This is a genomic window from Streptomyces flavochromogenes (assembly GCF_000717595.1).
Lineage (GTDB): Bacteria > Actinomycetota > Actinomycetes > Streptomycetales > Streptomycetaceae > Streptomyces > Streptomyces flavochromogenes.
This window is the reverse complement of the sequence record NZ_JNZO01000028.1, coordinates 55,976-101,708: the sequence shown is the minus strand read 5'-3', so window position 1 is coordinate 101,708 and position 45,733 is coordinate 55,976. Positions and strand designations below refer to the sequence as shown.

The 45,733-nt window shown below is 72.4% G+C and carries 37 protein-coding genes (1 of these 37 only partly in view); 13 read left to right on the top strand and 24 right to left on the bottom strand.

Annotated features, from left to right (window positions below):
- Positions 1-140 precede the first annotated feature (140 nt).
- The 3 genes from IF00_RS42895 (at position 141) to IF00_RS0131425 (ending at position 7,101) form a co-directional block, all read left to right on the top strand.
- Positions 141-5,432, top strand: coding sequence for a non-ribosomal peptide synthetase (locus tag IF00_RS42895; RefSeq protein WP_051820703.1), 5,292 nt, complete (start codon positions 141-143; stop codon positions 5,430-5,432).
- Positions 5,433-5,533: 101 nt separating this feature from the next.
- The gene (locus IF00_RS0131430) at positions 5,534-6,670 is read left to right on the top strand and encodes a flavin-containing monooxygenase (protein ID WP_051820702.1); all 1,137 of its coding nucleotides are present in this window, start codon (positions 5,534-5,536) and stop codon (positions 6,668-6,670) included.
- Positions 6,667-7,101, top strand: coding sequence for a hypothetical protein (locus IF00_RS0131425; RefSeq protein ID WP_030323920.1), 435 nt, complete (start codon positions 6,667-6,669; stop codon positions 7,099-7,101). The genes IF00_RS0131430 and IF00_RS0131425 overlap by 4 nt, the downstream gene beginning before the upstream one ends.
- Before the next feature lie 73 nt (positions 7,102-7,174).
- Here IF00_RS0131425 and IF00_RS0131420 read toward each other — a convergent pair whose 3' ends face one another.
- From IF00_RS0131420 to IF00_RS0131390, 7 genes are all read right to left on the bottom strand, one after another.
- Complete coding sequence (locus tag IF00_RS0131420) at positions 7,175-8,857, bottom strand: long-chain fatty acid--CoA ligase (RefSeq protein ID WP_051820701.1); 1,683 nt, start codon at positions 8,855-8,857, stop codon at positions 7,175-7,177.
- A gap of 118 nt (positions 8,858-8,975) precedes the next feature.
- Positions 8,976-9,530 (bottom strand): hypothetical protein, encoded by a 555-nt coding sequence (locus tag IF00_RS0131415; protein WP_030323916.1) that lies wholly within the window; start codon positions 9,528-9,530, stop codon positions 8,976-8,978.
- A 168-nt stretch (positions 9,531-9,698) separates the two neighbouring features.
- Entirely contained in the window at positions 9,699-12,638 is a 2,940-nt protein-coding gene (locus IF00_RS0131410; RefSeq protein WP_030323915.1) for an NHLP bacteriocin export ABC transporter permease/ATPase subunit, read from the bottom strand.
- Between the two features lies 1 nt (position 12,639).
- The gene (locus tag IF00_RS0131405) at positions 12,640-14,781 is read right to left on the bottom strand and encodes an NHLP family bacteriocin export ABC transporter peptidase/permease/ATPase subunit (protein ID WP_030323913.1); all 2,142 of its coding nucleotides are present in this window, start codon (positions 14,779-14,781) and stop codon (positions 12,640-12,642) included.
- A gap of 208 nt (positions 14,782-14,989) precedes the next feature.
- Positions 14,990-15,796 (bottom strand): HlyD family efflux transporter periplasmic adaptor subunit, encoded by an 807-nt coding sequence (locus tag IF00_RS0131400; protein ID WP_030323912.1) that lies wholly within the window; start codon positions 15,794-15,796, stop codon positions 14,990-14,992.
- 130 nt (positions 15,797-15,926) lie between these two features.
- Positions 15,927-16,145 (bottom strand): hypothetical protein, encoded by a 219-nt coding sequence (locus tag IF00_RS0131395; protein WP_030323910.1) that lies wholly within the window; start codon positions 16,143-16,145, stop codon positions 15,927-15,929.
- A 433-nt stretch (positions 16,146-16,578) separates the two neighbouring features.
- Complete coding sequence (locus tag IF00_RS0131390) at positions 16,579-18,072, bottom strand: MFS transporter (protein ID WP_030323908.1); 1,494 nt, start codon at positions 18,070-18,072, stop codon at positions 16,579-16,581.
- A 146-nt stretch (positions 18,073-18,218) separates the two neighbouring features.
- Here IF00_RS0131390 and IF00_RS0131385 point away from each other — a divergent pair, with 146 nt between their 5' ends.
- Complete coding sequence (locus IF00_RS0131385; RefSeq protein ID WP_030323907.1) at positions 18,219-18,659, top strand: MarR family winged helix-turn-helix transcriptional regulator; 441 nt, start codon at positions 18,219-18,221, stop codon at positions 18,657-18,659.
- A gap of 82 nt (positions 18,660-18,741) precedes the next feature.
- On the opposite strand, the gene IF00_RS0131380 is transcribed toward IF00_RS0131385, so the two are convergent.
- The 6 genes from IF00_RS0131380 to IF00_RS0131355 form a co-directional block, all read right to left on the bottom strand.
- The gene (locus tag IF00_RS0131380; RefSeq protein ID WP_030323905.1) at positions 18,742-19,317 is read right to left on the bottom strand and encodes a hypothetical protein; all 576 of its coding nucleotides are present in this window, start codon (positions 19,315-19,317) and stop codon (positions 18,742-18,744) included.
- Entirely contained in the window at positions 19,314-20,489 is a 1,176-nt protein-coding gene (locus IF00_RS0131375) for an ROK family glucokinase (protein WP_030323904.1), read from the bottom strand. The genes IF00_RS0131380 and IF00_RS0131375 overlap by 4 nt, the downstream gene beginning before the upstream one ends.
- A gap of 57 nt (positions 20,490-20,546) precedes the next feature.
- A complete protein-coding gene (locus IF00_RS0131370; protein WP_030323903.1) occupies positions 20,547-21,353 on the bottom strand; it encodes an ATP-binding cassette domain-containing protein in 807 nt (268 codons plus the stop codon).
- The gene (locus IF00_RS0131365) at positions 21,350-22,405 is read right to left on the bottom strand and encodes an ABC transporter permease (RefSeq protein ID WP_030323901.1); all 1,056 of its coding nucleotides are present in this window, start codon (positions 22,403-22,405) and stop codon (positions 21,350-21,352) included. The genes IF00_RS0131370 and IF00_RS0131365 overlap by 4 nt, the downstream gene beginning before the upstream one ends.
- Positions 22,402-23,421, bottom strand: a complete 1,020-nt coding sequence (locus IF00_RS0131360) for a sugar ABC transporter substrate-binding protein (protein ID WP_078944920.1) — start codon at positions 23,419-23,421, stop codon at positions 22,402-22,404. The genes IF00_RS0131365 and IF00_RS0131360 overlap by 4 nt, the downstream gene beginning before the upstream one ends.
- A gap of 122 nt (positions 23,422-23,543) precedes the next feature.
- On the bottom strand, positions 23,544-24,272 hold the full coding sequence (locus IF00_RS0131355) for a GntR family transcriptional regulator (protein WP_030323898.1): 729 nt from the start codon (positions 24,270-24,272) through the stop codon (positions 23,544-23,546).
- Between the two features lie 139 nt (positions 24,273-24,411).
- Between IF00_RS0131355 and IF00_RS0131350 the strand changes: the two genes are divergently transcribed.
- A complete protein-coding gene (locus IF00_RS0131350; protein ID WP_030323896.1) occupies positions 24,412-25,410 on the top strand; it encodes a Gfo/Idh/MocA family protein in 999 nt (332 codons plus the stop codon).
- A 97-nt stretch (positions 25,411-25,507) separates the two neighbouring features.
- Here the strand turns inward: IF00_RS0131350 and IF00_RS0131340 are convergent, their stop codons facing one another.
- From IF00_RS0131340 to IF00_RS0131330, 3 genes are read right to left on the bottom strand one after another with little or no spacing between them, the layout of a single operon-like run.
- Positions 25,508-26,686 (bottom strand): cytochrome P450 family protein, encoded by a 1,179-nt coding sequence (locus tag IF00_RS0131340; RefSeq protein WP_030323894.1) that lies wholly within the window; start codon positions 26,684-26,686, stop codon positions 25,508-25,510.
- Positions 26,687-26,723: 37 nt separating this feature from the next.
- Positions 26,724-27,407: a response regulator gene (locus tag IF00_RS0131335; protein WP_030323889.1), complete on the bottom strand. Its 684-nt coding sequence runs from the start codon at positions 27,405-27,407 to the stop codon at positions 26,724-26,726.
- A complete protein-coding gene (locus IF00_RS0131330; RefSeq protein ID WP_030323887.1) occupies positions 27,404-28,618 on the bottom strand; it encodes a sensor histidine kinase in 1,215 nt (404 codons plus the stop codon). Before IF00_RS0131330 ends, IF00_RS0131335 begins: the two co-directional genes overlap by 4 nt.
- A gap of 145 nt (positions 28,619-28,763) precedes the next feature.
- Between IF00_RS0131330 and IF00_RS0131325 the strand changes: the two genes are divergently transcribed.
- Positions 28,764-28,985 (top strand): hypothetical protein, encoded by a 222-nt coding sequence (locus tag IF00_RS0131325; protein ID WP_030323885.1) that lies wholly within the window; start codon positions 28,764-28,766, stop codon positions 28,983-28,985.
- 62 nt (positions 28,986-29,047) lie between these two features.
- Here the strand turns inward: IF00_RS0131325 and IF00_RS0131320 are convergent, their stop codons facing one another.
- A complete protein-coding gene (locus IF00_RS0131320) occupies positions 29,048-29,980 on the bottom strand; it encodes a DMT family transporter (protein WP_030323884.1) in 933 nt (310 codons plus the stop codon).
- Between the two features lie 172 nt (positions 29,981-30,152).
- Complete coding sequence (locus tag IF00_RS0131315; protein ID WP_030323882.1) at positions 30,153-30,764, bottom strand: dihydrofolate reductase family protein; 612 nt, start codon at positions 30,762-30,764, stop codon at positions 30,153-30,155.
- A 170-nt stretch (positions 30,765-30,934) separates the two neighbouring features.
- On the opposite strand from IF00_RS0131315, the gene IF00_RS0131310 reads away from it, so the two are divergent.
- Positions 30,935-31,675 (top strand): SDR family NAD(P)-dependent oxidoreductase, encoded by a 741-nt coding sequence (locus IF00_RS0131310; protein ID WP_030323880.1) that lies wholly within the window; start codon positions 30,935-30,937, stop codon positions 31,673-31,675.
- Between the two features lie 372 nt (positions 31,676-32,047).
- Here the strand turns inward: IF00_RS0131310 and alc are convergent, their stop codons facing one another.
- Positions 32,048-33,166, bottom strand: coding sequence for an allantoicase (gene alc, locus IF00_RS0131305; protein ID WP_030323879.1), 1,119 nt, complete (start codon positions 33,164-33,166; stop codon positions 32,048-32,050).
- Positions 33,167-33,169: 3 nt separating this feature from the next.
- Positions 33,170-34,504, bottom strand: coding sequence for an allantoinase AllB (allB, locus tag IF00_RS0131300; RefSeq protein WP_030323877.1), 1,335 nt, complete (start codon positions 34,502-34,504; stop codon positions 33,170-33,172).
- Between the two features lie 337 nt (positions 34,505-34,841).
- Here allB and IF00_RS0131295 point away from each other — a divergent pair, with 337 nt between their 5' ends.
- Positions 34,842-35,648 carry an IclR family transcriptional regulator gene (locus IF00_RS0131295; protein ID WP_030323875.1) on the top strand — a complete coding sequence of 269 codons (807 nt, stop codon included), beginning with the start codon at positions 34,842-34,844 and terminating at the stop codon, positions 35,646-35,648.
- 555 nt (positions 35,649-36,203) lie between these two features.
- Here the strand turns inward: IF00_RS0131295 and IF00_RS0131290 are convergent.
- On the bottom strand, positions 36,204-36,884 hold the full coding sequence (locus IF00_RS0131290; RefSeq protein WP_030323874.1) for an ABC transporter ATP-binding protein: 681 nt from the start codon (positions 36,882-36,884) through the stop codon (positions 36,204-36,206).
- A complete protein-coding gene (locus IF00_RS0131285) occupies positions 36,881-37,957 on the bottom strand; it encodes an ABC transporter permease (RefSeq protein ID WP_030323872.1) in 1,077 nt (358 codons plus the stop codon). Before IF00_RS0131285 ends, IF00_RS0131290 begins: the two co-directional genes overlap by 4 nt.
- 112 nt (positions 37,958-38,069) lie before the next feature.
- Here IF00_RS0131285 and IF00_RS0131280 point away from each other — a divergent pair, with 112 nt between their 5' ends.
- Together IF00_RS0131280 and IF00_RS0131275 are read left to right on the top strand one after the other, a co-directional pair.
- Positions 38,070-39,272, top strand: coding sequence for a sensor histidine kinase (locus IF00_RS0131280; protein ID WP_425338351.1), 1,203 nt, complete (start codon positions 38,070-38,072; stop codon positions 39,270-39,272).
- A gap of 5 nt (positions 39,273-39,277) precedes the next feature.
- On the top strand, positions 39,278-39,904 hold the full coding sequence (locus IF00_RS0131275; protein ID WP_030323869.1) for a response regulator: 627 nt from the start codon (positions 39,278-39,280) through the stop codon (positions 39,902-39,904).
- An 84-nt stretch (positions 39,905-39,988) separates the two neighbouring features.
- Here IF00_RS0131275 and IF00_RS0131270 read toward each other — a convergent pair whose 3' ends face one another.
- Complete coding sequence (locus IF00_RS0131270) at positions 39,989-40,315, bottom strand: DUF5955 family protein (RefSeq protein WP_030323868.1); 327 nt, start codon at positions 40,313-40,315, stop codon at positions 39,989-39,991.
- Between the two features lie 198 nt (positions 40,316-40,513).
- On the opposite strand from IF00_RS0131270, the gene IF00_RS0131265 reads away from it, so the two are divergent.
- The 3 genes from IF00_RS0131265 (at position 40,514) to IF00_RS0131255 (ending at position 44,382) form a co-directional block, all read left to right on the top strand.
- Positions 40,514-41,140, top strand: coding sequence for a nucleotidyltransferase family protein (locus IF00_RS0131265; RefSeq protein WP_030323866.1), 627 nt, complete (start codon positions 40,514-40,516; stop codon positions 41,138-41,140).
- Between the two features lie 226 nt (positions 41,141-41,366).
- Positions 41,367-42,989 (top strand): malate synthase A, encoded by a 1,623-nt coding sequence (gene aceB / locus IF00_RS0131260; protein ID WP_030323865.1) that lies wholly within the window; start codon positions 41,367-41,369, stop codon positions 42,987-42,989.
- A gap of 247 nt (positions 42,990-43,236) precedes the next feature.
- The gene (locus IF00_RS0131255) at positions 43,237-44,382 is read left to right on the top strand and encodes a GDSL-type esterase/lipase family protein (protein WP_030323863.1); all 1,146 of its coding nucleotides are present in this window, start codon (positions 43,237-43,239) and stop codon (positions 44,380-44,382) included.
- A 28-nt stretch (positions 44,383-44,410) separates the two neighbouring features.
- Here the strand turns inward: IF00_RS0131255 and IF00_RS0131250 are convergent, their stop codons facing one another.
- Positions 44,411-45,733, bottom strand: partial view of a hypothetical protein gene (locus tag IF00_RS0131250; RefSeq protein WP_030323862.1) — the 3' portion only. It continues 477 nt past the right edge of the window; only the last 1,323 of its 1,800 coding nucleotides appear in the window; its start codon lies beyond the right edge, outside the window; it ends in the stop codon at positions 44,411-44,413.

The window sequence follows — 45,733 nt, the reverse complement described above, 5'->3', positions numbered from 1 at the left end:
ACGGCGCCACCATCGACTGGCCCACACTCCTCCAGCCCTACCAACCCCACACCATCGAACTCCCCCCCTACCCCTTCCAACGCCAGCACTACTGGCTCGTACCGGAAGCCCCTTCGGCGGCGCCCGCTGCGCCTCTTCCGGTGGGGCCGGCCGCCGAGTCGGCAAGCCTGCTGGGTGCACGTCTGCCGTCGTCGCCGCTCGCGCGGGCGCAGTTCTCCCCGCCGCTCGACCCGTCGGCGCACCCCTGCCTCGGTGACTTCGTGGTCGGCGGGCGGCCGGTGGTCAGCGCCGGAGTGTTCGTGGAGTCGTTGATCGAGGCGGTCACCGAACTCGGCGGATCGGGGCCGGTGTCCTTGCAGGACCTGGAGCTGCCCGTCGATCTGGCGCTCGCACCGGCCGGTGCCGAGCGTGCGGCTCAACTCGTCGTGAACGGCGATCAGTTCGGCTACTACGCGCAGGACCCGGCCGGTGGCTGGCAGCTGCACGCCCAGGCCCTGGCCCGGTCGGGGGCGACGGCGGCGCCGACGGTGGCGCTCGCTGCGGGCGGGTCGGGCCGCGAGCTGACCGGTGACGAGCTGTACCGACTGCTGTGGCAGCGTGCCCTGTACCTGGGCTCCGCCGCCCGCTGGGTGGAGCGGATCAGGCTCGGCCGGAACGAGGCCACCGCCGAGATCCGGTCCGCCGTGCCCGGCGAGACCGAGGCGTACGTGATCCACCCCGGGCTCGTCGACGCGATGTTCCAGACCGCGCTGGCCTGCTTCCCGGCGGACGGCCCGGCTCTCGTGCCGGCCGGTCTCGAACGCTTCGTCCACTACGACCGCGGCGGCCCCCAGGACGGGCTCCGATGTCATGCCGAACTGTTCGAAGGCGGCACCCGGGCCCGTATCCGGCTCGTCTCGGCGAACGGCCGACTGGTGGCCGAGGCCGACGGCGTACGCTTCGTCCCCGCCCTGACCCGGTCTGCGGCCGAGGCCGAGACGGCGCAAGCCCCGGCGGCGCACCAGGGACCCGAGGCCGTGCGGGCCCCGGCTCCGGCGCTCGCGGCGCCCCCGCGCGTCGTGGCCCCGGCCGGCACCACCACGACGGCCCCGGCCGAAGCGGTCGAGGCGGCACCCGCCGTGGAGCCCGACGCGGCGCGGGCCTTCGTGACCCGGACCGTCGCCCGTGCCCTCGGGACCACGGCTGCCCGGCTGGACGCCAGGCAGTCACTGCAGGCGCTCGGTCTGGACTCGCTGATCGCGATGAAGATCCGGACGACGCTGAACAAGGAGTTCGACGTCCTGCTGCCGATGGCGGCGTTCCTCGAAGGCCGCAACACCGAGGACATCGCCGACGACATCCTGGCCGCCCTCGGCTCCGGCACGGGGAGCCACGAGGGCACGGAGACGGAAGCCCCACGGGCCGACGGCGAAGCCGTCGTCGTCGAGGACGACTCCGAGCGCTACGAGCCGTTCGGTCTGACCGACCTCCAGCAGGCCTATCTCGTGGGCCGCGGTGACGCCTTCGAACTCGGCAACACCTCCACGTACTTCCAGATCGAGATCGACCTGGAGAACGTGGACCTGGACCGGCTCGGCGCGTCCTTCCGGGCGATGATCGAGCGCCACGACATGCTGCGGGCGGTCTTCACCGCCGAGGGCGAGCAGCGCATCCAGCGCGACGTCCCGGCCTATGTGATCCGGGAGACCGACGCCTCCGCCCTGGAGCCGGCCGAGCGCGAGGCCGAACTGGTCGCCGTGCACGAGGAGATGCGGCACCAGGTCTTCGACACCGCGCGCTGGCCCCTGTTCGACGTACGGGTGACCCGTATCGACGAGCGGGTGATCCGGCTGCACGCGGGCTTCGACGCCCTGATCATCGACGGTTTCAGCACGTCGATCCTGTTCAAGGAGTGGGCGGCGCACTACCGCGGTGAGACGCTGCCCGAACTGCGGCTGCGCTACCGGGACTACGTCAGGGAGGCCCGCGCCCTGGAGGCGGGACCCGAGTACGACCGGGCCCTCGCCTACTGGCGTGACCGGCTCGACACCCTGCCGCCCGCGCCCCAGCTGCCGCTGGCCGTCAGCCCGTCGAGCCTGGAGCGGCCGGTGTTCAACCACCGTGGCGCGACCCTGGCCAGGGAGGACTGGGACCGGTTCAAGCAGCACGCGGCGGCGGCCGGGGTCAGCCCCTCGGCGGCGCTGTGCACCGCGTACGCGCAGGTCATCGCGGAGTGGAGTGCCACTCCCGACTTCTCCCTGAACCTGCTCTACTTCAACCGGCTGCCGCTGCACCCGCAGGTCGGCGACGTCATCGGTCAGTTCTCGACGACCCTGATGCTGGAGATCCGCGACTCGGCGACCGACTCGTTCGCCGCCCGCGCCTCCGATGTCCAGAGCCGGCTGTGGAGCGACATGGAGCACAGCCAGGTCAGCGGTGTGCAGGTGCTCCGGGAGCTGAACCGGGCGCGCGGCGCCTCGGTGCGGGCCGCCGCGCCGGTCGTCTTCACCAGCCTGGTGAACATGGCCGGTCAGCAGGACGGCGAGCGCGGTGGAGTCGTGCAGTATCTCGCCGGGATCGGTGAGAACGGCCGTCAGGTGAGCAGTTCGGTCCGCACCCCGCAAGTGTGGCTGGACCACCAGGCGGTCGAGGAGGCCGGTGAGCTCCTCCTGAACTGGGACGTGATCGAGGAGCTGTTCCCCGCGGGCTGCATCGACGCGATGTTCGCCGCCTACCAGCGGACGCTGCGTGATCTCTCCCGCGACGCGGCGGCCTGGCAGCGGCCCAGGCCCGCCCTCGCGCCCGTCGCCGACCTGGACGTACGGGCCGAGGCCAACGCCACCGACGGGCCGGTGCCCGACGGGCTGCTGCACGACGCCGTGCTCGCGCGGGCGGCGGAGACGCCCGACGCGCCCGCGGTCATCACGGGGTCGCTGACCCTGACGTACGCGGATATCGAGCGCAGGTCGCACCAGGTGGGTCACCGGCTGCGTGCGCTGGGGGCCGGTCCCGGTGACCTGGTCGGCATCGTCATGGACAAGGGCTGGGAGCAGGTCGTCGCGGCCCTCGGCATCCTGCGGGCGGGGGCGGCGTACGTGCCGATCGACGCCCGGGTGCCCGCCGAGCGGCTGCATGTGCTGCTCGACAGTGCCGGGATCAGCCGGGTGGTCACCCAGCCGTGGGTGGACGACATCGCCGACTGGCCGCAGGGCGTGGCGCGGACCGTGGTGCGGGCCGACGAAGAGGCCGGCGGGCAGGACGACGCCGCGAACGGGGAGCCGGGCGGTCGGCTCGAGCCGCTCGGGCCGTCGGGCGCCAAGCCCACCGACCTCGCCTATGTGATCTTCACGTCGGGTTCCACCGGGCTGCCCAAGGGCGTGATGATCGAGCACGGCGCGGCCCTGAACACGGTCGTCGACGTCAACGAGCGCTATCGCGTCACCGCGGCGGACCGGGCCCTCGGACTGTCCGCGATGCACTTCGACCTGTCGGTCTACGACGTCTTCGGACTGCTGTCGGCGGGCGGTGCCCTGGTGCTGCCCGAGCCGTCCGCGCACCGCGAGCCCGCCCGCTGGGCGGAGCTCGTCACCGAGCACGGGGTGACGATCTGGAACAGCGTGCCCGCGCTGATGGAGATGTTCACCGAGCACGCCCTCGCGAACCGGCTCACCGGGCTGCCGCTGCGACTGGTCATGATGAGCGGGGACTGGATCCCGGTGAACCTGCCGGGCCGGATCCGGCTGCTCATCGAGGACGCCGAGCTGTGGAGCCTCGGCGGCGCCACCGAGGCGTCGATCTGGTCGATCCTGCACCCCATCGGGGAGGTCAACGAGGACTGCGTCAGCATCCCCTACGGCAAGGCGATGCGTAACCAGCGCTTCCACGTGCTCGACGACGCGATGCGACCGTGCCCCGTGTGGGTGCCCGGCGACCTCTACATCGCCGGTGTCGGTCTGGCCCGCGGCTATCTGAACGACGAGGCCAAGACCAGCGCCGCCTTCCTGCACCACCCGGTCTCCGGTGAGCGGCTCTACCGCACCGGCGACCTGGGACGCTTCCTGCCGGACGGCACCATCGAGTTCCTCGGCCGCCAGGACTCGCAGGTCAAGATCCAGGGCTACCGCATCGAACTGGGCGAGGTGGAGGCCGCTCTCACCCAGTGCGAGGGCGTACGGGCCGCCGCGGTCGTCGCGGCGGGCGAGCAGCACGGGCCCAAGCGGCTGATCGCGTACGTCGTCCTGGACGACGGGCGCGACGACACCGAGCAGCGGATCACCGAGTCGCTGCGCAAGGTGGTCCCGCAGCACCTGGTGCCGCAGCGCATCCTCGTCCTGGACGAGCTTCCGCTCAGCGACAACGGCAAGGTCAACCGGGCGGCGCTGCCCGCACCCGACGAGGTCGCCGTCGAAGGCGCCGGCTTCGTCGCCCCTCGCGACGAGGTGGAACGCCGACTCGCCGAGATCTGGGCGGAGTTCTTCGGCGTCACGGAGATCGGGGTGACCGCGAGCTTCTTCGACCTCGGCGGGGACTCGCTGCTCGCTGTGCGTCTGATGGCCAGGATCGCCCGCGGTCTGGGCCGCAGCCTGCCGCTGTCCAGCCTCTTCGCCCGGCCGACCATCGAGCTGCTCGCCCAGGCGGTCCGGCAGGCCGGCAGCGTCGAGGACGGCCGCAGGGCGCTCGTGCCGGTGCGCACCACGGGATGCCGGACTCCGCTGGTGTTCGTCCACCCGGTCGGCGGTGACGTGCTCTGCTACGCGGAACTCGCCGAACTCCTGGGCCACGACCAGCCGTTCTACGCGCTGCAGCTCCCCGACACGGAGCTGCCGAGCGTCGAGGACATGGCCGCCCACTACGTCGCCGCGGTCCGTGAGGCGCTGCCGGACGGCCCGTACCGGGTCGGCGGCTGGTCGATGGGTGGCGTGATCGCCCTGGAGATGGCGACCCAGCTCACCGCGGCGGGGGCCGAGGTGGAACTGCTCGCCGTGGTCGACCTGATGGAGCGGCCCGGTCCTGCCGAGGGCGCGCCGGTCTCCGACGAAGTGCTGCTGTCCTGGTTCGCCCGGGACCTGGCGGGCCTCGCCGGGGTGCGGTGGGAGCTGCCGGCCGAGGCGTTCGACGGCCGTCCGCCGGTGGAGGTACTGCACGCCGAGGCGCGTGCGGCGGGGGCGCTGTCCGAGGACATCGACCTCGACACGCTGAGTTCGATCGTCGGCCGGTTCCAGAGCAACTACCGTGCCCTGCTGCGGTACGCGCCCAGCCCCTTCGCGGGCCGCGTGCTGTCGCTGCGGGCCGCGGACGGCGGTGCGTCCGTCGAGACCGCTTCCCGCTGGATGGAGTACTTCCCCGGCGACGCCGCCCTCGTCGACGTACCCGGCGACCACTACACGGTGATGCGCGGTGAGCGGCTGCGGGTCCTGGCGGACGAGCTGCGCCAGGCTCTCGACGCCCACTGAACCGACCCGGCCGGGCCGCCTCTCCGGCGGCCCGGCCGATCCACCCGGACCGGTCCTTCGGGTTCCACGGGGTCCAGGTCCAAGAAGTGAGGACAATCGGTATGGGAATTGATCAGGCCGACCCGGTACGGCGGCAGGCCGGTGAGCGGACGACCGCGCTGCCGGCCACCGTGCCGGTCGCCGTCGTCGGAGCGGGCCAGTCCGGGCTCGCCGTCGGGTACTACCTCCGGCAGGCCGGCGTGGAGTGCGTGCTGCTCGACGCGGGCAGCGAGGTCGGCGAGACGTGGGAGCGGCGCTGGGACTCGCTGACGCTGTTCACGTCCGCGCAGTTCTCCGGCCTGCCGGGCCTGCCCTTCCCCGGGGACGGCAGGCACTACCCCGGCAAGGACGAGGTGGTGGCGTATCTGCGGGACTACGCCGAGCGGTTCGACCTGCCGGTGCTGCCGGACCACCGGGTGCTGTCGGTACGCAGGGACGGTGACGGCTATCTGCTGAGCACGACGCACGGCGACTGCCGGGCCGGGCAGGTCGTGATCGCTTCCGGTGCCTTCGGCACACCCCGCCTTCCGGAGTTCGCCGCCGCGCTGAGCCCGGACGTGCCCACCCTGCACACCAGCGAGTACCGGAGCCCGGCGCAGGTGGCACCCGGGACCGTGGTGGTCGTCGGCGACGGCAACTCCGGCCGGCAGATCGCCGCCGAACTGTCCGCGACCCACGACGTGGTGCTCGGTTGCAGCGAGGCCGTCTCGCCGCCCCTGCCGCAGACGGTCGTCGGCCGGGACATGTTCTGGTGGATGAGCGTCCTCGGGGTGATGCGTCTGCCCGTGAGCATGCAGGCGCCCGACCCGGTCGTCGGCGACCGGGTGCCCGGGCTCGTGGCGGCGGGCGGGATCCGGACGGTGGGCCGGATCACCGCGGCCGACGGCGCCGAACTCCTGGTCGCGGGCGGTGAGCGCGTCAAGCCGTCCACGGTGATCTGGGCGACGGGCTTCCGCACCGACTGGAGCTGGCTCGACCCGGAGATGCTCGACGACGACGGGCAGCCGCGGCACACCGAGGGCACGGGAACCGTGCCCGGCAGCTACTACCTGGGGCTGTACCGGATGCGTACCCGGGGCTCGGCGCTGATCGGCTTCGTCGGACGCGACGCCGAGCACGTCGCGGAGGCGCTCGTCGCCGCCGCCCGGGAGAAGGACACCACCACCACTCCGCCCACGACAGAAGGCCGGCCGTCATGACCAGTGCCACCTCCACCGAACTCGACGTACTGGGGGCGCTGCTGGCGTTCGACTTCATCGGGTTCGCCCAGAAGTCGGCCGCTCTCGACCCCACCGAGCCGCGGTACGGGCAGGCTGTCGGTGTCGCCTTCGGCATCGCGGCCCGCCGGCGCTTCCCGCAGGGCGCGACGGCGGCGGAGATCGGCGACTACGTCGCGGAGGTCCTCGGGTCGCTGGACGCCGGCGCGGAGGACTTCGACCCGGCGTTCCTCGAAGGTCTGGTCGCCGCCGGACTCGACGAGGGCGCGGCGCCCGGCGGTGAGCACCCGGACCCCGAGACGACGATCCAGGCCCGGCTCGTGCTGACCCTCCGGCTGGTGCGGGAGCTGGGGCTCGACGCCGACGGGCAGCGGGAGCTGCTGGCCGAGACGGCGGATCGGCTGGCGGCCTGAGGCCACCCGGACCGGGAGCGGTGCCCCGGACGGTCCTGATGCTCAAGGACCGTCCGGGGCGCCGCTCCGTCGTTCACTCCCGGGGTGCCCCGGGCGCCGTGGGCGCCTGCGCGCCGGAGTCACCGGGGCCCGGGAGCCAGACGTCCAGCTCCCCTTCCGCGTACCGGGTCCGTACGGCTCGCTTGTCGTACTTGCCGACGCTGGTCTTGGGCACCGCCTCCACGAACGACCACCGCTCCGGCACCCACCAGCGGGCCACCCGCCCGGTCAGGAACTCCCGCAGCTCGTCCCCGCCCGCTTCGGCGCCCGGCACCAACGACACGCAGGCCAGAGGGCGTTCCTCCCAGCGCGGGTCGGGCACACCGACCACGATGGCTTCGAGGACCGCGGGGTGCTCGATGATCGCGTTCTCCAGCTCGATGGTGGAGATCCACTCGCCGCCGCTCTTGATGCCGTCCTTGAGGCGGTCGCTCACCACCACCCAGCCGCCCGGCTCGATCACGCCCAGGTCGCCGGTGCGCAGCCAGCCGTCGTGGAACTTCTCCGGGGAGTCCGGGGTGTTGTAGTACGAGCCGGTGACCCAGGGCCCGCGCAGTTCCAGTTCGCCCACCGAGGTTCCGTCCCAGGGCTGTTCGGTGCCGTCCTCGGCGATCAGCCGTACGTCGACGTAGGGCATCACCCGGCCGCTCTTGGCCAGCCAGCCGACCTCCTCCCCGTCGGGGGTGTCGTGCGGGGGGACGGCGAAGGTGGCGAGGGGGCTGGTCTCGGTGAGTCCCCAGCCCTGTGTGAGGCGGACCCCGTAGCGGTCCTTGAGCTGCTGCAGCAGGGCGCGCGGCGGGGTCGCGCCGCCGCAGCCCGCGAGCCGTACGCCGCTCAGGTCCAGCGGGTGCTGTTCGCCGTGGTGGACCAGGCTGTTCCAGATCGTGCAGATCGCGGCCACCGCCGTGGGCCGCTCCTCGTTGATGATGCGGGCCAGGTCCGGGGTGTGCAGCTGCCGGCCGTTCATGATCAGGTCGGACCCCGCGAGCCAGGCGGAGTACGGCCAGCCCCACGCGTTGGCGTGGAACATCGGCACGATCGGCAGGACGCGGTCGCCGTCGTGCATCGCGAAGCCGGAGCCGCCCGAGACGCCGAGGGTGTGCAGGGAGATCGAGCGGTGGCTGTAGGCCACGCCCTTGGGGTCCCCGGTGGTGCCGGTGGTGTAGCAGAGCGCGGCCGCCTCCCGCTCGTCCAGGTCGGGCCAGACGTAGCCGGGCCGCTCGGCCGCGAGGAGCTCGTCCCAGCGGTGCACGGCGATGTGCCCGGGCAGGTCGACCTCCGGCGCGCCGCCGATGACGACCACGTGGCGGACGCTGCCGAGCCGGTCCCGCAGGGGGGCGAGCATGTCCTGGAGGGTCGAGTCGACCAGGAGGACGGAGTCCTCGGCGTGCTCGACGATGTAGCCCAACTGGTCGGGGTGGAGGCGGAGGTTGAGCGTGTGCAGCACGGCGCCCATGCTCGGTACGGCGAGATAGGCCACCAGGTGTTCGGGGGTGTTCCAGGCGAGCGTGGCGACGCGCTCGCCGATCTGCACGCCCAGACCGGCGAGTGCGGAGGCGAGTCGCTCGGCCTGGCCGGCGATGTCGGCGAAGGTCTGCAGGGACCGTTCGTTCTGCGCGTCGGCGCATCGGATCACCCGGCTGTCCGCGTAGACGCGTTGCCCGTGCGCGAGGAGGTCGCGGACGAGTAACTCGCGGTCCTGCATCGTGCTCTTCATGGTGCGGCCCCTTGGAGGTTGCGCCGTCAGAAGGGCGGAGCCGGCCCCGCGGGACCGGCTCCGTCGGCGGCCGGCGGCGATCACGCCGTCGGCCGCCGCTGCTCGACCACGGTCCGGGTCAGCCCGTGAACAGGATGTCTCCCATGATCGTGGAGGTCACGTGGTCGTGGTCCAGCAGGTTGACCCGGGCGTTCATCTTGCCGCTGCCGGTCGCGAACGCGTAGTTGCCGGTCCCGCCGGTGATCTTGAACGTGCCGGTCGGGTAGACCAGGGTGTCCGAGGTCAGCGGCGCGGTGAGCGCGTAGCTGATGGTGAGCTTGTCGCCGTCGCTCTCCGTGATCGTCCCCGTCCCCTTGATGTCGTACTTGCCGGGGATGGTCGCGGTACACACCACCTCGTCCTGTGTCCAGGTCCCGCCGGTGGTGGGCTTGCCGCTGGCGGTTCCCGACCCGGTCACCTTGTAGCCGTTGCAGCCCACGGTGTCGGGATGCGTGGTCGCGACGACCGCGAAGTTCGCCGTGCTGTTGACGCTGGGGTCGTACGCCACGATGGACGCGGCCTCGCGGTCCGTCTCGGCCGCGTACGTGACGCCGGCCGTGCCCCCTGTTATCAGTACCGCGGTGGCCGCCGCGCCTGCCGCGCGTGCCAGCCAACGGTGAGCGGATCTCGTCATCTTTTCCCCCGGATTGATGCGGAAAGTGCTCAACTGCGCCTATATGAAGGCCTGTTGGAGACAGCTTCCCTGATCGAAAGCCCTTCCGTCGAGGCGTTCGGGCTTTTCCGTCCGGGAGGCTCGGATTCCGGCCTGTGCCCTCTCCACGTATCCCCGCCGGGGCTGCTGTCAGCCGAGCTGACGGCGTACGAGCGCGTGGAACGGGCCGCTCGTGTCGGCGAGAAGTTCGGCCGGCGGTCCCTGCTGCGCGACCCGGCCGTCCGCCATGACGATCACCCGGTCGGCGTCCATGATCGTGGACAGCCGGTGGGCGATCACGACGCGCGTGGCGCGCAGCGTGCGCGTGGACTCGATGACGACGCGCTGCGCCTCGTTGTCCAGGGCACTGGTGGCCTCGTCCAGGAAGAGGACGCGCGGTTTGCGGATGAGGGCCTGGGCGATCATCAGCCGCTGGCGCTGCCCGCCGGAGACCGTGCCCCCGCCGTCGGACAGCATGGTGTGCATGCCCATGGGCATGGCCTTGATGTCCTCGGCCAGACCGGCCATGGCGGCCGCCTCCCAGGCCTCCTCCGGCGGGTACGGCTCCGCCCCGCGGATGCAGTCGAGGATCGAGCCGGAGAACGGCTGCGCGTTCTGCAGGACGACGCCGCACTGCCGGCGTACGGCCGCCCGGTCGAGCGCCGCCAGATCCTGGCCGTCGTACAGCACACTGCCCGCGACCGGCCGGTCGAAGCCGATGAGCAGACGGAGCAGGGTCGACTTGCCGCAGCCGCTGGCCCCGACGATCGCGACGAACTCACCGGGCCGTACCTGGACCGACACGTCGTCCAGGACGAGCGGACCGTCCTCCGTGTACCGGTAGGACAGGTTCTTCGCCTCGACCGCCCCGCTCAGCACCCCCGGCCGTGTGCTGGAGCCGCGCACCTCGGGGGTCTCCCGGAAGACGGGGCCGATCTGTTCGAACATCGGCTGCACGGCGGCAGCCGAGATGAGCGCGCCGGTCAGCTGGGTGACCGAGGACAGCAGGATCGTCACGGCCGTGCTGAAGGTGAGGAACTCGGCGGCGGACATGCTGCCCCTCGCGGGTCCCGCGAGCAGCATGAACATCACCAGCATGCACAGCGGCGGGCAGACCGCGTTGAGGACGGTGATGACGTTCTTGATGCGGCCGATCCGCTGCTGGAGCTCCCGGGTGCGGGCGAACTCCCGGGCCCAGGCGGCGTAGGCGAAGCTCTCGGCGGCGGCCACGCGCAGCTTGGGCAGCCCGCGCAGGGTCTGGAACGCCTGGTTGTTGAGCTTGTTGCCGAGGGTGAGCAGCCGCCGCTGGTACCGCAGCTGCCACAGCCCGAGCCCCAGGAAGAGGACGGCGATGACGAGCAGCATGGCGAGCGCGGCCAGGGCCAGCGGCACGCTGTAGAAGAGCAGCAGGACGAGGTTCATCGTGCCGACGGTGCTCGCCTGCAGACAGACCGAACCGATGCCGGAGAGCACGCTGCGGATGGCGCTGACGCCCATGGCCGCGCTCGCCAGTTCTCCGGTCGAGCTGCCGGCGAAGAACGTCACCGGCAGCCTCAGCAGCCGGTCCCAGACGGCCGGCTGGAGGGTGGCCTCGATACGGCCCTCCACCCGCAGGATCGCGATGTTCTGCAGCAGCATGAAGGCGGCCGAGACGACACCGGCGGCGATGAGCGCGAGCGCCGTCTGCACGATGAGGCTGTCCTCGGCCCGCGGTACGTACTCGCCGAGGACCTTGCCGGTGGCGATGGGGACGAGCGCGCCGAGGCCGACCGCGACAAGACCGCCCACGAGGAGGCTGCGCAGGTCCCCGCCGGTCCCCCGCAGACTGAACCGGAGCAGCCGCAGCAGGCCCGGCCTGCCGTCGGGCAGTGGGCGGTAGAACATCACGGCGCCGGATCCGAAGGTGCCCTCGTCACCGGCGCCCACGCGCTCCCGGGCGCCGGTGACGGGGTCGACGGCCTCGTAACCGCCGCGCCGCCACAGCAGGGCGACCGGTGTGCCGTCCCGCTCCCGCCGTCCCACCAGGGGGCCGCTGTTCTCGCGCCACCAGCGGCCGTGGAGGCTGACGGCCCGGGTGCGGATCCGTGAGGCGAGCGCGATGCGTTCGACCGGGTCGAGCCGCCCGGCGTCGGCGCCGGACCCGACCGGCTCCGACAGGGTGATGCCCGCCTCGCGGGCGACCAGCCGGCACACGGCGAAGGCCGCGTCGTCGCTCCCGCCGCGGCCGGCCGCCCCGCGCGACCGGCCGCCGGAGCGGCCGATGGAGGCGAGCAGGGCCTGGTCCGCCTGGGTACGGGCGGCCTCGCCGGCCTGGATGCCGGCCGCCGTGCGGTCCTCGTGGGCGCGCTCGACCTGCTCGATCCAGTTGTCCAGGGCGTACAGCAGCCGGTACTGCTGGTCGACCATGCCCTGCCACATCGCCCCGTCGACGAGGAGCGCCGCCGCGGTGTCGTATCCGTCGTACCCCTCGTACACGGCGCCGTACCGCACGCTGCCCGGGGTGATCTGCATCCACAGGACGTCGTCGTCAGCGGCGCCCGGGCCTGCGGTGGCGCGGCTCTCAAGGGGCGCCTGGTAGAGGACGCGCAGGCCGCGCCCGATGCCGAGTGCGAAGGCGTTCTCCAAGGGGCTCAACGGCACCTCGGCGACGCCGTACTCCCCCGGCCCGTACGTCTCGGGCCCGAACCGGCCCTGTCCGTAACCGTCGTGGCCGTACGCTCCCTGCCCGTACGCCCCGTGCCCGTACTGCCCCTGTCCGTAGGCCTCGTGCCCGTAGGGCTGCAGCTCGCGCAGTTCGATGCGGCGCAGCAGGCAGCCCTGCAGGGGGCGGCCGATCAGGGTGTGGCCGGGGCCCTCGGCGGGGCCCAGCAGCAGTGTGCCCGGTGACAGGCGGCCCAGGAAGTGCCAGTGGCCCTCCTGCGCCGCGTCGATCGCGAACAGGTCGAGCTCGCCCTCGACGACGAGCCACAGCACGAGCGGCCCCTCCAGGGACAGGCTGCGCAGGCCCGTGCAGTCGAGGGGCGTGCCGAGCCCGCCCAGGGCGGCCACCACCGGGTCCACGGCTGCGGGGGCGGGATGGGGGGACGTCACCTCAGTGCTCCTTGACCAGTTCGGCGTACGCGCCCCGCGCCGCGAGCAGCTGCTCGTGCCGCCCGCGCTCGACGACGGTGCCCCGCTCCAGGACGACGATCTCGTCGCTGTCGCGGACGGTGCTCAGCCGGTGGGCGATGACCACGCAGGCGCAGCCCCGGCGCCGCAGGTTGTCGATGACGAGGCGCTCGGTCGACGCGTCCAGGGCACTGGTCACCTCGTCGAGGACCATGACGCTGGGACGACGCACCAACGCCCGCGCGATCTCCAGGCGTTGGCGCTGGCCACCGGAGAAGTTGCGGCCGTCCTGCTCGACCCGGCTGTGGATGCCGCCGGGGCGGCGCGCGACCACCTCGTACACGGCGGCGTCCTCGAGGGCGGCCACGACGGCCTCGTCGGGAATGGACGGGTCCCAGAGGGCGACGTTGTCCCGGACGGTGCCCTCGAAGAGGAAGACGTCCTGGTCGACGAAGGAGACGGAGGCGGCGAGCGCGCCGCGCGGGATGTCCTCGAGCCGCATGCCGTCGATGCGGATGGTGCCCTCCCAGGGGGCGTAGAGCCCGGAGATCAGCCGCGAGACGGTGGACTTGCCGCTGCCGGAGCCACCGACGAGCGCGACCTGCTGCCCGGGGCCGACCGCGAGCGAGAAGTCCTGCAGGAGCGGGGCGTCGAGCGGGCTGTAGCCGAAGGTGATGCCGTCGAGCACCACATGGCCCTTGAGCCGGCGGGTGGCGGCGGGCGGCTCGCGCCGTGAGTAGATCGGGTCGACGGGGAAGTTCTCGACGTCCTTGAGCCGGGCGACGTCGGCCGCGAAGTCCTGGATGCGGCCGGCCACGCCGTTGAGGCGGGTGATCGGCGTGGTGAAGCTGGTGATGAGGGCCTGGAAGGCGACGAGCAGGCCGACCGAGAGGTGTCCCTCCACCGCGCGCAGGCCGCCGATCATCAGGATCAGCGCGCTGTTGAGTGCGGCGAGCGTCGGGGCGACGATCGCGAGCCACATGCTGGGCACGCCGAGGCGCTGCTGCACGTCGAGGGTGACGGCGTGCTGACCCGCCCACCGGCGGAAGAAGCCGTCCTCGCCGCCGGTGGCCTTCATCGTCTCGATGAGCTGCAGACCGCTGTACGAGGTGTTGGTCAGCCGGGCGCTCTCGGCGCGGAGTTTCTGGGTGTCGGTGGCCCTCACATGGATCACGATCCGCATGGCCACGACGTTGAGCAGCGCGATGCCGATGCCGACGACCGTCAGCTGCGGGTCGTACGTCCAGAGCAGCACCGCGTAGAGGACCACGACCACCGCGTCCACGCCGGCGGCGGCGAGGTCCCGTGCCAGGGTCTCGGCGACCGCGTCGTTGGACTGCAGGCGCTGGACCAGGTCGGCCGGGTTGCGCTGGGAGAAGAAGGTGACGGGAAGCCGGAGCAGATGCCGCAGGAAGCGGGCGCTGCCGAGCGTGGAGGAGATGATGCGGCCGCGCAGCAGGTTGGACTGCTGGAGGAGGGTGAGCACCGCCGTGAGCAGCAGGGCCGCCGCCATCGATGCGAAGAGCACACCGAGGAGGGACGTCTGCTCGCCGATCAGGAACATGTCGATGTACGTACGGCTCAGCGCGGGTATCGCCGCTCCGACCGCGACGAGGAGGAGGCTGGCGAGCACGGCGGCGAGCAGGGTGCCCGAGGTGCCGCGCAGGCGGGCGGGCATCGCGCCCATGACGCCGGGCCTGCGCCCGGTGCGGCGGAAGCCCTCGCCGGGCTCGAAGGTGAGCACGACGCCGGTGAAGCTGGTGTCGAACTCGTCCATGGGCACGAATCTCCGGCCCTTGGCCGGGTCGTTGATGTGGACGCCACGGCGGCCGAGACGGCGCCCGATGCCCTCGTAGACGACGTAGTGGTTGAACTCCCAGAAGAGAATGGCCGGCGGCTCCACTCCGGCGAGCGCCGCCAGGTCCATCTGCATGCCCTTGGCCTTCAGGCCGTAACTGCGGGCCGCCTTGAGGAGGTTGCTGGCGCGGGATCCGTCGCGGGAGACGCCGCAGGCGATGCGGAGCTCCTCCAGGGCGACGAATCGGCCGTAGTGGCCGAGCACCATGGCGAGCGCGGCGGCGCCGCACTCCACCGCCTCCATCTGGAGCACGGTGGGGGTGCGCACGGGGCGGGGCGTACGGCCCTTCGGGACGGACGCGCGGCGTCGGGGCCTTCGGCCTGCCGGCTCGGGGCGGCGGCGCCGGCTGCCGCCCTGGGGCTCGGGGCGGTGCCGCCGGTGCCCGGCGGGCGGGAGCTGGGGGGTCTGGGTCGTGTCGGGCGACGCGGTCACGGGAGCGGCCAATCGAGCTGGGGGGTCGTGTCGGGCGACGCGGTCACGGGAGCAGCCAGTCGACGGGGCGCTGCGCGGCGAGGTGGACGGTTCCGGTGACGGGCGTCGTGGAGTCGACGGCGTACGGCGGCCCGTCGGCCGAGGACCAGCGGTAGCCGGACGGGGTCGCGGCCGAGCGCTCCAGCTGTACGAGCACCGCGACGGGGTTGCCGTGCCGGGCGAACTGCGCGGCGAGCCCGCTGTCGCCGAGGAAGCCGCTGATCTGCGCCGCTGTCTGGGGGGCGCGGCCGACGGCCTTGACCCGGCCGCGGAGCACACCGAACCGCTGCTGGGGGGCGGACTGGACGCCGAGGTCGACCTGGGCGCCGACGGGGATGGCCGCGCCGCTGCCGCCGGGCACATAGAGCATGGCCACCAGCGGGTCGTCCGGGTTCTTCACGCGTTCCACGGTCGCCACGTCGGCGCCGGTGGCGACGACGAGACCGGTCTTGGCGAGGAGGCTCGTCACCCGCCCTCCCTCGACCACGCGGACGTCCTTGTCGCCCTGCGGCGTCCGGACCGTGAGCAGGGGTGCGTCCGGGGACACCGACTGTCCCTCCTCGGCGTGGACGGCGGTGACCTGTCCGGCGAACGGGCTCTGCAGGAGGTAACTGCCCTCGGCTCGGGTGAGAATGCCGGGCGCGCTCAGCTTGGAGGACACGGATCCGGTGAATGCCCAGAAGGTCGCGGCGGCCATCACGACGACGGTGACCGCGAGCACGAGCCGGCCCTGCGGGCGCGCGAACCGTACCGGCAGGTCGAGTTCTTCGGGCGATTGCAGCTTGGAAAGCGCCTTCTGACGGAACTGCACGGACTCTTCCTCCGACTGCATTCTTTACGGGGCTGCCGAATTGACCGGCAGAAGTCCGCCCGCCATGGGCGGCAAGGGCAGCTGTGAACCCCGGAACGGGAATGCGTTCCGGGGTTCACGGATATGCCGCTCAGAGACCGGCGATACCGACGTTGACACCGGCGAGGCCCGTGACGACGCCCGGCAGGGCCTGCACGCCCTGGACGGTCTGGAGCGAGGTCACGGTGCCGAGGACGGTGCTGACGTCGCCGACCACGGCGCCGGCGAGGCCACCGGAGATGGCGAGGCCGCCGGAAACGGCGTCCAGCTCGGCGTCGGCGATCTCACGGGTCTCGATGTCGTTACGCATGTGTGCGCACCCTTCAATTCATGTGAATGTTTTTACCCGGCCGGAATCAAGCACCGTTCGACGGCGGCCGCGATGTGCAGATGTAAGCACGCGAACGGGTTGCCCGGCCAACCGAGTTGACGTGCTGCGGCACACGAATTCATCACCGAATCGAAGGGCGTTTCGATCTATCTGGCAGATCGCCAGGAGATCGTCACAGGTTCTCCGCAGGATCGAGTAACAGAAATGACCCCTCCGTCGCCCCGGCGGAACGCAAGGGGACATAGGCCCCTCAAACGGCGGGAGAGCGGCCGTCGCATCGAGGGGCCCCACAAGGGGAGTCACCCCCTCCTCTTGCACGATGTGAAGATTCGCCGGAGCGACGCTCGGTGAGGAGACCGACACCCGGGGTGCCGGCCGATCTCCGAGCGCCGCTCCGGCGAAGAGGCCTCGACTAGGACACCGACGCCTTCTCGGGAGCGGGGGCAGCGGCGGACGGCGTCCCCTCGGCCGGGCGGGTCCCCGCGCGCCCGCGCAGGCCGAGGCCCGCGATCACCGCGACCAGGGCGAAGGCCGTGGCACCGATCCAGAAGGTGAGGGTGAAGCCGGACTCCGCCGGCAGCGACGGGACGCCGGCCGGGAGGTGCTCGATGGTCTGCGAGGCGAGGATCGTGGTGACGACCGCGCTGCCGATCGCGCTGCCCGTGGAGCGGGAGATGGAGTTGATGCCGTTGGCGATGCCGCTCTGGTGGTGCGGGACGCTCGACATGATGACGGCCGGCATGGCCGCGTACCCGAAGCTGACGGCCGCGCCGACGACGACCCCCGCCCCGATCACCGATGCCGTGTGGCCGTGACCGAGGGCGAGCCAGGCGAAGCCGACGGCGCCGAGGCCCGCGGCCAGGGCGAGGGCCGTGCGCGGTCCACGGTGGCGGACCAGCTGGCCGCCGACCGGGGAGGCGAGCAGCGAGACGATCGCACCGGGCAGCAGGAACTGCACGGAGGCACGCAGGATGGACGCGTCGAAGCCGTAGCCGGTGAGGGCCTCGGGCATCTGGACGAGGTAGGAGACGCCCAGGAAGTTCGCGAACATGCCGAAGCCGACGAGGATGCCGGCCAGGTTGGCCATGAGGACCGGACGGTGGACGAACATCTTCATGTCGACGAGCGGTTCGCGGACCTTCCGCTCCACGAGGACCCAGACGACCGCCATGACGGCCGCGCCGGCGAAGCTGCCGAGCGTCCGGGCCGAGGCCCAGCCCCACTCGTGGCCCTGCGAGATGGGCAGCAGGAGCAGCAGCAGCGTGATGCCGAGGGTCAGCGCACCGAGGAAGTCGGTCCGGCCGCCCGTCTTGTGGCGGGTCGCGGGGACGAGGAACACGACCGCGAGCAGGGCGAGCGCGGCGAAGCCGGTCGCCATCCAGAAGGCGCTGCGGTAGTCGGCGTCGGAGCCGGAGGTGAGCAGGCCGGTCGCGACGAGCGCGAGGCCGCTGCCGAAGGCGAGGGTGCCGCTGACCAGGGACATGGCACCGGGCAGCTTCTGCGGCCTGACCTCCTCGCGGAGGACGGAGAGGGCGAGCGGGAAGATCGCGGTGGCGGCGCCCTGGAGGACGCGGCCGAGGATCAGCAGGGGCAGCGAGGTCGCGAGGGCGGCGACGACGGAGCCGACGACCATGACGCCGAGAACGGCGACGAGGGTGGGCTTCTTGCCGTGCTGGTCGCCGAAGCGGCCGAGCAGCGGGGTGAAGACGGCGGCGGAGAGCAGCGTGGCGGTGGTCACCCAGCTCACGTTGGCCGTGGAGGTGCCGAGGTCGGTGCGGATGAGGCCGAGGATCGGGACCGGCAGGGTCTGCATCATCGAGACGACCATGGCGGCGAGACTCAGGGCGAAGACGATGACCGTCTCGCGCCGGGCATCGGCTGCGGGCGGTGTGGGGGCATGACTCATGGCAGGGAGGGCCTTTTCCGGTGACGCGGGAGCTTCAGATCATCGATGTTTGATGTCATCAAGTACTTCGCCGAAGGTAGACCCCGTTACTTGAGGTGGTCAAGTAAACAATTGATAATGTCAAGTGTTCTGAGTAGGCTCGACCCATGAGCGCGACGACCTCCCCGACCCCCGCCAAGCTCCAGCTCATGGAGCTCCTCGCCGCCATCGGCACGGCCCAGTGGCGCGACTTCGCGGCCGCCGCGGCCCACCACGGTCTGACCTCCACCCAGGCGAAGGTCCTCGCACAGCTCAACGGCCCGCTGCCGATGCGCGCCCTCGCCACCCTGCTCGTGTGCGACGCATCCAATGTCACCGGCATCATCGACCGCCTGGAGGCCCGCTCCCTGGTCCGCCGCGAGCCCGACCCCTCCGACCGACGCGTCAAGAACGTCGTGGCCACCGACGAGGGCCGGGACATCATCCGCCGCGTCCGCGAGGAGATGCAGGCCACCAGCGGCGCACTCGACACCCTCGACCCGGCCGAGAGCACCACCCTCTACGAGCTGCTCGCCCGACTGCGCCCCGGCATGGAGAAGAGCGCCTGACCGACAAGGGTCAGGCGCTCTCGGCCGGCGCTCCGGAAAGGTCCCGCCCGCTCTCCGTACGCGGGCACGGTCCCGCCCGCTCTCAGGGGCTCGTCGTCGACACCGCGTACACCCGGGGGAACGCCGGCTCGGTGAGGTCGACCGTCAGATCGGTCGCCGGGCGCGGGTCCTCGCGCTTGACCGTCGTGCCGGCCCAGCTCATGCCCTCGACGAAGCTCCAGCCCGCGATGTCCGCGTCACGGTCGCCGACCGTGATCCGGCCCGGGGTGAGAGCGGCGCGGCTCGTGCCGGACTCGGCGAGGAAGCCGTCCAGACCGGCGGCGGTCGTCGTGAACTGCACGTACAGCCGGCTGGTCTTCCAGTTGCTCGTCTCGTAGTAGGCGACCCCCCACGCCCCGGCGGGGATCGGGACCTCGAAGATCCGCCGCTTCATCAGCGAGGGCCAGTTGTCCTGGAGGCCCGCCGCCGAGGACTCCCGCTCCTTGTCGCGGCCGCTGTCGCGGCTCTGGCCCGCGGAGATGACGAGATAACCGGCCGGGATGCCCACGAGCAGGACGATGATGACGGCGGTCAGCCAGCGGCGGCGGATCATGTGCCGGTGGTCCTCGGGGAGCTTGCCCCCGGTGTCGTGCGGGGTGGACTGGTGGGGCAGGGTCATGAAGGCGGGTCCTCGGGGATACGGGGGGCCCGGCCCGAGGTCCCGCTGCGCAGGGCCTGGGCGTAGCGCTCGTACCGCTCGTACCGCTCCACCCGGCGCCGGTTGGCACGGCGGAAACGACGGGCGACGAGGCGGGCGAGGTCGGCGGCGCCGACCATCCCCGCCTCGGGTCCGAGCTGGGCGCGGGTGATGCGGGCCTCGGGACGGTAGCCGCGGCCGGTGAGGTGGCGGCGGAAGGAGTCCCTGGCGGGGCCGATCAGCAGGTCGTCGGCGGCCGAGACGCCACCGCCGATGACGAAGCAGGAGGGGTCGAGGGCGGCGGCGAGGTTGGCGATGCCGACGCCGAGCCACTGGCCGATGTCCTGGAACAGCTCCACGCACATGGCGTCGCCCTCGCGGGCGAGCTCGGTGATGAGCGGTCCGGTGATCTCCGGGACGTTCCCCTTGACCCGCTCGATGATCCCGTACGCGACCGGGGAGTCGGCGGCGGCCAGCTCACGGGCCTCGCGGACCAGGGCGTTGCCTGAGCTGTACTGCTCCCAGCAGCCGCGGTTGCCGCAGGGGCAGCGGTGGCCGCCGGGGACGACCTGCATGTGACCGAACTCGCCGGCCACCCCGAACCTGCCGCGCTTGACCTGACCGCCCTCCAGGATGGCGCCGCCGATGCCGGTGCCGAGGGTGATCATGACGAGGTGGTCCTCGCCGCGTCCGGCGCCGAAGCGCCACTCGGCCCAGGCGGCGGTGTTGGCGTCGTTGTCCACCATGACGGGGACGGCGAGGCGGCTCTGGAGGGCGTCCTTGAGGGGCTCGTTGCGCCAGGCGAGGTGCGGGGCGAAGAGCACGGTGGCACGCTCGGCGTCGACCCAGCCGGCCGCGCCGATGCCGACGGCATGCACGTCGTGCCGGTCGGAGAGGTCCAGGACCAGCTCGACGATGGTGTCCTCGACGACCTTGGCGCTCTTGGACTTGTCCGGGGTCTCCGTGCGGAGCTTCTCCAGGATGTTTCCGTCGGCGTCCACGACGCCGGCCATCACCTTCGTACCGCCGATGTCGATGCCGACGGTCGGCACCCGCGGCGCCGTCAGATGGGAGCGCCGCTCCCGGGTGCCGACGGTCCGCAGCACGGTGCCCCGGGCCGATCCCCGGTGGGCGAGGTCACGGTAGGTACTCATCGGCTCCGATTCTGCCAGGTGGGGTGTCAAGGGGCCGTTCGATCGCGGCCGCGTCCGTCACGTCCCGGGCGGCCGCTCCAGTTCGTGCCGCAGGTCCTCCAGCTCGGTGCCGCCGGCCATCTGCCGGGTCAACTCGTCGAGCGTGACGGAGCCCTTGGTGTGGCTGCCGGCCATGACGCCCCGCTTGAGCAGCACGAAACGGTCGCCGACCAGGTACGCGTGGTGCGGGTTGTGGGTGATGAGGACCACGCCGAGACCCTGGTCGCGGGCGGCTGCCACGTACTTCAGGACGACGCCGGACTGCTTGACGCCGAGCGCGGCGGTCGGCTCGTCGAGGACGAGGACCTTCGCACCGAAGTGGACGGCCCGGGCGATGGCCACGCACTGCCGCTCGCCGCCGGAGAGGGTGCCGATGGGCTGGTCGACGTCGCGCAGGTCGATGCCCATGCGGAGCAGCGCCTCGCGGGTGGTGGTCCGCATCAGGCCGACGTCGAGCCGCTTGAAGGGACCGGAGCCCTTGGTGGGCTCGGAGCCGAGGAAGAAGTTCCGCCAGACCGGCATGAGCGGGACGACGGCGAGGTCCTGGTAGACGGTGGCGATGCCCCGGCCGAGGGCGTCGCGCGGGTTGGCGAGGGTGACCTCCTCGCCCTCGATGCGGAAGGTCCCCGTGTCGTGCTGGTGGAGGCCGGCGACGATCTTGATGAGGGTGGACTTGCCGGCGCCGTTGTCACCGAGGACGCAGGAGATCTCGCCGGAGCGGACCTCCAGGGAGACCCCTTCGAGGGCGCGGATGTTGCCGTAGTACTTGCTGACGTCGTCGAGCTCGACGAGCGGAGCGGACTCGGTCTTCGTGGCCGTCGTCACTTGGTGGCCTCCACGCGCTTGCGGATCCAGGCGTTCAGCAGGGTCGCCAGGAGGAGCATCGCTCCCAGGAAGAACTTGAACCAGTCCGGGTTCCACTCGGCGTACACGATGCCCTTGCTCGTCATGCCGAAGATGAGGGCGCCGATCGCCGAGCCGATGGCGGAGCCGTAGCCGCCGGTGATCAGACAGCCGCCGATGACGGCCGCGATGATGAAGATCAGCTCGTTGCCGACGCCCTCGCCCGACTGGACGACGTCGAAGGAGAAGAGCAGGTGCTGGCCGGAGATCCAGGCGCAGAACGCCACGCCCAGGTAGAGGCCGATCTTCGTCCGGTAGACCGGGACGCCGACCGCGCGGGCCGCGTCGGCACCGCCGCCGACCGCGAAGATCCAGTTGCCGAAGCGGGTGCGGAGCAGGATCCAGGTGGCGAGCGCGACCAGGCCGAACCACCACAGGATGGTGACCTTGAACTCGACGCCGCCGATGGTCAGCTGCGAGGCGAAGAGCTTGCGGGCGGAGGAGAAGCCCTCCATGTCGGCGATGGTCTTGGTGGAGACGGTGCCGCTGATCAGCTTGGTCAGGCCGAGGTTCAGGCCGGTCAGCATGAGGAAGGTGCCGAGCGTGATGATGAAGCTGGGCAGCTGCGTACGGGTCAGCATGAAGCCGTTGAAGCCGCCGATCGCCAGGGTGACGAGCAGCGAGACGCCGACACCGACCCAGACGTTCGCCGTCATCTGGTAGCTGAACATCGACGAGACCAGCGCCGAGCTGGTGACCAGGACACCCGCGGACAGGTCGAACTCGCCGCCGATCATGAGCAGCGCGACGGGGACCGCCATGATGCCGAGGGTCGAGGCCGCGTACAGCACGGTGCCGAGGCTGGACGGGTTCAGGAAGCTGTCGGCGAAGACCGAGAAGAAGACGAAGACGGCGATCGCGCCGACGACCGAACCGAGCTCGGGGCGGGCCAGCAGCTTCTTCAGCGGGGTGGTGCGCAGCAGCCGTTCGTCGACGTGGTCGAGGCCGTCCGACGGTGGGGCCGTGGAGCTCATCGGGTGCCCCGCTCCGCGTACTCGACGAGCTTCGCGGCGTCGTCCTTCGTGATGATCTGCGGGCCGGTGAGGACCGGCTTGCCGCCGCCGAGGACGTTGGCGTTGTAGCGGTAGAGCCAGAGCAGGTCGACGGCCTCGTAGCCCTGGAGGTAGGGCTGCTGGTCGACGGCGAAGCCGAGGGTGCCGGCCTGGAGGGAGGTGGCGACCTTGGCGTTGAGGTCGAAGGTGTCGATCTCGGCCTTGCTCCCGGCGCTCTTGGCGGCCTGGACGGCGGCGTCGGCGAACGGGGCACCGAGGGTGACGACGGCGTCGACGGCCTTGTCGGACTGGAGCTTGGCCTCGATGGAGGCCTTGACGTCCGGCATGTTGGTGCCGTCGACGTAGAGGTTGACCAGCTCGCCGTCGAAGGTCTTCTTCGTGCCGGCGCAGCGCTGCTCGTGACCGACGTTGCCCTGCTCGTGCAGGACGCAGAGCGCCTTCTTCCTGCCCCGCTTGTCGAGCTCCTCGCCGACGGCCTCGCCGGCGACGGTCTCGTCCTGGCCGATGTGGGTGAGCGCCCCGTACGCCTTGGACACCTCGGCGCCCGAGTTCACGGTGATCACCGGGATGCCGGCCTTGACGGCCTTCTCGACGGCGGCCTTCATCGCGTCGGGCTTCGCGAGCGTGACGATCAGACCGTCGACGCCCTTGGCGACGTACGAGTCGATCAGCTGCGCCTGCTGCTGGGCCTCGTCGCTGTGGGCGTAGAGGAAGTTGATGTTGTCCTTGGCGGCGGCCTGCTTGGCGCCCTTCTGGACGATGTCCCAGAAGGTGTCGCCGTCACCCGAGTGGGTCACCATGGCGAAGGTCCAGCGGGGGGTGTCGACGGCTGCCCTGCCCTGGGCCTCGGCGGCCTTGCGGGCGTCCTCCGCCCGCTTTCCGCCGGTGCTGCTGCACCCGGCGAGCGCGCCGGTGAGCGCGAGCGCGAGCACGGCGCCGACTGCGGCGCGTACCCCTCCTGTCCGAAGCCTGGTCACGAGGCCGTGCCCTCCTTTGTGTCCTTTGCGTGCATTGCAGTCGTGCATTGCAGTATCGGTCATGCGGGTCGTGGCGCTCGCCAGGGGGCCGGTGTCCGGCTCCTTCGCCGGTGGGGTACGGCCTACGGACGGACCATCAGCTGGAACTCGAAGGAGTAGCGGTCGGCCCGGTAGAGATGGGAGCCGTACTCGACCGCGCGGCCGGTGTCGTCGAAGGTGACGCGCTCCATCGTCAGCAGCGGTGCGCCCTCCCTCTCGTCGAGCAGGGCGGCCTCGGCGGCGGTCGCGGCGCGGGCCCCGACGGCCTGGCGGGCGCTGTGCAGGGTGAGCGCGGCGGAACGGAGCATCCGGTAGAGGCCGGTGGTCTCCAGGCGCTCGGTGTCCGGTCCGCCGGGGCCGAGGAGCCCGGCGGGCAGATGGTTGCGCAGATACGCCATGGGTTCGCCGTGTGCGGTGCGGAGCCGTTCGAGATAGACGACCTCGCTGCCCTCGGGAACGCGGAGGGCCTCGGCGACCGGGCCGGTGGCGGGTTCGACCCGGTTGACCAGGACCCGGGTGGCGGGGAGCTGTCCGGCGGCGTCCAGGTCGTCGTACAGGCTGCTCAGCTCCAGCGGGCGGCGGACCGTGCTGTGCACGACCTGGGTGCCGACACCCCGGCGGCGGACCAGGAGGCCCTTGTCCACGAGGGTCTGGATGGCCTGGCGGACGGTGGGGCGGGAGAGGCCGAGGCGGGTGGCGAGGTCGATCTCGTTGCCGAGGAGGGTGCCCGGGGTCAGCGTGCCGTTCTCCACGGCGCTCTCCAGTTGCTGGGCCAGCTGGAAGTAGAGCGGGACCGGGCTGGTGCGGTCCACGGAGAGCGGGGGCAGGGCGGAGCCTGACTGCTTGGACACGGGGGGAGCGTAGCCCGGGGCGCTGATGACGGGAAGTCGTGACGTCCGGTTGTCCTGACAAATCCTTGACACCGGAGTCGGACGGCTCCACGGTGGGGCCATGCGCATCGGACTCATCGGTACGGGCCGGATCGGGAGCTTCCACGCGGGGGTGCTGGCCCGCCATCCGGAGGTCGAGTCGCTGGTCGTGGCGGACGCGGACGCCTCGCGGGCGGCCGGGGTCGCGGGGGCGCTCGGTGCGGAGGCCGCGCCGGACGTCACCGCGCTGTTCGCGCACCCGCTGGACGCCGTGGTGATCGCCTCGGCGACGGCGGCGCACGCGGAGCTGATCGCCCGCGCGGCGGGCGCCGGGCTCCCGGCCTTCTGCGAGAAGCCGATCGCCCTGGACGTGCCGGGGACGTCGACCGCGCTCACGGCGGTGGCCGAGGCGGGCACGGAGCTCCAGCTCGGCTTCATGCGGCGCTTCGACGCGGGGTACCGGGCGGCGCGCGAGGCGGTGCGCTCGGGGCGGCTCGGCCGGCTGCACACCGTACGGGCGGCGACCTCCGACCCGGCGCCGCCGCCGGCCGCGTACCTCCCCCTCTCCGGCGGTCTCTTCCGGGACTGTCTGGTGCACGACTTCGACATCGTGCGCTGGGTGACCGGGCGGGAGGTCGTGGAGGTGTACGCGACGGGCTCGGACGCGGGTCCCGCGATGTTCCGGGAGGCAGGGGACGTGTCCACGGCCGCCGCGCTGCTCACCCTGGACGACGGCACGCTCGTCACGGCGACGGCGACCCGGCGCAACGGCGCCGGGTACGACGTCCGCATGGAACTGGCGGGCGAGCTGGACCAGATCGCGGTGGGCCTGGACGACCGCACCCCGCTCACCTCGGTGGAACCCTGGGCGTCGGCGCCGCCGGGGAAGCCCTGGACCGGCTTCCTGGAGCGGTTCGCCCCCGCGTACGAGGCGGAGCTCGACGCCTTCGTACGTCTGGTCCGCGGCGAGGCGCCCAACCCGTGCGACGGTCTGGAGGCCCTGGCGGCACTCCGGATCGCCGAGGCGTGCGAGCGCTCGCGACAGGAGCGGCGACCGGCACGGGTGGACGCCATCGACTAGCGGTCCCCCGGCGTGACCACCGCACCGGCCGGCGGCGCCGTCGGACCGGCCGACGTCACCACCTGGCCGGTCGGCGTCGCCGTCACACGGGTCGGCGTCACCACCGGACCGGGAGGTGCCGGACTCCGCGCATCAGGAGGCCGGGGATCCACTCCCAGGGCTCGCCCTCGGGGTCGAGTTCCAGGTTCGGGAAGCGGTCGAGAAGGGTCCGGAGCGCGATCCGGCCCTCCAGCCGGGCGAGCGGGGCGCCCAGGCAGTAGTGGATGCCGTGCCCGAACGCCAGATGGCCCCGGGTGTCCCGGCGGATGTCGAAGCGGTCGGGTTCGGGGAACCGGGCCGGGTCGCGGTCGAGCGCACCGATGGCGACGAGGACGTACTGACCTGCCGGGATCTCCGTGCCACCGAGGGCGACGGGCTCCCGGGTGAAGCGGAAGGTGCTGGTCTCCACCGGCCCGTCGTACCGCAGCGACTCCTCGATCGTCCCGTCCAGGAGGCCCGGGTCGGCGCGCAGGGCGGCGAGCTGGTCGGGGTGGGTGAGCAGGTTGCGGACGGTGTTGGCGATCAGGTTGACGGTCGTCTCGTGGCCCGCGATGAGCAGCAGATAGGCCATGGCCCGGAGTTCGGGCCCGGAGAGCCGGTCGCCGTCCTCGGCGCGGGAGGCGATCAGACCGGAGAGCAGGTCGTCGGCGGGGCCCGCGGCGCGCTTGTCCTCGATCAGCGCGTCGAGGTAGGCGCCGAAGTCCACCATGCTCCGGGTGAAGTCCTCTTCGCCGGTGGGGGTGACCAGCTCCGTCGACCAGCGGCGGAAGGTGTCACGGTCCGCCGCGGGGACCCCGAGGAGCTCGCAGATGACGGTGATCGGCAGCGGGTACGCCAAGGCGTCGACGAGGTCGGCCCGGCCGGCCGGTTCCATCGCGTCGACGAGGTCCGCGGTGAGCCGCTCGATGCGGGGCCGCAGGGCTGCCACCCGGCGGCCGGTGAACTCGCCCGTGACCAGGCGGCGCAGCCGGGTGTGGTCGGGTGCGTCGGCCGAGAGGAGGTGGACGCCGATGATGTCCTCCTCCGGCGCCCGTACACCGATCACGTGCGGGGACTTGGCGAGCCGGGGGTCGGCGAGCGCCGCGCGTCCCTCCTCGTGTCCGACGACCAGCCAGAACTGGAAGCCGTCGGGCATCCGCACCTCGTGGACGGGACCGGCCTCGCGGAGCTTCGCGTAGTAGGGGTACGGATGCACGGTGAAGTCCGCGCCGTACTCCCCCAGTTCGATGACGGACATCGACGCAGACTATCCGAAGGAACCGGCGTCGAAACGATCAGTTCCGGCCGTCCTCGTCCCCTCCTGTGGTCAAGAGGCCCGCGTCGTGGACGAGGAGGGCGATCTGGACGCGGTTGTTGAGACCGAGTTTGGCGAGGACGCGCGAGACATGGGTCTTGACCGTGGGCACGCTCATGTACAGCTCGGCGGCGATCTCCGCGTTGGACAGACCGCGGCCGACGGCGACGGCCACCTCCCGCTCGCGGTCGGCGAGTTCGGCGAGGCGTCCGGCGGCCGCGCTGCGCGGGGACTGCTCCGGCTGTCCGGCGACATGGCTCATGAGCTGGCGGGTGACGGCCGGGGACAGCACCGGGTCCCCGGCGGCGACCCGGCGTACGGCGGCGACGATCTCGGCGGGCGGGGTGTCCTTGAGGACGAAGCCGGCCGCACCGGCCCGCAGGGCGCGCAGCACCTGCTCGTCGGCGTGGAAGGTGGTGAGGACGACGACCTCGGGGGCACCGGGCTCGGCGCGCAGCCGCTCGGTGGCGGTGAGCCCGTCCACGTGCGGCATGCGGATGTCCATGAGGACGACGTCGGGGGCGAACCGGGTGACGAGTTCGGGGACCTCGCGGCCGTCGGCACCCTCGCCGACGATCTCCAGGTCCTCGGCGCCGCCGAGCATCAGGGTGAGGCCCGCGCGGACCAGGGGGTCGTCGTCGACGATGAGCAGCCGGATGGTCATGGGGGCCACGGTAGCCAGGCGTGCAGGGAGAATCCGCCGTCGGGGGCGGGTCCGTGCTCCATCCGGCCACCGGCGAGCGCGGCGCGTTCGGTGAGTCCGATCAGGCCCTGGCCGGAGCCGGGGACGGGCGGGACCGGTCCGGCGGGTGCCGGGTTGTGGACGTCGACGGTGAGGCCCTCCCCCGGACGGCCGCGCACGGTGACGGTGACCGTGGTGCCGGGGGCGTGCTTGCGGGCGTTGGTGAGGCCCTCCTGGGCGATGCGGTAGACGGTGCGGCCGGTGGCGGCGGGCACGGTGGACGGTTCGTCCACCGTGGTGTCGAGGACGACGTCCGCCCCGGCCTCACGGGATTCGTCGATCAGCGCGTCGAGGGTGGCGAGGGTGGGCTGCGGCCGGTCGCCGCCGTCGCCGTTCTCGCCGGGGGCGCGCAGCACGCCGATGATCTCGCGAAGGTCCTGGAGTGCCTCGTGGGCGCTGTCGCGGATGACGCCCGCGGCGCGGGCGACCTGCTCGGGCGGGGCGTCGGGCCGGAACTCCAGGGCTCCGGCGTGCACGCTGAGCAGGGTGAGCCGGTGGGCGAGTACGTCGTGCATCTCGCGGGCGATCGCCTCACGGGCGAGCCGCTGGGCCTGCGCGGCACGCAGCTCGGCCTCGGCCTCGGCGCGGCGGGCGCGCTCCCTGAGGGCCTCGACGAGCTGGCGGCGGGAGCGGACGAGCATGCCCCAGGCGGTGACGAGCAGGATGAGGGTGAAGCCGAGGGCGATGGAGAGCCCGGTGTTGGTGGTGGGGTCGGGCCTGATGAAGGCCTGCGCGGTGGAGGCGGCGACGGCGAGCGCGCCGATCGCTGCGACCTCGCGGAAGGGCTTGCGCACGGCGACGCTGAAGAGGCTCGCGAGGAGGGCGCCGGCGGCGACCGGGGCCACGATGTTGAGCAGCGAGAGGCCGATCGCGAGTCCGGCGGGCCAGCGCCGGCGCAGCCAGAGGGCGCAGCAGGCGGCGGCGCCCAGGAGCTGGTCGACGAGGGTGACGGCCTCGCTCGTGTACTGCGCGCTGGCGTCGGCGGCGATGAGGCCGACGAAGGCGGCGAGCAGGAAGAGCGAGGTGTCCACGATCCAGTCGCGGACGGTACGGCGGGGCCGGCCCTCCCCGTTCCCACCGGGTTCGGCCAGGTGGGAGGGGAGCAGCCAGCGCTGCCGGTCCGTTCGGGTCATATCGGCAATGTACGCAGCCGGGGGCGGCGTGCGGGGCATCGGCGGCCGGGCCGCTACCGAAGTCGTGGAGGTCGATACTTCGGTCGCGGTGCCTGTGGACCGGAGGCGGACGCGGCCGGTCTCCCGGCCGCGCCATGATCACTTCATGAAGAGGTTTCTTGAGGTCGCCGGTTTTCTGCTCGCTCTCTTCGGTGTGGCCGGGGTGGTGCGCGAACTGACGGACGGCTGGTTCCGTCTCCTCGGCGTGACCCGGTTCCTCACGGAGAACGTGTGGTTCCTGGAGGGCCGTGAGCTGTTCGCCAACATCGTGATCGCGGCGCTCGGCCTCGTCCTCATGATCGGGTCGGACCGGGTGGCGAAGTCCTGATCCGGTGTCCCGACCGGTCCTCATCGGTCGTGTCGTACACCAGGGGACGCGGGGGCGAGGAACTACCCGGCCCCGTTGTCCGCGGACCTGCGGCCCCAACTGGTGCCCGCGAGCACGAGGATCGCGCCCGCGAGGCCGAGGACGCCGGGGCGGTCGCCGGCGAGGGCGATGCCCGCCGCGGCGGCCCAGAGCGGTTCCGTGCCGAGGAGGAGGCCGACCCGGGACGGGGAGGTGCGGCGGACCGCCCACATCTGCACGAAGAACGCGAAGAGCGTGCAGAAGACGGAGAGGAAGATCAGCCCGGCCCACTCGCGCGGGCCGAAGTCGAGAGCCACCGCCCAGGGTGAGGCGCCGGCGCCGGGGAAGACCGCGATGACGGCGAAGACGGCGACGGCGGAGCCCAGCTGCACGGTGGTGAGGGAGAGCGAGTCGGCCGACCGGACGGCCTTGATCCGGGACATCGCCAGGACGTGGACGGTACGGGCAAGGGCGGCGAGCAGCATGAGCAGGTCGCCGACGGAGGGGGTGCTGAAGCCTCCGCCCTGGGTGAGGAGCACGACGCCGAGGACGGAGAGCGCGGCGGCGCCGAGGAAGGCGCGGGGCGGCCTGACCCGGGTGACGGCGGCCTCGGCGAGCGGAGTGAAGATCATGGTGAGGCTGATGATCAGACCCGCGTTGGTGGCGGAGGTGTGGACGACGCCGTAGGTCTCCAGGAGGAAGATCCCTCCGAGGATCAGCCCGAGTGCCCCGGCGCCGCGCCACTGGGCGGCGCTCAGGGCCCGGAGCCTGGCCCACCCGGCGACGACCAGGACGGGCAGCACCACCGCGAACCGCAGCACGAGGACCGCGATGACGGTGTGGGTGGTGGTGATGCCCTTGGCCGCGAGGTAGCTGGCCCCCCAGACGACGGCGACGAGCAGGACGGGCAGGTCGGTGATCCAGGCCCGGCGCGGGGCGCCGAGGGACACGGGGGCGGCGATCGACGAAGCTGACATTGCGGCCGTATCTCCAACTCTCGGGGTGGGGTGGAGACTTCGACGGCTCGCACGTGGAGCGATCACCGTACCGGGGCAGGCCGATGGTGGCTACACCTTTCGGGGCTCCCCTCGGTCCCTCCGCGGACCCCCGGCGGACGGGGTGGACGCGGGTGCGTGACGGCCCGCCCGGTCAGGCGTAGCTGCCGTACTCGGGGCGGCCCGCGAGCTCGTACGTGGTGAGGGTGACGCCCGAGCCGGTGGTGCGTGCGCCGGTCAGCCGGAAGGCGGTGGGGCGCACGCCGTCGGCGAAGAGGCGGCGGCCGGTGCCGAGGATCACCGGGAACACGAGCAGATGCAGGGTGTCGATCAGATCGTGGTCGAGCAGGGTCTGGGCGAGACCGCCGCTGCCGTGCATCTGGATCTCGCCGTCGGTCCGCTCCTTGAGCGCCCTGACCTCCTCGACGACGTCCCCGCGGAGCAGGGTGGTCCCGGCCCAGTCGGCGGAGTCGAGGGTCGTGCCGGCGACGTACTTGGGGAGCGCGTTGAGCTTGGTGGCGATGGGGTCGGCGAGGTCCGTCCGCTTCGGCCAGTAGCCGGCGAAGATCTCGTACGTGCGGCGGCCGAGGAGGAAGGCGGTCGGCCGTTCGAAGACCCCGTCCATGAACCGTCCGAAGTCCTCGTCCCCGAACGGCACGGACCAGCCGCCGTGCGTGAAGCCCTCGCTGGGGTCCTCCTCCGGGCCGCCCGGGGCCTGGCGGACGCCGTCGAGGGTCAGGAACTGGGTGAGGCTGAGCGTGGCCATGGTGGTGCCTTTCGTCTCCGGTCCATCGTGTCTCAGCAGTTCAGACCGTGGCGCCCGGCGGAACTCATCGCCGCTCGGGTCGGCGTCCGATTCGTGCCGGCGTCGGGACGCCTCCACGACTTTCATTGAACCCGCAACCACTTAGGACCACGTCTCACGGAGGTTTCGGGATGTCCACGATGAACGGCACGGCGGTTCTGGTGACGGGCGGCAGCCGCGGGATCGGCGCGGCCACGGCCGTGCGGCTCGCCCGGGAGGGCGCCGACGTCGCCTTCACCTACGTCCAGGACGAGGTGCGGGCCAAGAAGGTCGCCGCGCGCATCGAGGCGACCGGCCGCAGGGCGCTGCCCCTGCGGGCCGACGCGGCCGACGCCGGGGACGCGGCGGGCGCGGTGAACTGGGCGGCGGACGCCCTGGGCCGGCTCGACGTCCTGGTGAACAACGTGGGCGTCGGGGTCCTCGGCCCGCTGGAGTCGTTGACTCTCGCGGACGTGGACCGGGTCCTCGCGGTGAACGTCCGGGCGGCGTTCCTCGCCTCGCAGGCGGCGGCCGGACACCTGCCGGAGGGCGGCCGGATCATCACCGTCGGAAGCTGCATGACCCAGCGGGTGCCGGGGCCCGGCGGAGTGCTGTACACGCTGAGCAAGACGGCGCTGATCGGCCTGACGAAGAGCCTCGCGCGGGAGCTGGGCGGGCGCGGCATCACCGCGAACGTCGTCCACCCCGGCCCCGTCGACACCGACATGAACCCGGCGGACGGCCCGTACGCGGAGGGCCAGGCGGCCATGACGGCACTGGGCCGCTTCGGCACCGCGGAGGAGGTGGCCGCCATGGTCGCGTTCCTGGCGGGACCGGAGGGGCGGTACGTGACGGGCGCGGAGTTCTCGGTGGACGGCGGGCACGCGGCGTAGCGCCGGGACGGGGCCCGACAGGCGATGCCCGCAGGGGCTCGCCCCCCGTACACGCGGCCCGCTCGGTACCCGCACGACGGGGGCGTGGCTGGGCGGCACCCCTACGCGAGGGACCGGCGAGTGAGCCGAAGGACGCCGCCGGGAGAACGACCCCGAGCGCGCGGAGGCCCCCGAGGACCGAGGGGGGGTCGAGCACGGTCGGGGTCGCTCCCCCGGCTCAGGGCGCCCGGAGGCGAACCGAGCCCGAAGAAGAGGTGCGCACCGGTGCTGTCAGGCCGGTGCGCCCTCGCGGGCCGGGCGGGGTGTCGTACCCGCCCGGTTCATGGGGCGGACCGGGGGCGTACCCCGGCCCGCCGGTACCTACCGGTCCGGTCAGCCGCCCAGTTCCTGGTGGCGGGCCGTCAGACGGGCCGTGCCGGCGTCCGTGAGGGAGCCGAAGAGACGGAGGCGGGAGATGCCGCCGTCCGGGTAGATGTCGATCCGGACACGCGAGCCGACCGCCGGGGCGTCGAGGACGAAGCGGTGGTTGGTATCGGGCTGGAGGCGGGTCCGGGGCAGGATCTCGGTCCACTCCTCCGAGCCCTCGGCCGCGACCGACAGCGCGGCCCAGCCGGCGCTGTTGCCCTTGAGGTACGCGGTGTCGATCTCGACGGCGCGGATCTCGGACTCGGCGACCAGCTGGTAGCGGATCCAGTCGTTGCCCTTGTCGCGGCGGCGGCGGGTCTCCCAGCCGTCGTCCATCTTGCGGGAGCGGCCGGGCTGGATGGTGTTGGTGGCCGGGGAGTAGAAGCGGTCGGAGGCGTCCTCGACCTGACCGCCGTTCTCCAGGGCCGCGAGGTCGAAGGTGCCGAGCACGCCGAGCCACTTCGGGTCGGGGGCGACCTCGCCGTACACGCGGAGGCGGGCGATGCCGCCGTCGGGGTGCTGGTTGACGCGGAGGTGGGTGAAGCGCTGCTCGACGTCGACGGCGAAGCCGTTGGCGGCGTGGCCGCCGACGGCGGTGCGCGGGACGAGCGTCGTCCACTTCACGTCGTCGGCGAGGAGCTCCTCGGGCGAGGGCGAGCCGGGCACGGAGGCGGCCTCGACGGAGACGGCCTGCGGGTAGTTGCCGCGGAAGTGGGCGGTGTCGAGGACGATGCCGCGGACGACGCCGGGCGCGCCGAGCCGTACGAGGGCCCAGTCGTGGTCGTCCTCGGTGGGATGCGGCTGCTGGGCGGAGATGCCACGGCGGCGGCGGGTCTCCCAGCCGTCCATGATCTTGCCCTTGTGGCCGAAGTGCTCGGGGTCGAACTCGGCGGCCTCGGGCTTGAGCAGGTTCTCGCGCTCGGCGAAGAACTCGTCGTTGGCCGCGATCACGCCCGCGCCGAGGCGCCGGTCGGCGAGGTCGGCGTACTGGATGAAGGGGAAGTCGGCCGTCCGGTAGTCGGCGTAGGGGTCGCCACCGCCGTAAGGCCTGGCGTCGCCGGTGAAGGAGGGTATGCCGGTGCTCACGGGTCAGTTGTTCCTTTCGAGGAGGCGGCCGGAGGGCTCGGCGAGGGTGCCGTGGTCGGCGATCCGCTCACCGCGCAGCCAGGTGGAGGTGACGACGCCATTGAGGGTCTTGCCCGCGTAGGCGGTGATCCGGTTGCGGTGCTGCAGCTCCGCCGGGTCGACGGTGAAGGTGGCCTCCGGGTCGAGGACGGCGAAGTCGGCGTCGCGACCGGCCTCGATGGCGCCCTTGCGGGTGAGGCCGGCGAGCCGGGCCGGGCCCTCCGACATCCAGCGGACGACGTCCGTCAGGTCGAAGCCGCGACGGCGCGCCTCGGTCCAGATGGCGGGGAGGCCGAGCTGGAGGGAGGAGATGCCGCCCCACGCGGACGCGAAGTCGGGCGTCTTGAGGTCGGTCGTGGACGGCGAGTGGTCGGAGACGACGCAGTCGATCGTGCCGTCCGCGAGCCCCTGCCACAGCGCGTCCTGGTTGACCGCCTCGCGGATGGGCGGGCAGCACTTGAACTCGGTGGCGCCGTCCGGGATCTCCTCGGCGGTGAGCGTGAGGAAGTGCGGGCAGGACTCGACGGTGACCTTGACGCCCTCGGCCTTGGCGGCGGCGAGGACCGGCAGCGCGTCCGAGGAGGAGAGGTGCAGGACATGGACGCGGGCGTTCAGCCGGCGGGCCTGGTCGATCAGGTTCTCGATCGCCGTGTTCTCGGCGTCGCGGGGACGCGAGGCGAGGAAGTCGGCGTACGCGCCGCCGGAGCGCTGGGGCGCTGCGGCGAGGTGATGGGGGTCCTCGGCGTGCACGATCATCAGGCCGTCGAAGCCGGAGATCTCGGCGAGCGAGGTCGCGAGCTGCTCCTGGTCGAGCTCGGGGAACTCCTCCACGCCGGAGGGCGACAGGAAGCACTTGAAGCCGAAGACACCGGCGTCGTGGAGCGGGCGCAGGTCCTTGACGTTGTCGGGCAGGGCGCCGCCCCAGAAACCGACGTCGACGTGGGCCTTGGCGCGGGCGACCTCCTGCTTGACGCGCAGGTTCTCCACGGTGGTGGTGGGCGGCAGCGAGTTGAGGGGCATGTCGAGGAGGGTGGTGATGCCACCGGCGGCGGCCGCGCGGGTGGCGGTCCAGAAGCCCTCCCACTCGGTGCGGCCGGGGTCGTTCACGTGCACGTGGGTGTCGACGAGTCCGGGCAGGACGACGTCGTCGCCGACGTCCTCGAGCCGGGCACCGGCGGGTACCTCCGCGTCGTACGGCAGCACGGCCGCGATCGTCCCTCCGGAGACGGCGATCGACGCCGGGCGCGTCCCCTCGGGGGTGATGACACGCGTCGAGCGCAGGACCAGGTTGACGTCCACCCGTACCCCTCTTCCAGTGCTTCAAGAAAAAATTCAACGAACTGTTGAAGGAGTCTTCACTTCCGGACGACATGTCGTCAAGGGCACACTTCCAGCATCGCCGCCGACGTCGAGCGCCGCCGCACGCCGCTTGGATGTTTCCACCAAGTGAAATGCAAATTCCGTACAGTAGAACGTAGCTCCGTACAGCTGGGGCCGACCCGGACGACTCCGGGCCGTCGCCGACACCGGACAAACACGCCCTGACCGGCGCGGACGCCGACACCAGGACCATGTACCCCGCCCAATGGGCCGGTAGGCTGCTGCCTTGCCCGCCTGCCCCGAAAGGACCGTTGACGTGCCGACGTCCAGCGCCAGCACCACCGACGCCGCCAAGCCCGCCGCGAGCGGGGGCGTCCAGTCCCTTGAGCGTGCCTTCGACCTCCTCGAGCGGATGGCCGACGCCGGGGGCGAGGTCGGGCTGAGCGAGCTCTCCGCCAGCAGCGGACTCCCGCTCCCCACCATCCACCGCCTGATGCGCACCCTGGTCGCCTGCGGGTACGTACGCCAGCAGCCCAACCGGCGGTACGCGCTCGGCCCCCGCCTCATCCGGCTCGGCGAGTCCGCCTCCCGCCTCCTCGGCACCTGGGCCCGCCCGTACCTGGCGCGGCTCGTCGAGGAGACCGGCGAGACCGCGAACATGGCGCTGCTCGACGGCGACGAGATCGTGTACGTGGCGCAGGTGCCGTCCAAGCACTCGATGCGCATGTTCACCGAGGTCGGCCGACGGGTGCTGCCGCACTCGACGGGCGTAGGCAAGGCGCTCCTCGCGCACACCCCGGCCGAAGAGGTCCGCGCGCTGCTCGCCCGTACCGGCATGCCGGCGGCCACCGAGAAGACCATCACCACGCCGGACGGCTTCCTCGACGCGCTCGTCGCGGTCCGCGAGACGGGATACGCGGTCGACGACAACGAGCAGGAGATAGGAGTCCGCTGCCTCGCGGTCTCGGTCCCGGACTCCCCGACGGCCGCCGCGATCTCGATCTCGGGCCCGGCGGGGCGCGTGACGGAAGCGGCCACGGAGAAGATCGTCCCGATCCTCCAGGAAGTGGCCCGCGAACTCTCGGCGGCCCTGGCGAACACGACGGCCAACGGGGGCGCGTAGCCCCCTGGGGGTGCGGGGCCCTGACGGGCGGGGGCGTGGCCCCGACGGGCCGGGACGCATGGCCCTGACAGGCCCGGACAGGTGGCCGTGACGGGCCGGGGGCGTGGCCCCGACGGGCCGAAGTCTCGACGGACAGCGAGCCCACCCCCGGGCGGCCTCCGCCCACCGCCGTGTGGGCAATCGTCCCGCTTAGGGGTCCCCCTGGACGAAGTCCTTGGGGAGGGACGGGTGGGCACACGGGACGGCGCCCTTGGCGGCGCCTCCGCCCCCTTGCGCCTGACCCGCACCCGACTGTGCACCGCACACAGGGCGCGGTGCACAGAGAGCCCAGGCCCGGCAAGGGGCGCCGTCCGTTGTGTCCGCCCTCCCCCAGACCCCGCCCGGGGGGACCCCCACGCCCCGGCGGAACAGATGCCCACAACGGGCTGAACGCGGGGAGGCGCTCCGCCCCAGCGGGGCAACGAGCGGCGGGGGCTCGGGCGGCAGCCCACCGCGAGGCGGGCGCGGGCGCAGCGCGAGGCCGGCGCAGGCCTCCGCGGGCACGGCGCCGTGGGGTCAGGCGTGGGCCGTTGCCGTGAGGTGGCCGTCCATGACCTCCACCACCCGCTCCGCCCGGGCCGCATGCCCCCGGTCATGCGTCACCAGCACCGTCGCCGTCCCCCTCCCCACCGTCAGCCCCGCGAGCAGCTCCATCACCGCCGCCCCCCGCTCATGATCCAGCGCACTCGTCGGCTCGTCGACGAGCAGGACCGCCGGCTCGTTCATCAGCGCCCTCGCGATGTTGACCCGCTGTCGCTGTCCCCCGGACAGCTGGTGCGGCCGTCGCCCGGCCAGGTCCGCGAGGCCCACCGCGTCGAGCAGTTCCAGGGCCCTGCCGCGGGCCGGCTTCGCCGGCCGCCCCGAGACGTGCGCCATCACCTGGAGCTGTTCCGCGGCCGTGAGCGACGGGAGCAGGTTCGGCTGCTGGAACACGATCCCGATCCGCTCCCGCCGCAGCGCCGCCCGCCCGGCCGCGTCCAGTTCCCCCGTGTCCGTACCGTCGACGACGACCCGCCCGTGGTCCGGTGTCACCAGTGTCGCGGCGACCGCGAGCAGGCTGGACTTGCCGGAGCCGGAGGGCCCGACGACGGCCGTGAGGGATCCGGCGGGGACGGTGAGGGAGACCGCGTCGAGTGCGGTCAGCCGGCCGTCGCCGTCCGGGTAGGTGAGGGTGACGGCATCGAGGACGAGACTCATCGGGCACTCCCGAGCGCGGTAAGGGGATCGACGGCGGTGATCCGCCGGATGGACAGCGCCGCCCCGAGGGCACCGAGCACGATCATCACGGCGGCCGGCCCGAGGACGGTCGGCGGTTCGAGGACGAACGGCACGTTCCCGCCGCTGACCAGCGCTCCGACGCCGACCGCGAGCCCGGTCCCGAGCAGCGTGCCCGCCGTGAGCATGAGAACCGCCTGGCCGAGGGCGTCCTTGAGGAGGTACGGGGTCGATGCGCCGAGGGCCTTCAGGACGGCCACGTCGCCGCTCCGCTGGATGGTCCAGACGGTGAAGAAGGCTCCTATGACGAGGGCCGAGATGACGAAGAGGAAGCCGCGCATGAGCTGGAGCGAGCCGTTCTCGGCCTGGTAGGACCCTATGGCGGTGAGGGCCTCGTCGACGGTCCGCGCCTCGGTGCCGACGGCCTCGTCGCCGGCGCCCCAGTCGGCACCCCCGCCGCGGAGGGCGACGACCGTGGCCTGCTCCTCCGCGGTGGTGCCGGTGTTGCCGAGCCTCTGCCAGTCGTCGAGGGTCGTCCACACGACGGGCGTGTGGCTGTACGAGGCATCGCCCGCGACCGCCGCGACGGTGAGCTCCAGCGGGCCGAGGCGGAGGGGGGCGCCGACGGCGACTCCCAGCTCCTCCGCCGCCGACTCCGAGAGCACGGCCTTCCCCGGGGCGGGCGCCACGGGTGCGAGCCCGCCCTCCGGCTCCGTACCGAAGGCGGACACGGCGGCGGTCCGGTCCCCGGCGGCGCCGTTGAGCGTGCGGATGCCGAGCGGCGAGGCCTCCGTCACCCCGGGCCGTTCGGCCCACTCGCGCCACTGCTTCTCCGTCACCGTCGAGTGGGTGAAGGAGACCGACTGCCCGGACGGCGGCGCCGCGAAGGCGAGCCGGTCGGCGGGCAGGCCGGTGATCGCGGAGACATTCTCCCGCGCGAGGCCGGCGGTCAGTCCGGACAACAGGCCCACGAGCAGGGTGATCAGAACGATCACGGTGCCCATGAGCGCGAACCGCCCCTTGGCGAATCCGAGGTCTCTCCATGCGACGAACATGCTGACCAGGGTGGTCGGCGAGGTGCCCCGCGGGCATCGCGCCACGGATGGCTCCGTCATCAAACTTTTGGTTGAGCCCGGATTGTCCGCCGCTGTCTAGGCTGGAGGGAACATGGATCCCCACTCCTCCCGCGGCCCTGCGCCCCACTCCTCCGTCCACCCCGCCCAGCGGCCCCTCACGCCCGTCCTGCGCGCGCTGCGCCTCTGTCTTCACCTGCTGATGGCGGGCCTGCTCGTCCTCGCGGCGGTACGGGCCGACTCGGTCGCCGGGACGGTGCTCGCGGTGCTGACGGGCGCGGTCTACGCCGCCGGTTCGTCTCTGCCGTCCGTACGGGACTCGCAGCGGGCCGCCGCGGTGTGGCTGGGCGTCCTGGGCGTGTGCTGGCTCGCGATGCTGTGGCTGACCCCGGAGGCGCTGTGGGTGGCCTTCCCGCTCTACTTCCTCCAGCTGCATCTGCTGCCCGCCCGCTGGTCGCTGCCGGCGGTCGCGCTGACGGCGGTCGCGGCGATCCTCTCGTACGTGGGGCACGGCGCCGCGCTCAACCCCGGGGTCTTCATCGGGCCGCTGCTCGGCGCGGCGGTCGCGGTGGCGACGGTCCTCGGCTACCACGCGCTGTACCGGGAGAGCGAGCGGCGGCGCCGGCTCATCGAGGAACTGATCGAGACACGGGAGGAGCTGGCGGCCGCGGAGCGGCACGCGGGGACGCTCGCCGAGCGGGAACGGCTCGCCCGCGAGATCCACGACACGCTCGCGCAGGGCCTGTCCTCGATCCAGCTCCTGCTCCGCGCGGCCGAACGGGCGCTGCCGCCGGACTCCCCCGCCGCGGACCACATCGACCGGGCGCGGCAGGAGGCCCAGGACAACCTGGCAGAGGCCAGACGTTTCGTCCGGGCGCTGTCGCCGCCGGACCTGGAGCACGGCTCCCTTGCGGCGGCTCTGGAGCGTCTGTGCGAGCCGGGGGCGGGGCCCCGGGTCCGTTTCTCCGTCAGCGGTACGCCGGTCGAGCTGCCGACTCCCTACGAGGTGGCGCTGCTCCGTATCGCCCAGTCGGCGGTCGCGAACACGGTGCGGCACGCGGGCGCGGCACGCGCGGAGATCACCCTGTCGTTCATGGACGCGTCGGTGACCCTGGACGTGGTCGACGACGGCGGGGGTTTCGACCCCGGCGCGGTGCGGCCCTCCTCCGACGGCGGTTTCGGGCTTCCGGCGATGCGCTCGCGCGCGGAGTCGCTGGGCGGCACCTTCACCGTCGAGTCCGCCCCCGGTCAGGGCACGGCGGTCGCCGTCTCCCTCCCCCTCCCCGCTGGAGCGTGAAGAGCATGACCATCCGTCTGCTGCTGGCCGACGATCACCCGGTCGTACGGGCGGGCCTGCGCGCGGTCCTGGACACGGAGCCGGACTTCGCCGTCGTCGCGGAGGCGGCGACCGCGGAGCGCGCGGTGGAGCTGGCCGCGGCCGGGGGTGTGGACGTGGTCCTGATGGACCTGCAGTTCGGCTCCGGGATGCACGGTTCGGAGGCGACGGCGGCGATCACGGCGGCGTCCGGCGGGCCGAAGGTACTGGTCCTGACGACGTACGACACGGACGCGGACATCCTGGCGGCGGTGGAGGCGGGCGCCTCCGGGTACCTCCTGAAGGACGCGCCGCCGGAGGAGCTGGCGGCGGCGGTCCGCACGGCGGCGGCCGGCCAGTCGGCCCTCGCCCCGGCGGTGGCGCACCGGCTGATGGACCGGATGCGGACCCCGGCGGAGGCGCTGACCAAGCGCGAGCTGGAGGTGCTCCAGCTGGTGGGCGAGGGCCTGTCGAACCAGCAGATCAGCAAGGTGCTGTTCCTGAGCCAGGCGACGGTGAAGTCCCATCTGGTGCATGTCTTCGCGAAGCTGGGCGTGGACTCCCGCACGGCGGCGGTGGCGACGGCGACGGCCCGCCGCCTGATCAGGCGCTAGCTCGCATCGCCACGGCCACCGCACACCCCGTCGCGCCGCTGCGGCCACCGTAGCCGTCACATCGCAGGCGCCACCGCGCACCCGTCAGTCGACAGGTCCCCGGGGCGCCGGCGGACCGAAGAGTTCCACCGCCCGCCGGACCCCGGCGAGCCCTTCCGCGAGCGCGCTGACGGATCCGACCGATCCCGCGACGAGCAGCAGTGAGCGGCGCAGCCGCCGTACCTCGGGGGCGCCGCTGAGCGCCATCGCGTCGAGCGCCGCGAGTTCGTCCTCGGCGATGCCCCGGTCGGTGAACTCGACGCGGTGAGCTGCCAGTTCGCGTCGGAGCCGGGACACGGCGGACCGCAGTTCGGCCACCCTCGGGTCCACGCCCTCGCCGGTCACTCGCCTCTGCCCCACGCTTCGCAACATGGTTCTCCCCCTCGCACGACACTGTGCGCAGAACTCCATACTCCGAACACCCGGAGCAGCGCTCCGAGCCGACCCCGGGCGGTGGTCGGGCGCCGTGAGTTGCGGGTCAGTTAACTCCTTCGCCACCCCGCCGCGCCACCCTTCGCCCGGGTAATTCAGGCGACCGTGTGATTCCGCCTGATGAGGTATGCAGTCCCCATGACAACAGCGCATGACCGAACGGATGTCCACACGCCACTCGTCGCCGGACTGCTGCTCGCCGCGGGAGGCGGACGGCGGCTCGGCGGGCGGCCGAAGGCGCTGCTCACGCATCGGGGGCGGCCTCTCGTCGAGTACGCCGTGGGGGTGCTGCGTGCGGCCGGGTGCGAGGTGGTGCACGTGGTGCTGGGCGCGTCGGCCGAGGCCGTACGGGAGCGGGCGGAGCTGCCCGGGTGCGTGCTCGTGGACAACCCGGAGTGGGCCGAGGGAATGGGTTCCTCGCTGCGGGCGGGGCTCGTCTCGCTGGCCGCCGATCCGCGGGGGGTCGACGCGGCGCTCGTCCTTCTGGTCGACCAGCCGGGGATCGGGGCGGAGGCGGTGGCCCGGGTCCGGGCGGCGTACGTCGCGCGGGATTCGCTGGCGGCGGCCTCGTACGACGGGCAGCGGGGCCATCCGGTGCTGTTCGGCGCCGGGCACTGGGCGGGGATCGCCGAGCTCGCGGTGGGTGACCGGGGCGCGCGGGACTATCTGGCGGCGCACCGGGATGCGATCACCCCGGTGGACTGTTCGGATGTGGCCGAGCCCTATGACATCGACACCGAGGAGGATCTGGCGCACTTGGAGTGAAGGGCGTGGCACCCAGCGCCATGGTCTGTCGATCCGGAGAATCTCGACATCAACAAACCATTGAACTTCCACCATGAGGAAACTAGTATCCACTGTTCAGAAGCGCCTGTCCGTTCAGAAGGCGCTTGCGGCCGTATCTCGGCGCCTGCGGCACTGCGTGCCGTCCCGCGACGCCCGGCGGCCGTCTGGCACCGCCCGTGAAGTCCGCTGAAGGAAGTGACAGTTCATGTCCGCACCAGCGCCGTCCCCCCTGGCCGTCGTCGATGCCGAGCCCCTGCCGCGTCAGGAAGAGGTGCTCACCGAGGCCGCCCTGGCCTTCGTCGCCGAACTGCACCGGCGGTTCACCCCGCGCCGGGACGAGCTCCTCGCCCGCCGAGCGGAGCGTCGCGCCGAGATCGCCCGCACGTCCACCCTGGACTTCCTGCCGGAGACCGCGGCGATCCGCGCCGACGACTCCTGGAAGGTCGCGCCGGCCCCGGCGGCCCTGAACGACCGCCGCGTCGAGATCACCGGCCCGACCGACCGCAAGATGACGATCAACGCGCTCAACTCCGGCGCGAAGGTCTGGCTCGCCGACTTCGAGGACGCCTCCGCGCCGACCTGGGAGAACGTGGTCCTGGGCCAGCTCAACCTGATCGACGCGTACGCCCGGAAGATCGACTTCACGGACCCGCGCTCGGGCAAGTCGTACGCCCTCAAGCCGGCCGGCGAGCTGGCGACGGTCGTCATGCGACCCCGCGGCTGGCACCTGGAGGAGCGTCACCTCACCTTCGACGGCCGCCCGGTACCCGGCGCGCTCGTCGACTTCGGCCTGTACTTCTTCCACAACGCCCAGCGGCTGATCGACCTCGGCAAGGGCCCGTACTTCTACCTGCCGAAGACGGAGTCCCACCTGGAGGCCCGCCTCTGGAACGAGATCTTCGTCTTCGCCCAGGACTACGTCGGCATCCCGCAGGGCACCGTCCGGGCCACGGTCCTCATCGAGACCATCACGGCCGCGTACGAGATGGAGGAGATCCTCTACGAACTCCGCGACCACGCCGCCGGGTTGAACGCGGGCCGCTGGGACTACCTGTTCTCCATCGTCAAGAACTTCCGTGACGGCGGCGCCAAGTTCGTCCTTCCGGACCGCAACGCGGTCACGATGACGGCCCCGTTCATGCGCGCGTACACCGAGCTCCTCGTGCGCACCTGCCACAAGCGCGGCGCGCACGCGATCGGCGGCATGGCGGCGTTCATCCCGTCGCGCAAGGACGCCGACGTCAACAAGGTCGCGTTCGAGAAGGTCAAGGCCGACAAGGACCGCGAGGCCGGCGACGGCTTCGACGGCTCGTGGGTCGCCCACCCCGACCTTGTCCCGATCGCGATGGCCTCCTTCGACGCCGTCCTCGGCGAGAAGCCGAACCAGAAGGACCGCCTCCGCGAGGACGTCTCCGTCGCGGCCGGCGACCTGATCGCCATCGACTCGCTGGACGCAAGGCCCACGTACGCGGGCCTGGTCAGCGCCGTGCAGGTCGGCACCCGCTACATCGAGGCATGGCTGCGCGGCCTCGGCGCCGTCGCCATCTTCAACCTGATGGAGGACGCGGCCACCGCCGAGATCTCGCGCTCGCAGATCTGGCAGTGGATCAACGCGGGCGTGGTCTTCGAGAACGGCGAGACCGCCACCCCGGAGCTGGCCCGCAAGGTCGCCGCCGAGGAACTGGACGCGATCCGCGAGGAGATCGGCGAGGAGGCCTTCGCGGCCGGCAAGTGGCAGCAGGCCCACGACCTGCTCCTGCACGTCTCCCTCGACGCCGACTACGCGGACTTCCTGACGCTCCCCGCCTACGAGCAGCTGGTCGGCTGATCTCGGAGCAGAACGGCTGACCCGGCGGCCCGCACAGCGGTCGGACAGCATCTGAGCAGGGCTTCGTCCCCGGTGTCGCACAGCACCGGGCGCGGGGCCCTGTTCCCGTTCCTGTGAGTCCACAGGGGACGTGACGGAACCGAGATATGCAGCTACCTAGCGGTAACAAGCCAGTGGGTGACAGATTCCGCCATGCCACCGGCCGGCGGCTGTCCCCCACGTCACTGCGTACCGCAGGAGCACAGCCATGCCTTCGACCCCCCACCGTGCGCTGCGCGCACTCCTGGCACTGTGTACCGCCGCCGGACTCGCCTCCGTCGCCGCCCCTTCCGCCCACGCCTCGCCCGGCACGGGCCCCACCGCCGTCGTCACCATGGGCGACAGCTACATCTCCGGGGAGGCGGGCCGCTGGCTGGGCAACAGCCTCACCAACTCGGGGAACCGCAACGGCACCGACCGGGCCTGGACGGGCAGCGGATACGACCCGTCCCGGGTCTACGGCACCACCGCGGGCGGCTGCCACCGTTCGGACACCGCCGAGGTGCGGAGCGCGGGCCCCCTCGCGACCTCCCTGATCAACCTGGCCTGCTCCGGGGCGACGACCGAGAACGTCGTCCGCGCCTCGCAGGGCGGCCTGGCCTACAAGGGCGAGGCCCCGCAGGCCGACCAGCTCGCGGCCGTCGCCGCCTCGCACGACGTGGAGCTGATCGCGCTCTCCATCGGCGGCAACGACCTCGGCTTCGCCGACATCATCGCCACCTGCGCCAAGGACTACATCGTCTGGTACTCGTACTGCCACGACGACCAGCAGGCCGAGGTCGACGCCCGGATCGACGGTGTGATGGCCGACGTCGGCCGCTCGGTCGACGAGATCCGCGCCGTGATGACGGGCGCCGGATACGCCTCGTCCGACTACCGGATCGTCCTCCAGTCCTACCCCTCCCCCATCCCCCGCGCCGCCGAGAACCGGTACGGCGAGAGCGGCTGGACCCGTACGAACACCGGCGGCTGTCCCTTCTGGAACGCCGACGCCGACTGGGCCCGCGACTCCCTCGTCCCGCAGCTCGCCAACCGCCTGAAGGGCGTCGCGGCGGCCAAGGGCGTGCAGTTCATGGACCTGCGGGACGCTCTCCAGGGGCGTGAGGTGTGCGCGAAGGCGAGCCGTCAGGTGACGTCGACGGCGCCGGCGTCGGGGACGACGAGCGAGTGGGCGCGCTGGATCGACAGCCAGAGCACACAGGGACTCGTCCAGGAGTCCATGCACCCCAACGCCTACGGCCAGCAGGCCCTCGGCCGCTGCCTGGCCCTGGTCCACGCCCGCCCGACGGGCAACCACAGCTGCCGCAACACGGCGGGATCGGGACCGTCGGCGATGTACCTCACGGCGGGGTAGCGACAGAGCGGGCCGGGGGCTGCGGCATCTACGGCGCGAGGCCGAGCGGGCCGAGGACCCGCTCGGCCTCGTGCCGGTCCGCCGCCCGCATCGCCCGCACCAGGGCCGCGGAGCCACCCGGCCAGGCGGCGGCCGCCGCGTCGAAGGCGGCACGGCGGGACTCCAGCGGCCCCTTCTTGGCGGGCAGCGCGTCGAGCACGAACAGCGCCCGCGCCGAGATCCCCACCTGGATCAGGTCGGAGGGCTCCCCCCGCGCACGGAGGGCCTGATGGGCGTACGCGCCGATCACCGGGTCGCGGAGGGCTCCGCGCAGGGCCTCGGGCGGGGCCTCGGCGGTGTCGAGGACGGCGAGGAGCGCGCGGGTGGCGGCGGCGTCCGTGGTGCCGGCGTGAACGGTGCCGAGGGCGGCAAGGAGCTGGGACCAGGCGTCGGCGGTGTCCCCGCGCGCGTGGAGCCAGTCGGCGAGCACGCGCGAGGCCACGCACGTGGGCCAGCCCACGGCGGCGGCCACCGCCTCCGACGCGGACCACGCCCTGGCCTCGGCTGCGTCGGGGGCGGCGATCCCGCGCACTCCGAGGAGATAGCGGACGACGCCGGCGCCGCGCGGGGTGAGCCCGAAGGCGTCGCCGGAGCGGAAGACCAGCCCGGTGGCGGCGAGTCGGTCGAGGACGGCGGCGAGGTCGCGGGTGGGGCCCTCCAGCCGGGCCCGGTCGGTCTCCGTCAGATCGGCCGTACCGAGGAGCCGTACGAGCTCGGTGACGGGCGGGACGAGGTGCGGGGACTCGAATGCCCCGTCCGGCACCGCGGCCGGCACGGGTACGGGCAGGTCCTCCACGGCCGGATCGACGGCCCAGTCCTCGTACTCGGCGGCCTTGCGGGCGACGGACTCGGCCGAGCAGCCGCGCCGGTAGACCACGTACAGCAGGTGCGGAGCCTCGCCCCCGTAGGGCTCGAACTCCTCCTCGGACAGCTCCTCGACGGCCGTGACGAGGGCGTTGGCGTCCTCCTCGACGGGACCCTCCTCGATCGCGGGCGGCGGGGGCACGGGGACGGTGATGTCGCCGTAGTGGTCGAGGTGCTCGTCCAGGAGGGCGTCGGCCAGGACCAGGTGGGGGAAGTCGTCGGGCCCGGGCGCGAAGCGCGCGTACGGCCCGGCGAGCTGCTCGGCGAGCCCGGCGGCGGTCCACCGGTCCTGGAGCGCGGCGGCCACGTGCCCGATGCCGGTCGCGACGGCGTGGTCGGTGAGCAGCGGCCCGGCGGCGGGCGGCGCCTCGGCGTCCCGTACGTACGCGCGGGTGAGGGCCTCGGCGAGCAGGACGTCCGCGAGGGCCGTGCGCCCCATGAGGTCGGC

Bases quoted from the DNA above. Each gene is read 5' to 3' on its own strand.
- IF00_RS0131430 (WP_051820702.1), top strand. From the start codon at position 5,534: ATGGGAATTGATCAGGCCGACCCGGTACGGCGGCAGGCCGGTGAGCGG.
- IF00_RS0131425 (WP_030323920.1), top strand. From the start codon at position 6,667: ATGACCAGTGCCACCTCCACCGAACTCGACGTACTGGGGGCGCTGCTG.
- IF00_RS0131420 (WP_051820701.1), bottom strand. From the start codon at position 8,857: ATGAAGAGCACGATGCAGGACCGCGAGTTACTCGTCCGCGACCTCCTC.
- IF00_RS0131415 (WP_030323916.1), bottom strand. From the start codon at position 9,530: ATGACGAGATCCGCTCACCGTTGGCTGGCACGCGCGGCAGGCGCGGCG.
- IF00_RS0131395 (WP_030323910.1), bottom strand. From the start codon at position 16,145: ATGCGTAACGACATCGAGACCCGTGAGATCGCCGACGCCGAGCTGGAC.
- IF00_RS0131390 (WP_030323908.1), bottom strand. From the start codon at position 18,072: ATGAGTCATGCCCCCACACCGCCCGCAGCCGATGCCCGGCGCGAGACG.
- IF00_RS0131385 (WP_030323907.1), top strand. From the start codon at position 18,219: ATGAGCGCGACGACCTCCCCGACCCCCGCCAAGCTCCAGCTCATGGAG.
- IF00_RS0131380 (WP_030323905.1), bottom strand. From the start codon at position 19,317: ATGACCCTGCCCCACCAGTCCACCCCGCACGACACCGGGGGCAAGCTC.
- IF00_RS0131375 (WP_030323904.1), bottom strand. From the start codon at position 20,489: ATGAGTACCTACCGTGACCTCGCCCACCGGGGATCGGCCCGGGGCACC.
- IF00_RS0131365 (WP_030323901.1), bottom strand. From the start codon at position 22,405: ATGAGCTCCACGGCCCCACCGTCGGACGGCCTCGACCACGTCGACGAA.
- IF00_RS0131350 (WP_030323896.1), top strand. From the start codon at position 24,412: ATGCGCATCGGACTCATCGGTACGGGCCGGATCGGGAGCTTCCACGCG.
- IF00_RS0131340 (WP_030323894.1), bottom strand. From the start codon at position 26,686: ATGTCCGTCATCGAACTGGGGGAGTACGGCGCGGACTTCACCGTGCAT.
- IF00_RS0131335 (WP_030323889.1), bottom strand. From the start codon at position 27,407: ATGACCATCCGGCTGCTCATCGTCGACGACGACCCCCTGGTCCGCGCG.
- IF00_RS0131330 (WP_030323887.1), bottom strand. From the start codon at position 28,618: ATGACCCGAACGGACCGGCAGCGCTGGCTGCTCCCCTCCCACCTGGCC.
- IF00_RS0131325 (WP_030323885.1), top strand. From the start codon at position 28,764: ATGAAGAGGTTTCTTGAGGTCGCCGGTTTTCTGCTCGCTCTCTTCGGT.
- IF00_RS0131320 (WP_030323884.1), bottom strand. From the start codon at position 29,980: ATGTCAGCTTCGTCGATCGCCGCCCCCGTGTCCCTCGGCGCCCCGCGC.
- IF00_RS0131315 (WP_030323882.1), bottom strand. From the start codon at position 30,764: ATGGCCACGCTCAGCCTCACCCAGTTCCTGACCCTCGACGGCGTCCGC.
- IF00_RS0131310 (WP_030323880.1), top strand. From the start codon at position 30,935: ATGTCCACGATGAACGGCACGGCGGTTCTGGTGACGGGCGGCAGCCGC.
- IF00_RS0131290 (WP_030323874.1), bottom strand. From the start codon at position 36,884: ATGAGTCTCGTCCTCGATGCCGTCACCCTCACCTACCCGGACGGCGAC.
- IF00_RS0131285 (WP_030323872.1), bottom strand. From the start codon at position 37,957: ATGTTCGTCGCATGGAGAGACCTCGGATTCGCCAAGGGGCGGTTCGCG.
- IF00_RS0131280 (WP_425338351.1), top strand. From the start codon at position 38,070: ATGGATCCCCACTCCTCCCGCGGCCCTGCGCCCCACTCCTCCGTCCAC.
- IF00_RS0131275 (WP_030323869.1), top strand. From the start codon at position 39,278: ATGACCATCCGTCTGCTGCTGGCCGACGATCACCCGGTCGTACGGGCG.
- IF00_RS0131270 (WP_030323868.1), bottom strand. From the start codon at position 40,315: ATGTTGCGAAGCGTGGGGCAGAGGCGAGTGACCGGCGAGGGCGTGGAC.
- IF00_RS0131265 (WP_030323866.1), top strand. From the start codon at position 40,514: ATGACAACAGCGCATGACCGAACGGATGTCCACACGCCACTCGTCGCC.
- aceB (WP_030323865.1), top strand. From the start codon at position 41,367: ATGTCCGCACCAGCGCCGTCCCCCCTGGCCGTCGTCGATGCCGAGCCC.
- IF00_RS0131255 (WP_030323863.1), top strand. From the start codon at position 43,237: ATGCCTTCGACCCCCCACCGTGCGCTGCGCGCACTCCTGGCACTGTGT.